The organism is Shinella sp. JR1-6, from assembly GCF_004284735.1.
In the GTDB taxonomy this organism is placed as follows: Bacteria; Pseudomonadota; Alphaproteobacteria; order Rhizobiales; family Rhizobiaceae; genus Shinella.
The window spans coordinates 1-49,169 of the sequence record NZ_SHMI01000032.1 but is presented as its reverse complement, the minus strand read 5'-3'; the positions used below and the strand labels follow the sequence as shown (position 1 = coordinate 49,169).

Annotated in this window: 51 protein-coding genes; 31 read left to right on the top strand and 20 right to left on the bottom strand. The window is 64.8% G+C overall.

Going from position 1 to position 49,169, the window contains the following annotated elements; translation table 11 throughout:
• Nucleotides 1-486: 486 nt before the first annotated feature.
• Complete coding sequence (locus tag EXZ48_RS30100) at nucleotides 487-2,511, top strand: methyl-accepting chemotaxis protein (RefSeq protein WP_245462397.1); 2,025 nt, start codon at nucleotides 487-489, stop codon at nucleotides 2,509-2,511.
• A gap of 68 nt (nucleotides 2,512-2,579) precedes the next feature.
• On the opposite strand, the gene EXZ48_RS30095 is transcribed toward EXZ48_RS30100, so the two are convergent.
• On the bottom strand, nucleotides 2,580-2,957 hold the full coding sequence (locus EXZ48_RS30095; RefSeq protein WP_130520623.1) for a VOC family protein: 378 nt from the start codon (nucleotides 2,955-2,957) through the stop codon (nucleotides 2,580-2,582).
• Nucleotides 2,958-3,111: 154 nt separating this feature from the next.
• On the opposite strand from EXZ48_RS30095, the gene EXZ48_RS30090 reads away from it, so the two are divergent.
• The gene (locus tag EXZ48_RS30090) at nucleotides 3,112-4,035 is read left to right on the top strand and encodes a hypothetical protein (RefSeq protein ID WP_130520621.1); all 924 of its coding nucleotides are present in this window, start codon (nucleotides 3,112-3,114) and stop codon (nucleotides 4,033-4,035) included.
• A gap of 435 nt (nucleotides 4,036-4,470) precedes the next feature.
• Here the strand turns inward: EXZ48_RS30090 and EXZ48_RS30085 are convergent, their stop codons facing one another.
• The 8 genes from EXZ48_RS30085 to EXZ48_RS30050 all read right to left on the bottom strand — a co-directional run bounded on the left by EXZ48_RS30085 (nucleotide 4,471) and on the right by EXZ48_RS30050 (nucleotide 13,276).
• Entirely contained in the window at nucleotides 4,471-4,875 is a 405-nt protein-coding gene (locus EXZ48_RS30085) for a hypothetical protein (RefSeq protein WP_130520619.1), read from the bottom strand.
• 90 nt (nucleotides 4,876-4,965) lie between these two features.
• On the bottom strand, nucleotides 4,966-6,057 hold the full coding sequence (locus tag EXZ48_RS30080; RefSeq protein ID WP_130520617.1) for a C45 family peptidase: 1,092 nt from the start codon (nucleotides 6,055-6,057) through the stop codon (nucleotides 4,966-4,968).
• Nucleotides 6,058-6,206: 149 nt separating this feature from the next.
• Nucleotides 6,207-7,751: an ABC transporter substrate-binding protein gene (locus tag EXZ48_RS30075; protein ID WP_130520615.1), complete on the bottom strand. Its 1,545-nt coding sequence runs from the start codon at nucleotides 7,749-7,751 to the stop codon at nucleotides 6,207-6,209.
• 33 nt (nucleotides 7,752-7,784) lie between these two features.
• Entirely contained in the window at nucleotides 7,785-8,636 is an 852-nt protein-coding gene (locus EXZ48_RS30070; RefSeq protein WP_023511993.1) for a hypothetical protein, read from the bottom strand.
• Between the two features lie 27 nt (nucleotides 8,637-8,663).
• Nucleotides 8,664-10,334: an ABC transporter ATP-binding protein gene (locus tag EXZ48_RS30065; protein ID WP_130520613.1), complete on the bottom strand. Its 1,671-nt coding sequence runs from the start codon at nucleotides 10,332-10,334 to the stop codon at nucleotides 8,664-8,666.
• Between the two features lie 4 nt (nucleotides 10,335-10,338).
• Entirely contained in the window at nucleotides 10,339-11,172 is an 834-nt protein-coding gene (locus tag EXZ48_RS30060; protein ID WP_130520611.1) for an ABC transporter permease, read from the bottom strand.
• The gene (locus tag EXZ48_RS30055) at nucleotides 11,169-12,110 is read right to left on the bottom strand and encodes an ABC transporter permease (protein WP_130520609.1); all 942 of its coding nucleotides are present in this window, start codon (nucleotides 12,108-12,110) and stop codon (nucleotides 11,169-11,171) included. Before EXZ48_RS30055 ends, EXZ48_RS30060 begins: the two co-directional genes overlap by 4 nt.
• A complete protein-coding gene (locus tag EXZ48_RS30050) occupies nucleotides 12,092-13,276 on the bottom strand; it encodes a C45 family peptidase (RefSeq protein WP_130520607.1) in 1,185 nt (394 codons plus the stop codon). The genes EXZ48_RS30055 and EXZ48_RS30050 overlap by 19 nt, the downstream gene beginning before the upstream one ends.
• A gap of 133 nt (nucleotides 13,277-13,409) precedes the next feature.
• On the opposite strand from EXZ48_RS30050, the gene EXZ48_RS30045 reads away from it, so the two are divergent.
• On the top strand, nucleotides 13,410-14,330 hold the full coding sequence (locus tag EXZ48_RS30045; protein WP_023513555.1) for a GntR family transcriptional regulator: 921 nt from the start codon (nucleotides 13,410-13,412) through the stop codon (nucleotides 14,328-14,330).
• A 24-nt stretch (nucleotides 14,331-14,354) separates the two neighbouring features.
• Here the strand turns inward: EXZ48_RS30045 and EXZ48_RS30040 are convergent, their stop codons facing one another.
• From EXZ48_RS30040 to EXZ48_RS30030, 3 genes are read right to left on the bottom strand one after another with little or no spacing between them, the layout of a single operon-like run.
• On the bottom strand, nucleotides 14,355-15,434 hold the full coding sequence (locus tag EXZ48_RS30040; protein WP_130520604.1) for an ABC transporter substrate-binding protein: 1,080 nt from the start codon (nucleotides 15,432-15,434) through the stop codon (nucleotides 14,355-14,357).
• Nucleotides 15,431-16,819, bottom strand: a complete 1,389-nt coding sequence (locus EXZ48_RS30035) for a sensor histidine kinase (RefSeq protein WP_130520603.1) — start codon at nucleotides 16,817-16,819, stop codon at nucleotides 15,431-15,433. Before EXZ48_RS30035 ends, EXZ48_RS30040 begins: the two co-directional genes overlap by 4 nt.
• Nucleotides 16,816-17,487: a response regulator transcription factor gene (locus EXZ48_RS30030; RefSeq protein WP_023513558.1), complete on the bottom strand. Its 672-nt coding sequence runs from the start codon at nucleotides 17,485-17,487 to the stop codon at nucleotides 16,816-16,818. The genes EXZ48_RS30035 and EXZ48_RS30030 overlap by 4 nt, the downstream gene beginning before the upstream one ends.
• Nucleotides 17,488-17,714: 227 nt before the next feature.
• Between EXZ48_RS30030 and EXZ48_RS30025 the strand changes: the two genes are divergently transcribed.
• The 3 genes from EXZ48_RS30025 to EXZ48_RS30015 all read left to right on the top strand — a co-directional run bounded on the left by EXZ48_RS30025 (nucleotide 17,715) and on the right by EXZ48_RS30015 (nucleotide 20,780).
• A complete protein-coding gene (locus EXZ48_RS30025) occupies nucleotides 17,715-18,689 on the top strand; it encodes a tripartite tricarboxylate transporter substrate binding protein (RefSeq protein ID WP_130520601.1) in 975 nt (324 codons plus the stop codon).
• Between the two features lie 89 nt (nucleotides 18,690-18,778).
• Nucleotides 18,779-19,234 (top strand): tripartite tricarboxylate transporter TctB family protein, encoded by a 456-nt coding sequence (locus tag EXZ48_RS30020; protein WP_130520599.1) that lies wholly within the window; start codon nucleotides 18,779-18,781, stop codon nucleotides 19,232-19,234.
• A gap of 31 nt (nucleotides 19,235-19,265) precedes the next feature.
• A complete protein-coding gene (locus EXZ48_RS30015; RefSeq protein WP_023513561.1) occupies nucleotides 19,266-20,780 on the top strand; it encodes a tripartite tricarboxylate transporter permease in 1,515 nt (504 codons plus the stop codon).
• A gap of 46 nt (nucleotides 20,781-20,826) precedes the next feature.
• On the opposite strand, the gene EXZ48_RS30010 is transcribed toward EXZ48_RS30015, so the two are convergent.
• On the bottom strand, nucleotides 20,827-21,318 hold the full coding sequence (locus EXZ48_RS30010; RefSeq protein WP_050745770.1) for an Lrp/AsnC family transcriptional regulator: 492 nt from the start codon (nucleotides 21,316-21,318) through the stop codon (nucleotides 20,827-20,829).
• Nucleotides 21,319-21,448: 130 nt separating this feature from the next.
• Here EXZ48_RS30010 and EXZ48_RS30005 point away from each other — a divergent pair, with 130 nt between their 5' ends.
• Nucleotides 21,449-21,865 (top strand): DUF2000 domain-containing protein, encoded by a 417-nt coding sequence (locus tag EXZ48_RS30005; RefSeq protein WP_130520597.1) that lies wholly within the window; start codon nucleotides 21,449-21,451, stop codon nucleotides 21,863-21,865.
• Here EXZ48_RS30005 and EXZ48_RS30000 read toward each other — a convergent pair.
• On the bottom strand, nucleotides 21,828-22,481 hold the full coding sequence (locus tag EXZ48_RS30000; protein WP_130520595.1) for a TetR/AcrR family transcriptional regulator: 654 nt from the start codon (nucleotides 22,479-22,481) through the stop codon (nucleotides 21,828-21,830). The genes EXZ48_RS30005 and EXZ48_RS30000 overlap by 38 nt on opposite strands.
• Before the next feature lie 99 nt (nucleotides 22,482-22,580).
• On the opposite strand from EXZ48_RS30000, the gene EXZ48_RS29995 reads away from it, so the two are divergent.
• From EXZ48_RS29995 to EXZ48_RS29985, 3 genes are all read left to right on the top strand, one after another.
• Nucleotides 22,581-23,321, top strand: coding sequence for an SDR family NAD(P)-dependent oxidoreductase (locus EXZ48_RS29995; protein WP_130520593.1), 741 nt, complete (start codon nucleotides 22,581-22,583; stop codon nucleotides 23,319-23,321).
• A gap of 186 nt (nucleotides 23,322-23,507) precedes the next feature.
• A complete protein-coding gene (locus EXZ48_RS29990; protein ID WP_130520591.1) occupies nucleotides 23,508-24,473 on the top strand; it encodes a sugar-binding transcriptional regulator in 966 nt (321 codons plus the stop codon).
• Nucleotides 24,474-24,531: 58 nt separating this feature from the next.
• Entirely contained in the window at nucleotides 24,532-26,586 is a 2,055-nt protein-coding gene (locus EXZ48_RS29985) for a bifunctional aldolase/short-chain dehydrogenase (RefSeq protein ID WP_130520589.1), read from the top strand.
• Between the two features lie 52 nt (nucleotides 26,587-26,638).
• On the opposite strand, the gene EXZ48_RS29980 is transcribed toward EXZ48_RS29985, so the two are convergent.
• From EXZ48_RS29980 to EXZ48_RS29965, 4 genes are all read right to left on the bottom strand, one after another.
• On the bottom strand, nucleotides 26,639-26,950 hold the full coding sequence (locus tag EXZ48_RS29980) for a type II toxin-antitoxin system RelE/ParE family toxin (protein ID WP_130520587.1): 312 nt from the start codon (nucleotides 26,948-26,950) through the stop codon (nucleotides 26,639-26,641).
• A 112-nt stretch (nucleotides 26,951-27,062) separates the two neighbouring features.
• Nucleotides 27,063-28,106, bottom strand: a complete 1,044-nt coding sequence (locus EXZ48_RS29975; protein WP_023513568.1) for a substrate-binding domain-containing protein — start codon at nucleotides 28,104-28,106, stop codon at nucleotides 27,063-27,065.
• 46 nt (nucleotides 28,107-28,152) lie between these two features.
• Nucleotides 28,153-29,199 (bottom strand): ABC transporter permease, encoded by a 1,047-nt coding sequence (locus tag EXZ48_RS29970; RefSeq protein ID WP_207900543.1) that lies wholly within the window; start codon nucleotides 29,197-29,199, stop codon nucleotides 28,153-28,155.
• The gene (locus EXZ48_RS29965; protein WP_130520585.1) at nucleotides 29,199-30,713 is read right to left on the bottom strand and encodes a sugar ABC transporter ATP-binding protein; all 1,515 of its coding nucleotides are present in this window, start codon (nucleotides 30,711-30,713) and stop codon (nucleotides 29,199-29,201) included. Before EXZ48_RS29965 ends, EXZ48_RS29970 begins: the two co-directional genes overlap by 1 nt.
• A gap of 146 nt (nucleotides 30,714-30,859) precedes the next feature.
• Between EXZ48_RS29965 and mtnK the strand changes: the two genes are divergently transcribed.
• Genes mtnK through EXZ48_RS29940 form a run of 5 tightly spaced genes read left to right on the top strand, consistent with a single transcriptional unit; the run spans nucleotide 30,860 to nucleotide 36,284 of the window.
• A complete protein-coding gene (gene mtnK, locus EXZ48_RS29960; protein ID WP_130520583.1) occupies nucleotides 30,860-32,131 on the top strand; it encodes an S-methyl-5-thioribose kinase in 1,272 nt (423 codons plus the stop codon).
• Nucleotides 32,128-33,222, top strand: coding sequence for an S-methyl-5-thioribose-1-phosphate isomerase (mtnA, locus tag EXZ48_RS29955; protein WP_130520581.1), 1,095 nt, complete (start codon nucleotides 32,128-32,130; stop codon nucleotides 33,220-33,222). Before mtnK ends, mtnA begins: the two co-directional genes overlap by 4 nt.
• 4 nt (nucleotides 33,223-33,226) lie before the next feature.
• Nucleotides 33,227-34,162: a transketolase gene (locus tag EXZ48_RS29950; protein WP_130520579.1), complete on the top strand. Its 936-nt coding sequence runs from the start codon at nucleotides 33,227-33,229 to the stop codon at nucleotides 34,160-34,162.
• Between the two features lie 2 nt (nucleotides 34,163-34,164).
• Nucleotides 34,165-35,166 carry a transketolase family protein gene (locus EXZ48_RS29945; protein WP_130520576.1) on the top strand — a complete coding sequence of 334 codons (1,002 nt, stop codon included), beginning with the start codon at nucleotides 34,165-34,167 and terminating at the stop codon, nucleotides 35,164-35,166.
• Nucleotides 35,166-36,284 carry a RuBisCO large subunit C-terminal-like domain-containing protein gene (locus tag EXZ48_RS29940; RefSeq protein ID WP_130520574.1) on the top strand — a complete coding sequence of 373 codons (1,119 nt, stop codon included), beginning with the start codon at nucleotides 35,166-35,168 and terminating at the stop codon, nucleotides 36,282-36,284. The genes EXZ48_RS29945 and EXZ48_RS29940 overlap by 1 nt, the downstream gene beginning before the upstream one ends.
• A gap of 9 nt (nucleotides 36,285-36,293) precedes the next feature.
• On the opposite strand, the gene EXZ48_RS29935 is transcribed toward EXZ48_RS29940, so the two are convergent.
• Entirely contained in the window at nucleotides 36,294-36,551 is a 258-nt protein-coding gene (locus EXZ48_RS29935) for a hypothetical protein (protein WP_023514681.1), read from the bottom strand.
• A gap of 228 nt (nucleotides 36,552-36,779) precedes the next feature.
• Here EXZ48_RS29935 and EXZ48_RS29930 point away from each other — a divergent pair, with 228 nt between their 5' ends.
• The 15 genes from EXZ48_RS29930 (at nucleotide 36,780) to EXZ48_RS29860 (ending at nucleotide 47,620) form a co-directional block, all read left to right on the top strand.
• On the top strand, nucleotides 36,780-37,376 hold the full coding sequence (locus tag EXZ48_RS29930; protein ID WP_023514680.1) for a DUF4360 domain-containing protein: 597 nt from the start codon (nucleotides 36,780-36,782) through the stop codon (nucleotides 37,374-37,376).
• A 102-nt stretch (nucleotides 37,377-37,478) separates the two neighbouring features.
• Nucleotides 37,479-38,873 (top strand): DUF4360 domain-containing protein, encoded by a 1,395-nt coding sequence (locus EXZ48_RS29925; protein WP_165909468.1) that lies wholly within the window; start codon nucleotides 37,479-37,481, stop codon nucleotides 38,871-38,873.
• Between the two features lie 148 nt (nucleotides 38,874-39,021).
• Nucleotides 39,022-39,675 (top strand): MarR family winged helix-turn-helix transcriptional regulator, encoded by a 654-nt coding sequence (locus tag EXZ48_RS29920; RefSeq protein ID WP_245462396.1) that lies wholly within the window; start codon nucleotides 39,022-39,024, stop codon nucleotides 39,673-39,675.
• Nucleotides 39,676-39,710: 35 nt separating this feature from the next.
• The gene (locus EXZ48_RS29915; RefSeq protein ID WP_130520570.1) at nucleotides 39,711-40,427 is read left to right on the top strand and encodes a hypothetical protein; all 717 of its coding nucleotides are present in this window, start codon (nucleotides 39,711-39,713) and stop codon (nucleotides 40,425-40,427) included.
• Between the two features lie 155 nt (nucleotides 40,428-40,582).
• On the top strand, nucleotides 40,583-41,140 hold the full coding sequence (locus tag EXZ48_RS29910; RefSeq protein WP_050745756.1) for a redoxin family protein: 558 nt from the start codon (nucleotides 40,583-40,585) through the stop codon (nucleotides 41,138-41,140).
• Nucleotides 41,137-41,826 (top strand): MOSC domain-containing protein, encoded by a 690-nt coding sequence (locus tag EXZ48_RS29905; RefSeq protein ID WP_130520568.1) that lies wholly within the window; start codon nucleotides 41,137-41,139, stop codon nucleotides 41,824-41,826. The genes EXZ48_RS29910 and EXZ48_RS29905 overlap by 4 nt, the downstream gene beginning before the upstream one ends.
• 113 nt (nucleotides 41,827-41,939) lie before the next feature.
• Entirely contained in the window at nucleotides 41,940-42,383 is a 444-nt protein-coding gene (locus EXZ48_RS29900) for an Rrf2 family transcriptional regulator (RefSeq protein WP_023514674.1), read from the top strand.
• Nucleotides 42,384-42,403: 20 nt separating this feature from the next.
• Entirely contained in the window at nucleotides 42,404-44,062 is a 1,659-nt protein-coding gene (ccoN, locus tag EXZ48_RS29895) for a cytochrome-c oxidase, cbb3-type subunit I (protein ID WP_207900541.1), read from the top strand.
• A 2-nt stretch (nucleotides 44,063-44,064) separates the two neighbouring features.
• Nucleotides 44,065-44,796 (top strand): cytochrome-c oxidase, cbb3-type subunit II, encoded by a 732-nt coding sequence (gene ccoO / locus EXZ48_RS29890; RefSeq protein ID WP_130520566.1) that lies wholly within the window; start codon nucleotides 44,065-44,067, stop codon nucleotides 44,794-44,796.
• A 4-nt stretch (nucleotides 44,797-44,800) separates the two neighbouring features.
• A complete protein-coding gene (locus EXZ48_RS29885) occupies nucleotides 44,801-44,971 on the top strand; it encodes a CcoQ/FixQ family Cbb3-type cytochrome c oxidase assembly chaperone (RefSeq protein ID WP_023515681.1) in 171 nt (56 codons plus the stop codon).
• Nucleotides 44,972-44,974: 3 nt separating this feature from the next.
• Nucleotides 44,975-45,853 (top strand): cytochrome-c oxidase, cbb3-type subunit III, encoded by an 879-nt coding sequence (ccoP, locus tag EXZ48_RS29880; protein WP_130520564.1) that lies wholly within the window; start codon nucleotides 44,975-44,977, stop codon nucleotides 45,851-45,853.
• Nucleotides 45,850-46,059: a hypothetical protein gene (locus tag EXZ48_RS29875; RefSeq protein ID WP_130520562.1), complete on the top strand. Its 210-nt coding sequence runs from the start codon at nucleotides 45,850-45,852 to the stop codon at nucleotides 46,057-46,059. Before ccoP ends, EXZ48_RS29875 begins: the two co-directional genes overlap by 4 nt.
• Before the next feature lie 15 nt (nucleotides 46,060-46,074).
• Nucleotides 46,075-46,860: a DUF2189 domain-containing protein gene (locus EXZ48_RS29870; RefSeq protein WP_130520560.1), complete on the top strand. Its 786-nt coding sequence runs from the start codon at nucleotides 46,075-46,077 to the stop codon at nucleotides 46,858-46,860.
• Nucleotides 46,857-47,324, top strand: a complete 468-nt coding sequence (locus EXZ48_RS29865) for a group III truncated hemoglobin (RefSeq protein WP_130520558.1) — start codon at nucleotides 46,857-46,859, stop codon at nucleotides 47,322-47,324. The genes EXZ48_RS29870 and EXZ48_RS29865 overlap by 4 nt, the downstream gene beginning before the upstream one ends.
• Nucleotides 47,321-47,620, top strand: a complete 300-nt coding sequence (locus EXZ48_RS29860) for a DUF6522 family protein (RefSeq protein ID WP_245462395.1) — start codon at nucleotides 47,321-47,323, stop codon at nucleotides 47,618-47,620. The genes EXZ48_RS29865 and EXZ48_RS29860 overlap by 4 nt, the downstream gene beginning before the upstream one ends.
• 17 nt (nucleotides 47,621-47,637) lie before the next feature.
• Here EXZ48_RS29860 and EXZ48_RS29855 read toward each other — a convergent pair whose 3' ends face one another.
• Entirely contained in the window at nucleotides 47,638-48,501 is an 864-nt protein-coding gene (locus EXZ48_RS29855; RefSeq protein ID WP_050745749.1) for a MurR/RpiR family transcriptional regulator, read from the bottom strand.
• A gap of 395 nt (nucleotides 48,502-48,896) precedes the next feature.
• Here EXZ48_RS29855 and EXZ48_RS29850 point away from each other — a divergent pair, with 395 nt between their 5' ends.
• Nucleotides 48,897-49,157, top strand: coding sequence for a hypothetical protein (locus tag EXZ48_RS29850; protein ID WP_130520556.1), 261 nt, complete (start codon nucleotides 48,897-48,899; stop codon nucleotides 49,155-49,157).
• The last annotated feature ends 12 nt before the right edge of the window (nucleotides 49,158-49,169 follow it).

Genomic DNA, 49,169 nt, shown 5'->3' with positions numbered 1-49,169 from the left:
TCCGTTCGGCACAGGGAGTCAGAAATTCGATGATTTGGGAACCCTCCACGAGTCGCCGTCAGCGCTCGTTGGTATAAAACACTCTAAATCGAACACATTGACTGGCGAAGGGCCGAACAAAGGCGGGACTTCATACATACGGCGAATTTAAAGTACATATTTCTTATATTTCAACATTAAACCTATTACGCCGATTCAAAAATACAACTTCAATTTTGACTAGAAATACAAAAAATAAATAACAATCGTCAAAACCCGCCATCGATCGAAAACCTTGAAATACACGCAGCGGATGCATACTGTCAAAATACTGAAATCCGGGGCAAATTCGGGCGAATTATCGATTCCCTAACCATTATAAAGCACATCCTTTACACATACCGACGATGGCGTCGGGTATAGCACTCATGTGCGGCATGACTTCATGACGTCAGAAATGAGTTCGACGCGGCAGAAGAGGCATGTCCACGCCAGGAACTGTCCATCATGAGAATCAAGACGCAATTCCTCATCCTCGCCTCGGCCACCGGCATTGCCATTGCCGGCCTCGCGGGCAGTCTGTGGGAATATACCGGCGCAGCCGGCGATGTGACGAATGCCTATGACCAGAAGTACCGGTCCTACCTTCTCGCCGACGGCTTCCGCCAGTCGTCCGACGATCTGACGCGCCTGGTGCGCACCTATGCCGAAACGGGGGATGCATCCTACAAGGACCAGTACAACGCCGTCATCGAAATCCGCAACGGGACCCGGCCACGACCGGAAGACTACCACCGCATCTACTGGGACTTCGTCGCCGGTGGCGAGGCAAAACCCCGCCCGGACGGTCCCGCCATATCCATTCTCGACCTGATGAAGCAGGCCGGTTTCACCGACGACGAATTCGCCCTGCTCGATGAAGCAGGCAAGCGCTCCGATGCGCTCGTCAAGCTTGAGACCGAGGCGATGACCCTCGTCGACAACGCCGCCACGACAGGACCGGAGGCCCGGGACAAGGCGGCGCATATGCTGGATTCACCCGAGTACCACAAATTCAAGGCCGAGATCATGAAGCCGGTCGACGCCTTCTTCGTGAAGCTCGAGCACCGCACCCAGGGCGCCGTCGACGCCGCCAACGCCCGCGCCGCCTTCTTCTGGTCGCTGACCCTGGCCGCCATGGGCGCGCTGATGCTGATGCTCGCCATCATCGGCTACGTGACCTTCAAGCGCATCATCGGCGGCATGTACAAGCTTAGCAATTCCATGGGCCTCGTGGCCGATGGTCAGCTGGACACGCAGATCGACCTTGCCAGGAACAACGACGAGATCGGCGACATGGGCAAGGCGCTGGAGGTCTTCCGCCAGGGCGCCATTGCCAACCGGCGGCTGGAGCAGGAAGCGACGGAAAACCGCAAGAAGGCCGAGGCCGAACGCATCATCATGCAGGAAAAGGCCGAAGCCGACGCCGCCGAGCGGCTGCGTGTTGCGACCTCCGGCCTTGCCGCCGGCCTGAAGCGCCTCGCCTCCGGCGACCTCGCCTTCCAGCTCAACGAGACCTTCGCACCGGATTTCGAGGCCCTGCGCCACGACTTCAACCGCTCCGTCGCGCAGCTCGGCACGACGCTTTCGGAAATCTCCGGCTCCATCTCGACACTCGACACCGGCACCCGAGAAATCGCCGCCGGCACGGACGACCTTTCGAAGCGCACGGAGCAGCAGGCCGCCTCGCTGGAGGAAACGGCAGCGGCGCTCGACGAGATCACCGTCAATGTCGCCAACTCCTCCAAACGCACGGAAGAGGCCAAGGATGTCGCCGGCCGCGCCAACCATTCGGCGGCCGAATCCGCAGAAGTCGTCTCCCATGCGGAAGAGGCGATGCGCAAGATCGAGGAAAGCTCGCAGCAGATTTCCAACATCATCGGCGTCATCGACGAGATCGCCTTCCAGACCAACCTGCTCGCCCTCAATGCAGGCGTCGAAGCAGCCCGTGCGGGCGAGGCCGGCAAGGGTTTTGCGGTCGTGGCACAGGAGGTGCGCGAGCTTGCCCAGCGCTCCGCCCAGGCGGCCAAGGAGATCAAGGGTCTGATCCAGAACTCGTCCGCCGAAGTCGGCACTGGCGTGAAACTGGTGCGCGATACGGGCTCGGCGCTGAAAACCATCAGCGGCTTCATCGTCGAGATCAACACGCATATGGAATCGATTGCGACATCGGCCAAGGAACAGTCCGTCGGGCTGGCCGAGGTCAATACTGCGGTCAACGCCATGGACCAGACGACCCAGCAGAATGCGGCAATGGTGGAACAGTCCAACGCCGCCTCCAACACGCTGGCCAACGAGGCTGTGCGCCTGCGCGAGCTGGTCAGCCAGTTCCGGCTGGAGGGCACCTCCGCCGCCCGTGCAGGCGGCCTGCGCACCGCACGGAGTGCCGATTCCGCCGTTGCCTCCCCTGCCCGCACGCTCGGCCGCAAGGTTGCAGCCGCCTTCAGCGGCAATGCGGCCCTCGACACCAAAGGCGAGTGGGAGGAATTCTGAGACCATGCCGGGCCACCCGCGAGCCTGCGGGTGGCCCGGCATTCAAGGAACGCAGGCGCTTACCGCCGTCACGTCCTGTCGATCCGCCACGGCGGATCGATCCGGTTCGCCCCGGCATGGTAGAGGACGATGCGGTTGCCGCCGGGATCGAACAGCTCGGCCTCACGCCAGAGCCAGCTCATATCCTCCGGCCCGCGTTCAAACCGGAGGCCGGCTTCGACAAGAGCCCTGACCGTCCCGTCCAGATCCTCGCATTCGAAATAGACGGTGGTTCCACCCTCACCCGCCTTTCCCTGGTGCAGCGAGAAGGTGCTGTCGCCCTCCGGGCAGAGGAAGCGGGCATAGCGAGGCCGCGCGTCGACGACGGGCCTGAGGCCGAGCAGGCAATAAAACCGCCAGCCTGCATCGAGATCCGGCATCGTTACGGTCACCTGGTTGAGGCGCATGATCCCTCCCGCCGCCCTGCGGCCCTTCGTCCGTCAACAAGGCCACGGCCGATGGCGAAATAGCAACAGTTTAAAGAAAGAAATTCGCGACCGTTGACAATTTTTGCGAATTTCTTCTTCTATCTCCGTCTCTTTCAACAAGGAGACAGTAAAAATGAAGCATTTTCCCTATACAGGCTCCGGCCCTTATTGTTATTCAAACGCCTTCGCCATGATGTTAGGTGAAATTTCACCACCGACAAACGTCATTGAATTTGCAACGAGCAGTGCTTTCGGTATGCATTTGCTGCGGGGCACGCTGCCGTTTTTCGATCCATTCTGCTGGACACCGGAAGCAAGCTTTGACGATACGCTGGCGGCGCTGGGCTGGACCTCCGATCTCGTGCATGGCGACGACCCGCAATCGGCGCTCGCCACGCTCAAGGCGGCGCTGGTCGATGGACCGGTCTGGATCGGCCCCGTGGAGATGGGTCATCTCCGGCACCAGCCGGGACGGATGGGGCCGATCGGCGCGGATCACTATGTCGTCGTCATCGAGATGGACGAGACGTCGGTGCTGCTGCACGATCCGGAAGGCTTCCCCTATGCGCGGCTGCCGGTCGACCTGTTCCTCAAGGCCTGGCAGACGGAAACACTCGACTACGGCACCCCCTTCACCCTGCGCTCGGGCTTCCGCCGGATCGCCGTCAGGTCCAACACGGAGATCATCCGCGCCGCCTTGCCCGCTGCACGCAGATGGTTGGCCGGCGCGGGTGTCAGCGAGGTGCCGCCGGGAACGATCGGCAACGGCGAGGCGGCCGAAGCGCTCGCGGCAATGATCGAACGGGGCGTCGAGGAGGGGTTGCGCGACCACCTGATCCACTTCGCCGTCCGGGTCGGCGCCCGCCGCGCCGCGGACGCAGCCACCTGCCTTACGCAGATCGGCGAGGTGCAGGCCGCAGCCATCCTCGACCGTCAGGCCCGGCTCATCGGCTCCCTGCAATATCCGCTGGTCGCCCGGGACGATGCAACCGCCGCTGCCCAGCTGCGGGCACTCGCCCCGACCTACGAAGCCCTTCTGGCAACCCTGCCGGCCTGACGGGTGCAGGGCGGCATCTCGCTGGAAGATGATGCCGCCCAAAAGGGAAACTCCAGACCGCCTTGATTGGCATACCCTTCCAGCCTCCTCACAGCATGAAGCCCGCAGCCGAAGGGGTGGAGCACCCGGCAGAAAAGCTCGCTGCGCGTATATGCATTTCGCGTAAAAATTTTAACAATTTTACGTTGTGTATTATTTACAATCAACCGTAAGGTGTTAATCATATACCACCCTGATCATAGGGTTTGAGGAGGGATTGAAATGTGTGGAACTGGAGGATGCTGCGGCACATCGCAGTCTAGCATCAGAAGACTGAATCCGGAATCGGTCGACATCATCCGTCAAAAGGCATTGGCCAGCAGAGCGGACCTTCTGAACAACAAAAACCTGAAAGCTTCCATTCTCAGCGCGGAAAACGTTACTGCGATCGAATTCTTAAGTCACGACAAGTCGGACATGAGAAGCGTCATCATATGCCAAAAGATGGGCAGCTTCGGTGCGTTTGACATAAAAATACGCAAGCTCGAGATAAAATACCCGAAAGTTGAGATGGTCGCCGATATCAAATTTGATCCCTTCGACGGAGGGCTTTTCAAATTCGAGGCGACGCTCACCATAAAATGCAACGACATAACACAACCGATGGGTTGTGAAGTTCACCTGGACTACGGCAAGACGGATTCGCAAATCCAGCCGCTGATAAACTGGGACTGCATCAAGAGATGCGCCCCGCAATGCATCTATTGCGGCTCTGATTATCAGTGCTGGCTGGCCTGCGCCGGCATCTGCATCATTCAGTGCCTCTGATGCCCCTTCGGCGCGTGCCGTGCCATCGCGCATGACGCCTCGACGCCCCCGCTCCACCCTCCGCCATCAGATCAACCGCTGAAAGGCCGGGTGGAGCGTTTGCGCGTCTCGCGGCCGAAATCCTCAGCCGCGCACCGCCAGCCGCCACCAGCTTTCGGCGCTCGGCGGCCCCGCGGCGACGGAGAGCGACACCGTTTTGCCGATCTCGTAAACGACTGCACCGACCGTCATCTGGCGCATGAGGCCGAGCTTGGTGTCGGTGCGTGCCGGGCCTTTCGGCACGATGGAGACGGCGCCGCCCTTGCGCTGCGCCGAAAGGGCGCGTCTTGCGGTTTCGGCATTCACCGGTCCGCCGCGGGAAAAATCGGTATGGAGGCTGCGAAGGCGGGTGCGCGAGTCGCTGCCGCCCTCCAGCCTGGCATTCGGCGCGACGCGCGTATTGGCGAGCGGATGGTTCGTGTGAAGCGACAGGCCATCGGCAATGGCGATCTCGGCAACGCCACCCGCCGCGCATTCGAGCGTGCGGATGCCGTTCCGGTCGCCGACCTGGAAATTCTGACCCGAGGCATGCGGGACGCGGGAGAGGAAGTCCGCCGCCGCTGCTGCGTCTTTCCGCGCCAGCGCGCCGCGCATAGCGAAGGAGACGGGAAGCCCGCGCGGGCTGTAGGCAAGCTGGGCAAGCGTGTTGACGCAGATGCCGAGGCCGCGGCCGGAAACGCCCATCAGGCCGATCAGGCCGGCGGAGGTGTAGACCAGCGTTTCGCTGTCGCCGTCATCGAGCCGCAGCACGGCCTGTGCGCCATCGTGCCAGCGTGGCAGGTCCATGGTCTGGCCGACAATCGTGTCGCGCCCTTCTGCCGGTGCAACGGCAAGGCTGCTGCAATGGCCCTCGCCGTCGAAACCGCCGAACCACCATTCCTCGTCCATCAGCTGGAGGGCATAGGCCGTCTCCTCGGATATGCCGGCACCTTCGGCAATGCCGCGCACCTCCTCGAGAAGATCGGGCGTATGGACGGCGATTGCCGTGCGGAAGTCCGTCACCGTCAGGAAGACGGGCAGGAAGGCCGCCGCCGGTCGGCCATAGGCCTTGCCGATCGCCGCCTGCCAGCGCTCCACCTTGTCGGCGATCGTGCCGCGCAGCGCCTCGCCATGCGCCCGCCCGCGGGCAAGCGGCGCCTTCGGGCAGTCGATGACGGGAAGATCTTCGGTACGCATGATTTTCTCCTGACGGGATGCGGTCGTCGGGGCGCGATGGGCGTCCCGACGACGAGATGAAGACAGGCGAGGACGGCCCGCAGCCTTTTGGCCATTGCTCCGGTTGCGGGAACCGCTCCTGGATTGCCGCCCTCGCCCGACGGGTGGGATCAGTTCTTCTTCACGCCCCAGGCCCGCTCCTTGTCGGCCGCCCAGACGTCGAAGCCTTCGATCTTGGCCCCGACTGCCGCGACGACAGGTTCATAATAGAGGCCGAAGATCGGCAGGTCCTTGGCCATCAGCGCGTGGATTTCCTTGAAGACCGCCTTGCGCGCCTCGAAATCCGTCGTCTTGGTCGACTTCAGATAGAGCTGCCAGGCCTCGGGATTGTCCCACTGAGCCGTCGGCTCGACCTTCTTGTCGCCCATGATGACGCCGTAGAACTGCGAGGGATCGAGGCGTGCGGAATAGCCGAAGGACTGCAGCTGGAACTTGCCCGCGAGGTAGTTGTCGAGCTGTGCGGCCCAGTCCAGCACCTCCAGCTCGGCATTGATGCCTGCGCCTGCCAGCATGGCCTGCACCAGGATGCTGTTTTCATACATGCCCTGGTAGCGGGTGTTGGTCTGGATCTTGATCACCTCGCCCTTGTAACCGGCCTCTGCGAGCAGCGCCTTGGCGGCCTCCGGATCGTAGGCCGGCCATTTCAGGAAGTCCTCGTCGAAGAAGGCGCTCGCCTGCGGTACGCCGGAGGGATTGAAATCGGCAAGGTTCGCCGTGCGCGCGGCGGCGATCTGCTTGAAATCGATGGCATGGGCGATCGCCTGGCGCAGCTTGACGTTCGACATCAGCGGATCGGTGGTCTGGATCAGGAGTGGCGTCAGCGAGAGGCCTGAAGTCGTCATGACCTGCAGGCCGCGTGCCTTGGCATCCTCGATGCGCTGGGATTCGAAGTTCGGCAGCACGTCGATCTCGCCGGCGAAGAGTGCGGTCTCGGCGGCCGACGTGTCGGGGATGATCATGAACTTCGCTTCATCGACCAGTGCCGTGCGGTCGCCGGCATAGCCGCTCGCCTTTTCCTTCGGCGGCTTGTAACCGTCGTACTTCTCCAGGGTGATGTACTGGCTCTTCACCCATTCCTTCAGCTTGAAGGAACCGCTGCCGATCGCGCTGCCCTCGATCCACTTGCCATCCGGCCCTGCATTTTTCGGGCTGGCGACCCAGCCGTTGCACTGGATGTTGGCGAGCTGGGCGAGGAAGAGCGCATTCGGCTCGTTGATGCGGAAGACGACGGTGCGCGGGTCGGGCGTTTCCAGCGCCTCCACCTTCAGGCCCTGCGAACCGTCGTAGAAGGCGTTGCAGAACCATTCGGCGCCGGCCGCGACGCGGTGGTCCCAGTTCCATTTGACGTCGGCCGAAGTAACGGGATCACCATTGTGGAAGGTCGCGCCCTCGCGGATCGTGAACGTATAGGTCTTGCCATCCTGCGAAACGGCCCAGCTTTCGGCGAGCGCAGGGCCGATGCTGAGATCGGCGCGGAAGCCGACCAGCGTCTCGAAAACATGGTGCAGCACGGTGTCGGTGTTGGCATCACGATCGATGCCTTCCGTGCTGCGGATATCGGCATTGATGCGGATGTTCAGCGTTGCCGCCTCGGCCGAGACGCCAAGCAGCAGGCCAGCCGCCAGCGCCGTCGAAATCAGAAATGTCCGTTTCATGATGATCTCCTGGTGTTCCCCGCTTTGTTATCGTCAGGAGCGCTCGCGGATTGCGCCCAGCGTTTCTGCAAAGAAATCCTTGACCTTGCCGATGAGCTGATGGTCGTCATGGGCAATGCCCGGCACGATGTCGTGCCGCACGCCGATGCCGTGCTGCTCGAAGCTCTTCTTCAGCGCGCGCATGCGGTCGTTGCGGTTGGCGCCGGCCAGATCGGCGCCCGGCATGTACCAGTCGTCGTCGGGCGAGATGGTGATTTCCCAGGTCTCCAGGTCGTCACCGCCGATCACCATCTGCACAGCGACCTTGCGGATCGCGTCGAGATCGATCGGTTTGCCGAAGACCGTCTCGAAATTGCGCACGCCGACCCAGAAATCATGGTCGAAATCGAGCAGCGTCACGACGCCGGGCGCGCCGATCGAGGCGGCGAGCAGACGCTCGGGATGGAGGTAGAGGAACCGGTGGGTGAAGTGGCCGCCACCGGAAAAGCCGTACATCATCACCCGGTCGCCCTCGATGCGGTACTTTTCCTGCATCTCGGCGATCATATCGAGCATGATGGCGTCATAGTGCAGGTCGCCGTCGCGCAGCATCTTGTAGGACGACAGATCGCCCGGGAAGCAGATGTTGGCGGGGAAGAGCGGGCACAGCACGATGACGCCGTTGGCTTCGGCAAAATCGGCGAAGGCATCGCGATAGGCCTGCATGCCGCGCTCCGTGCCATGCACGATGACGGCAAGCGGATAGGTCTTCTCGCCATCCTCCTCGTAGTCGTCGGGTACATAGGCGCAATAGGGGAAACGCTGGTCGAGCCGCGAGGCATAGACGGTCGTATGGCCGAAATCGTAATAGGACAGCTTCTGGCCGTGACCGCTGACATTGCGCATGGATGGTCTCCTCTCCGTATCGAAAATCTAAAGGCTTGCCGCCCCTGACAGGAGGCGGTGGCTGCCTGCGCCATCCGTGCCTGCGAAGGTGCGGTCGAGCAGCATGGCGGCGTCGAGCAGGCGGCGGGTATAGGCGTGCTGCGGCCGGTCGAAGACGTCGTCGCGCGTGCCGATCTCGACGATGCGGCCGTTCTCCATCACGGCGACCCGGTCGGCCACCTGCTCCACCGCGCCGAGATCGTGCGAGACGAACAGGCACGCAAAGCCGTAGCGCGCCTGAAGATCGCGGAAGAGTTTCAGGATCTGCTTCTGCACGGTCATGTCGAGCGCCGAAACCGGTTCGTCGGCCACGACGAAGGCGGGGCGGCTGACGATGGCGCGGGCAATCGCCACGCGCTGGCGCTGGCCGCCCGAGAGCTGGTGCGGAAAGCGACCGGCAAGCTCCGGCGCAAGACCGACCTCGGCAAACACCTCCTCCACCCGCGCCTGCCGCTTTCCGCGATCCATCGCCGGGTCGAGCTTCAAGGGCTCGCCGACGATCTCCGCGATGCGCTGGCGCGGGTCGAGCGAGGAATAGGGGTCCTGGAAGACGATCTGGATCGATTGGCGCAGCGCACGGCCGCCGGCATCGTTCCGGTAGGCGAGCGGCGCACCGCGGAAGGCCATCGTGCCGCCGGAAGGCGTCACCAGTCCGACGATCGCCCGGCCGAGCGTCGTCTTGCCGGAGCCGGAAGCGCCGACCAGCGCCAGCGTCTCGCCGCGGTTGATGGCGAGATCGACGCCATGCACGGCGCGTTTTCCCGCCGCCCGGCCGAAGAGCTTTGCACGGCCGGGATAATCGATGACCACGTCCTTGAGCTCGATCAGCGCCTCGGCCGGCGCGCTTGCCGACCGGCTGCCGCCGGCGCTGCGGCGCGGCAGGGCGTCGACGAGACGCCGCGTGTAGTCGTGTTTCGGGGCATGCAGCACATCCTTGCTGTCGCCCTGCTCCACCGCCCTGCCCTTGTGCATGACCACGACGTTGCGCACGTAGTGCGAAACCATGCCGAGATCGTGGCTGATGAGGAGGACCGCGGTGTTGTTCTCCTGTGTCAGCTCCACCATCAGGTCGAGCACGTCGCGCTGGATCAGCGTGTCGAGCGCCGTGGTCGGCTCGTCGGCGATGAGAAGCGCCGGCTTCAGCAGCATGACGGAGGCGAGCATGATGCGCTGGCGCATGCCGCCGGAAAATTCATGCGGGAAGGCGGCAAGGCAGCGCGCCGGATCCTGGATGCGGATGCGCTCCAGCATGGCAAGGCTCCTGTCGCGGATCTCGGCCTTGCCGAGCTTCCTGTGCAGCGCCAGACCTTCGGCCATCTGCCGGTCGATCGTCATGGCGGGGTTGAGCGAGACCATCGGCTCCTGGAACACCATGCCGATGCCGGCGCCGCGGACTTCCCGCATCTTTGCCGGCAGCGCGCTGACGAGATCCGTGCCCCTGAAGCGGATGCGGCTTTCGGGCGTCGCCATGAAGGGCGGCGGTAGAAGACCCAGCACGGAGCGGGCGGCCATGGTCTTGCCGGAACCGGATTCGCCAACCAGCGCCAGCATCTCGCCGGCCGGCAGGGAAAAGGAGAGGCCATCGACCACGGTAAGGCCGGCCTGCCCCATGCGGACGGAGAGATTTTCGACGGAAAGCACGGTCTCGATACCAGCCATGGGGTCAATCCTGCATCTTGGGGTCGAGCCAGTCGCGCACCGCATCGCCGAGCAGGTTCACGCCGAGCAGCGTGATGGAGATGCAGAGGCCGGGCAGGATGATGATATGCGGCGCCTGGTTGATGTAGGGGCGGCCGGTGGAGAGCATGTTGCCCCAGCTCGGCGCCGGTGGCGGCACACCGAGGCCGAGGAAGGAGAGCGCGCTTTCCGACAGGATCACCCAGCCGAACATCGTCGTCGCCAGCACCATGATCGGCGCCAGACAGTTGGGCAGCACATGGCGCAGCATGGTGACGATGCCGCTGTTGCCGATCACCTTCGAAGCCTCGACGAATTCCCGCTCGCGGATCGACAGCACCGTGCCGCGCACCACGCGCACGGCGACGGGCATGTAGGCCATGCCGAGGGCCACGATGATGCCGTTGCGGCTGGCGCCGAACACCGCCATGAAGCCGAGCGCGAGCAGAAGGCCGGGAAAGGCGAGCAGCGCATCGTTGACCATCATCAGGATGCGATCCGTCCAGCCACGCAGGAAGCCGGCAAGCACACCGAGGATCGTGCCGAAGACGATGGCGAAGACGACGGTGGCGAAGGCGATCCAGGCGCTGGTGCGCGCGCCGTAGACCAGCCGGCTGAGGAGATCGCGGCCGAACTCGTCGGCACCGAGCAGGTGCGCCTCGGACGGGCCTTTGAGGCGCGCCATGAGGTCGAGCTTCAGGGGATCATAGGGCGCGAACAACGGGCCGAAGACCGCGACGAGGAGCAGGAGACCGACGACGAGAATGCCGATCAGGCCGTTGAAACGCAGTGCCGGAAGGCCGAATGCCCGTGCGATCATGCCGTCACCCTTGGATCGAGAAGCGGATAGAGGAGATCGACCAGGAGGTTGACCACCACATAGAGGAAGGCGGTGAACAGCATGCAGCCCTGCACGACGGGATAGTCGCGGGCATAGATGCCATCCACCAGCAGGCGCCCGAGGCCGGGAATGGTGAAGACGGTCTCGATGACGGCGATGTTGGCAAGCAGGCTGCCGAGCACGAGGCCGATCAGCGTCAGGGTGGGCGCGAAGGCGTTCTTGAAGGCGTGGCGCCACATGACGGTCGCCTCGGAAAGCCCCTTGGCCCGTGCGTGGGTGATGTATTCCAGCCGCGCCACCTCGATGGTGCTCGCCCGGGCCATGCGCGTGATCGAACCGGATTCCACCAGAACCAGCGTCACCACCGGCAGAATGATGTAGAGCAGCGCGCTGCCGAAATCGCGGCTGAAGGGCACGTAGCCGACAACAGGCAGCCAGCCGAGCTGCAGGCCGAAGATCAGGAGCAGCATCAGCCCCAGCCAGAAACTGGGGATGGAGAGCAGCAGCGTCGAGGTGGCGATGACGGCGATGTCTCCGGCCCGGTTCTGCCGCCAGGCCGCAAACATGCCCGCCGGCACCGCGATCAAGGTCGCGAAGAAGACGGCAACGAGGACGATGGTGGCCGAGACGGAGAACCGGTCCAGCATCAGCGGCAGCACGGGTTGGCGCGTCGAGATCGACTGGCCGAAATCGCCGGTCAGCACGTCGCCGAGCCAGTAGAGATATTGCACGGCGATGGGCCGATCGAGGCCCATTTCGGCGCGCAGCGCCTCAAGCTGGCCTGGCTGAGCGAGGTCGCCCAGCATCAGCGCCGCAGGGTCGCCGGGGATCGCCCGCATCAGCGCAAAGACGGTGATGGAGACGAGAAACAGCGTGGGGATCGCCGTGGCGATGCGGGTCAGGAGGAAGCGGACCATCGTTTCCCCCTGTCGAGTGTTTCATCCTTGGAGCCGGCCGCGCGGGCGAAAGCATCGTCGTCCATTGCCAGCTCATAGCGCGTGAAGGTGCGGTTGATCGCCGGCAGTGGCGCGATCTCCATGACGCCCTTCGCCGGCTCGCAGAGGATCATCGCGACCGTCGCCGAGAGATTGCCGCCATCCTTGGCGAGCGGCGCGCGGCAGACGCAGAAGGGCGCGGCGAAATCGTCGAAGAAGGCGCGCTTCAGATCGTCGACGCCGAGCTTGCCGCCGCCTTCCCACAGGACCTTCAGGACGCGGTGATCGCGGTAGAGACTGTCCGGCACGTTGGGCAGACCGGTCTCCTTGAGCTTGGAGAGAGCGACAGCGCTCTGCCAGTGGTTGGCATGCACGATCACGCCGTCCTGCGGATAGATCGGAAACGCCTCGTCCGGTGCGCATTCGAGATCGACCGCATAACCTTCGGCCGTGCTCAGCATCATGTTGTTCGAACCGGATTTCGGCGTGATGGCGACGACGCGCAGCGCCATCGCGAAATGCCGCGCCTCCAGCGCCCGACGACGGATGAAGGGCAGCGGAATGCCCATCTCGCGGTAGTCACGGTCGCTTTCGAGATAGTTGGCGGTGATAGTGATGCCGGCGGAATTGAAGCCGCTGCGGGCGAGACCACCCGCCTCGGTGAAGGTCAGGATATCAGGTCCGTCATCGCGCAGGATGCGCAGCACTACGGACGTGTCGGCGCATTCGGCGCGCCAGTCCCAGTTCTGGCCGTGGATGACTGTGCCGTCGCGCGTCACTTCCGGCAGCAGCACGGCACCGGTGCAACCGTCCGGCTCCTCGTCGGAAACGCCTGCCTCCAACCGTGCAAGCTGCAGCACCTCGGTGCGCGCATTAACCAGCACGACGGCAGACAGGCTGACTCCCGCCCCCTCGGCAATGCCCTCCATCTCCGCCACGAGGTCCGGCGCCCAGTCGCGGATGCGCGGCAGGAAAAGAGTGACGAGACGTTCGATGTTGGCATCGTCGAAACCGAGCTTGTGGAGCTGACCGGTATAGAGGCCGGCCGAGAGATGAATACGATCCCGCGCCTTCTCGCCATACATGCGACCGCGCTCCCGCGGCGGACCGCTGATCTCGATGAGGGGGAAAGGGGTGATGTCTGCCATATGCCGCTGCCTCGTTTCCGTCTTTGATTGCAGCTTAATGCATTTTGTGAATATGAAAAGCAGTAAATTTGAAAAATTATCAATTCGCATTGCGTTGTGTTCGCGCTATAATGCAAATGATAGTGAGGGACCCATGGACGATACGGACCTTTCGGACGCCGAACACACGGACGGCCCCAGCATCTTGCAGCTCGATCTGGCCCGCCGGATCATCGACCGGATCCGCGATGCGGACCTGACGGTCGGCACCCGCATTTCCGCGCCGGAACTGGCGCGGCTCTTCGGCGTGTCGCGCTCGCCAATAGCGGGCGCGCTCGACCTGCTCGTGGAAAAGGGCGTGCTGCAGCCGATGGAAAAGCGGGGCCTGCGCGTGGCACGCGACGTCTCGACGCTCGACCTTGCCGAAATCCTGCCGGTCTCGCCGATCGAGGACCTCTATCGGCGCATGCTGCGCGAGCGGGCGCAGGATACCCTGCCGCAGGACGTATCGGAGGCCGAGCTCATGCCGCGTTACGGCGTGTCGCGCGGCACCGTGCGCAAGCTGCTGATGCGCTTCGCCGCCGAGGGGCTGGCGCAGCGCCTGCCCGGCCATGGCTGGCGCTTCGTCGATTCGCTGGTCGGCGACGACGCCTATCGGGAAAGCTACGAGTTCCGCGCCATCGTCGAATGCTCGGCACTGCGCACGCCGCATTTCAAGGTGGACAAGGAGATCGCCGCGCAGATCCGCCGCTCGCACGAGCGCATCATCGACGATCCCGCCAGCCGCTCGGGCAGCGACGAGTGGTTCCGCGTCAATGCCTTCTTCCATGAGAACCTTGCCGGCTTTTCCGGCAACCGGTTCCTCACCGATTCGATCCGCCACCAGAACAACCTGCGCCGCATGCAGGAATCGGCCGCTTTCTTCGAGCTGCCGGCCGAACGCATCGAGCAGTCCTGTCGCGAGCACCTTGCCATTCTCGATGCGGTGGAAAACGGCGACCTCGACTGGGCCGAGGCCTTGCTGCGCCAGCACCTGAAACAGGCGCTGGAATTCGGAACGAGCGAACGCGTCTGATCGTCTCCGGGGAAGCGGCCCCGCTCAGGGCTGCTTGCCCTCCATGACGGTGATCCACTCCTCGGTGAAGCGCTTGTGCTGGGCCTGGTCCTGCGCAGCAAGCAGCGCCGGGCCGATGCGGATCGGCCGGCCGATACCGGTATCGATGAGCGAGGTCGGACCGTCCACTCCGTAGGGCAGCCGCCCGTTGGCACTGAAATAGAACGAGGCCTGGCGCGCCTTCTTCTGCCCGCGCTCGGACAGGAGATAATCGAGGAAGGCGCCGGCAAGGCTCTTCTGCCGGGAGGTCGCCGGGATCAGAGCGCCGCGGGAGAGGATGAGCGTGTAGTCCCGCGGCAGGACGAGGCGCAGGTGCGGTTCGCGCAGATGCGCGGCATAGGCATAGGAACCGAGCACGTTGTAGGCGATCGCGATGTTGCCGCGGCGCAACTCGTCCAGCACCTCGTTGTTGCAGCAGCGCGTGACCGTCTCCGCCCGGCCGAAGCTCTCCAGCAGGCGACCATAGGTGGTGGGCGCGACGCGAGAGTCATTATAGGCGAGCAGGTAGCCGATGCCGGAGGCGCGCACATCGTAGGTGCCGACCCGGCCGCGATAGGTTTCGAACTTCTGCCGCAGCAGTTCGGCGAGCTCGTGGTGGCTGCGCGGCACGTCCTCCGGCGGCACCTGCCGCTCGTCGTAGACCATCACGGCCGGTTCGAAGCTGAAGCCGTAGACCTCCTCACGCCAGTTGGCCCAGGACGGCACCGTCTCTCCGGTGCGATGCGCCACCGCGCAGCCGTCATTGGCAAGCCGCACGAGCTGATCCACCGAGGAGGACAGGAGAAGATCGGCGGCATGCTCGCCGCTCGCGCAGGACGCTTTCGCCTCGCGGAAAAGCGCGTTGGTGAGATAGTCGACATATTCCAGCGTCACCTCCGGACGAAGCGCCCGGAAATCCTCGAGCAGCGGCCGCATCGCCTCGATGTCCGTCGCGCCGTGGATGACGAGGCGCGCCTTTTCCGTCGCGGCGGGAAAGACCTGCCGGTCGCCCTCCACCGCGACGGCGGCCCGCGGCAGGAGGAGCGGCAGCGCGAGAAGCGTGCAGGCAAGCGCTCTGCGGATCATGCCCTGACCTCCTGATGAAGCGGCAATTCGATGATGGTCGTGAACCCGCACCCCTCAGCCGCCGCGTGGAAGCGCAGATGGCCGCCGAGCAGGTTCGCCACTTCCGCGGCGATGGCGAAGCCGAGGCCGGAGACATGGCGTTCCGAACGGGAAGAGGCAAAGCGCGTGATGACCTCCGGCCATCGTTCCGGCGGGATGCCGGGCCCGTCGTCCTCGACGGCGAACAGCGCCGTCTCCCCCGTCACCGAGACGCGCACGTCGAGCTTGGCGACGGCGCCGTGGCGCAGCGCATTGTCGATGACGTTGACCATGGCCTCGCGCAGGCTGAGCGCATCGCCCAGCACGATGACCGGCGCGTCCGGCGCCTCGAAGGCGGCGACGATATCGGGATCGAGGCTGAGCGGCACGGCACGCTTGAAGGCACGGCGCGCCACATCCCTGATATCGATCGGCACGAGCTTTTCCGAATCGAAGCGGTGGATGACCATGGCGTGGCCGAGCAGCTGGTTTGTGAGATGCGACAGCTCCTCCACCCGTGCCCGCACCCGCGCCAGATGGTGGCGCCCTTCGTTCGAAAGCCCCTTTTCATCGACGAGGCTGAGCTGGGCGAGCAGTGCCGTCAGCGGCGTGCGAATCTGGTGCGCGCTATCGCCGATGAAGCGATGGAGCAGGCGCATGCGCTCGTCCAGCCGCCGCATGAAATAATTGATGGAACCGACGAAGGGCGACAGTTCACGCGGCACCTCGACAGCCAGCGGCGTCAGGTCCTGCGGCTCGCGATCGTGCAGCACGCGCGACAGGTCGACGACCGGCCGGAGCGAGAGCCGAAGGGCCAGCGCCGTTGCGAAAAGCGTGGCGCAGGCCATGACCGCGACGAGTATGACCGCCCGCGCCATCAGCTCCGAGGCAAGCGCCGTGCGCGCCTCGGTCGTCTGCGCGAGGATGATATAAACCCAGCCGCTCAGCGTGGGGTCGGAGACGGCGCGGGCGCCGATCGTCATGCGCACGTCCGTATTGCCGTAGCGTGTCGAGACGAAGACGGGCGCCCGCCGGCTTTCGGCAAGATCTATCGGCGGTTGCAGATCCTCGTAACCGGTCAACGTCTTTCCGTCCGTTCCGACGACGCGGTAGAAGATGCGGTCGCGGGTGGCGAGCCCCAGCAGTTCGAAGGCGGAAGACGGCATGTTGATCTCCAGCGCGCCGTCTTCCACCACCATGTTTTCGGCGATCTGGAAGGCGGCGCCCTGCAGCAGGCGGTCGAACGCCTCGTCCGCCGCGGCCGCCGCGTAGAACCAGGCCGCCGTGACGATGCCGGCGGCACCGAGGAAGAGCACCAGCGCCACGCGCAGCAGCAGGCGTGAGAAGAGCGAGGTTTCCGTCTTCATGGGCCGGCCACCAGCTTGTAACCGAGGCCCCGGACGGTGACGATGACGCTCTCCGCCCCTTCCAGTTTCTTGCGCAGCCTTGCAACGTAGAGTTCTATCGCGTTCTGGTCCGGTGCCTCGTCGAAACCGAACAGGTGGTCGAGCAGTTCCTGCTTGCTGAAGATGCGGCCCGGGCGTGAGGCGAGGATCTCCAGAAGGCTCATCTCGCGGCGCTTAAGCTGGATCTCGCGGTTGCCGATGCGCACGTTGCGGTTCGTCCGGTCGAGCGCCACGTCGCCGCAGGTGATGATGTTGGTCGGCTCGCCGCCGGAGCGCCGACGCATCAGCACGCGGGCCCGCGCCTCCAGTTCGCGGAAATCGAAGGGTTTAACGAGGTAGTCGTCCGCGCCGAGATCGAGCGCGCTCACCCGGTCGTCGATTTCCGAACGGGCGGTGAGCACGAGCACCGGCACCGGATTTTTCTGCAGGCGCAGGCGGCGCAGGATCTCGAACCCGTCGAGGCCCGGCAGCATCACGTCCAAGATCACCAGATCGTAGGGCGTGAAATCGAGAATCTCCGAGGCTGCCAGCCCGTCGACCTGCCAGTCGACGCTGTGCCCGATCTGTTCGAAGCGACGGCTGATCGCTTCGCCGACATCGTCGGTGTCTTCCACGAGGAGGATACGCATACGCGTGAGCGTGGCACGCTGAAGGGGGCGCAATCAAGCCGGGCGAGACATGACAGCGTTGTGACAGGAAAGCGGCGTAGGAAGGATCGCCAGCCGACGGGAGAGACTGTGTCGGCTGCCCGGAGGAGAGTTCTCGTATCGACCGACGCCGCGCCGCGACCACCGCGAGCGCGCACCCGTTCGTGCGCCCATCGCCTCCCCGGAAACCACAACGGGAGAAGCAGACCATGATCCGATCCATCTCGAAACTCCTTGCCGGCGCCACGCTGGCAAGCCTTGCCGCCATGGCGCCGGCCCTCGCCGAACCCGCCAAGCCGGAATGCCTTGCCGGCGCCAAGCCGGGCGGCGGTTTCGACCTCACCTGCCGGCTGGCCGCCAATGCCCTGCTGGAATCCAAGCAGATCTCGACCCCGATGACGGTGACCTACATGGAGGGCGGCGTCGGTGCGGTCGCCTACAACCACGTCGTCGGCAAGCGCGGCAAGGACGGCAACCTCATCTCCGCCGCCTCTTCCGGCTCGGCGCTCCTGATCGCCCAGGGCAAGTTCGGCCAGCCGGATGAAACCGCGGTGCGCTGGCTCGGTGCGCTCGGTGCGGACTACGGCGTGATCGTCGTTGCCGCCGATTCGCCGCACAAGACGCTGAAGGAACTCGTCGCCGCCTACAAGGCGGACCCGGCCGGCTTTGCCGTGGCCGGTGGCGGCGCCGTCGGTTCGCAGGACTGGATGAAGGGTTCGCTCATCGCCAAGGCGGCCAAGCAGGATCCGAAGACCATGCGCTACGTGGCGCTGGAAGGCGGCGGCGCCGTGCTGACGGCGCTGGAAGGCGGCCATGTGAAGGTCGGCTCGGGCGATGCGGCCGAGATGGTCAAGCATCACGTCGCCGGCAAGGTGCGCATCCTCGCCGTCATGGCGCCGGAACGCCTGCCGGGCGAACTTGCCGGCGTGCCGACCGCCCGCGAACAGGGCTTCGAGATCGATTGGCCGGTCTGGCGCGGCTACTATGTCGGCAAGGATGTTTCCGATGCCGACTACGACTGGTGGGTAAAATCCTTCGAGGCGATGGCCAAGACGCCGGAATTCGCCAAGGAGCGCGATGCCCGCGGCCTCTTCGAGTTCACCCTGATCGGCAGCGCCTTCGATGCCCGCGTCAAGCAGGATGTGGAGCGCTTCAAGGTGCTCGCCAAGGAAGCCGGCATGTAAGGCGGCGCGGCCGTCCCCGTCCGCATCCTCGCGGCGGGGGCGGCTTGCCCCGGACCCGGGCACCCCTTCAGAAAACACGGGAGACCACCATGTCCAACACGGTCGAAAACCGGCGCGTGAGCCGCATCGCGGCGCTCATCCTTCTCGGCATCGCCATCGCCTATGGCGTCGGAGGCGCAACCATCGAATACGCCTTCTCGTCGGATCCGCTGGGGCCGCGTGCGGTTCCGGTCATGCTGGCGGCGCTGCTGGCGGGGCTGAGCCTCCTCTATCTCGTCTGGCCGGGCACCGTGGAGGCGATCCCGGCGGGGCCGGCGCTGCTGCGCGTGCTTGCCATCCCGGCCATCCTCGCGCTCTCGGTCGCGCTGTTCGAATCGCTCGGCTTTGCCGGCTCGACCTTCGTCCTGACCTTCGGCGCGGCGCTCGTCTTCGGCGCACCGCTCAAGCACGCCCTTATCGGCGGTGTCCTCCAGACGCTGCTGTGGTGGACGGTCTTCGCCTATGTGCTCCAGGTCTATCTGCCGACCGGCTCCCTCTTCGGCTGATCGACCGGCCGCGAACTGAAAGGTCATTTTCATGAACCTCGACTATCTCTGGCAGGGTTTCGGCGTCGCCTTGACGTACCAGAACCTCTTGATCGGCTTCATCGGCTGCTTCATCGGCACGCTGGTCGGTGCACTTCCCGCCATCGGCCCGATCAACGGCATCGCCCTTCTCATGCCCATCGCCTACACGATGGGGCTGCCCGCCGAGAGCACGATGATCCTGCTCGCCGCCGTCTATTGCGGGGCGGAATATGGCGGGCGCATCTCCTCGATCCTGCTCAACGTGCCGGGCGATGCCGGCGCCGTCATGACCGCGATGGACGGCTATCCGATGGCCAAGCAGGGCCGCGCCGGCGAGGCGCTTGCCCTTTCCGGCATCGCCTCCTTCGTCGGCGGCATCCTCGGCGTCATCGGCCTTGCCTTCTTCGCGCCGCTACTGTCCGGCCTTGCCATCGGCTTCGGCCCGGCGGAGTACTTCGTGCTGATGATCTTCGCCTTCGCCACGCTCGGCTCCATGGTCGGCAGCCAACCGGTGAAGACGCTGATCGGCTGCACGCTGGGCCTGATGCTGGCGACCGTCGGCCTCGACGCCACCTCGGGCGCCTACCGCTTCACCTTCAACGAGCCGGAACTCGGCGACGGCATCGAGTTCGTCGTGCTCGTCATCGGCCTGTTCTCCGTGTCCGAGGCGATGCTGATCCTCGAGCATCAGGGCCGCGGCGTCACGGTGGTGCGCGAACTCGGCCGCATGACGGCCCGCATGAGCGACGTGGTGAAGAGCATGGGCGCGACCCTGCGCGGCTCGCTTATCGGCTTCATCGTCGGCGTGCTTCCGGGCACCGGGGCCTCGGTCTCCAGCGCCGTCTCCTACACGACGGAAAAGCGCATCTCCGACCGCGAGGGTACCTTCGGCAAGGGCGACGTGCGGGGCCTCGCCTCGCCGGAGGCCGCCAACAACGCGACCGCGGCGGGCGCCTTCGTGCCCATGCTGACGCTCGGCGTGCCCGGCTCGGGAACGACCGCCGTCATGCTCGGCGCACTGATGCTCTACAACATCCAGCCGGGCCCGATGCTGCTCGTCGAGCGGCCGGAAGTGGTCGGTGGCCTCATCGCCTCGCTCTTCGTCGGCAACTTCATCCTGCTCGCGCTCAACCTGCCGCTGGTCAACATCTTCGCCCGCGTTCTGACCGTGCCGAACTGGCTGCTGGTGCCCGGCATCCTCGTGCTGTCCGTCATCGGCGTCTATTCCACCCATGCCTCGGTCTTCTCGATCTTCCTGATGCTGGGCATCGGTTTTGCCGGCTGGATGCTGCGCAAGGCAGGCTTCGACATGGCGCCGATCATCCTCGGCTTCGTGCTCGGCAATGTGATGGAGGTGAACCTGCGCAATGCGCTGGCGATCAGCGGCGGTGATCCTTCGATCCTGTTCCAGAGCACGATCTCGATCACGCTCTGGATCATGGCCGCCGCCGTCGCGATCCTTCCGCTCCTCCTCTCGCGCCGCCAGAAGGCCCTGCTCTTCAAGCAGGCCGAAGGCGAAGGCTGACGCATGCCCGGACCGGGGCACGGGACCACCCGCGCCCCGGCAACGCCTACCGGCCGCGGCGCCCGCCCTCGGCAGGTAGCGGCAGGCCACTGAACGGCTTGATTTCCTTGAGGACGAACGTGGTCTGCATTTCCTTGATGCCCGGCAGCCGCCGAACGACACTCATGGCGAAGTCCGAATAGGTGTCGAGATCCTGCGAGACGACCTGCAGCAGGAAATCCGCATCACCCGCAATGCTGTAGCAGGCGACGACGCAATCGAGCTTCATCACCTCGCTGGCGAAGGCCTCCGCCTCCGCCTCGGTATGGCTGTCGATCTTGACGCGGATAAAGGCGAGGACCCCGAGGCCGATCTCCCGCCGCCCCAGCACCGCCATATAGCGCTGGATCACCCCTTCGTCCTCCAGTTGCCGGACACGCCGCCAGCACGGCGAGGCGGACATGCCCACCGCACCCGAAAGCGCCTGGTTGCTCAAGCGCCCGTCCTCCTGAAGCGCTTTGAGGATCTTCACATCCGATGCGGCGAGCGTTTCCGGCATATCCTGCCTCCTTGTTTGCTTTATAAGGCAGATTCTACCGCAATTTCGATTTCCTCAGCAATATCAGAAAGAACCTGCCCGCCCGCCCCCTGTAGTCTCGCCGGCACTGCAACAGAGGAGAAAAGCCGCCATGCTCGAAGACGTCCGTCTCGCCATCATCGTCAATCCCGACCTGCCGCCGGGCCATCTCGCCAACACGATCGCGGCCGTCTCGATCGGCATGGGGGCGGCGATGCCGGCGCTCGGGGGCCGCCGGCTCACGGACCGGCAAGAGGCGACGATCGACATCAGCTCCAACATGCCCGTACCGGTGCTTCAGGCGGACAGCCGGACGATCGGCACGCTTTTGGCCAAGACACTGCCACGGCAGGCAGGCCGCGTCATCGTCGCCTTCCCGTCCTTTGCGCGCGCGCTGCACAGCTATGCCGACTACGAGGCGACCTTCCCCGAGCGCGACCTTGGCGAGGAGACCATCGACGGGCTGGGGCTCGTCGGCGAAAGCCGGTGGATCAAGTCCCTGACGGGTTCCCTGAAGCTGCTTCGCTGACGGCTGCGCCACCGGCGGAGGCGAGATTCTCCCAGCCCGCCATGGCGCAATCGGCAATGGCCAGCAGCGTCTCGCGGGATACGCCATCCCGCGCCTGGATGGAGAGGCCGTGCTGCACGGTGACCATGTAGGCCGTGATGGCCTCGACATCGGCGGTTGCGGGAAGATCGCCCTCTGCGACCGCCCGTCTCAAGCGCTCCCGCAGCACGGCCGTGGTTGCTGCACGGCGGTGTTTCAGCGTGTCGCATATGGAGGGGCTGGCCCCGTCCATCTGCGGCGCGGACAATACGACCATGCAGCCGCGGCGCTTGTCATCGCTCGCGAAGGCCTCCGCCGTGGCGCGCAGCAGATGCGCACAGGCCGCACGCGCGGTCGGTGCGACGGGCACGCCTTCCCAGATCTCGCTGCCCTCCGTTGTGGAGTAGAGCGCCAGCGCCTCCTGGAACAGTGCTTCCTTGCTGGTGAACGCCGCATAGAGGCTGGGCGAATTGATGCCCATCGCCTCGGTCAGGTCGGCCAGCGAGGTGCGCTCGTAGCCCTTCGCCCAGAACACCTCCATGGCCCTGCGCAGGGCCGCATCCCTGTCGAAAGCCCGGGGTCGGCCACGCAACGCCATTCTCATCTCCTTTTTGTGTCGATCGATAAATAAATCACTTGACGGGCTTCGGCAAGATGATCCAGTAATTATGTATCGATCAACACAGAAAGGTAGGACATGGCAAATCTCGACGGAAAAATCGCTCTCGTTACCGGCGGCAGCAGAGGAATGGGGGCATCGATCGCGCGGCAGCTGGCGCGGGAGGGCGCACGCGTCACCTTCACCTATGCCAGCGCGGAGGCCGCAGCCGCGGCCACCGTCGCGGCCATCGAGGCCGCGGGCGGCAAGGCCGTCGCCATCAGGGCGGACAACAGGGACGCTGCAGCCGTCGCGGCAGCCGTCGATGCAACGGCGAAGGCCGAGGGGCACATCGACATCCTCGTCAACAATGCCGGCATCTTCCAGGCCGCCTCCCTCTCCGATCTGACGCTGGAGGATTTCGACCGCACGATCGACATCAACGTGCGCGCCGTCTTTGTCGCCACCCGGCAGGCCATCGCCCACATGCCCGATGGCGGCCGGATCATCACCATCGGCAGCAACCTGGCACAGCGCGTGCCGTGGCCGGGCATCAGCCTCTATGCGCTGAGCAAAGCCGCGCTGTCGGGGTTCACCCGCGGCATCGCGCGCGATCTCGGGCCGCGAGGGATCACCGCCAACATCATTCATCCGGGCTCCACCGACACGGACATGAACCCCGCAACGGGCGAGACCGCGGATATCCAGCGCGCGGCGATGGCAATCCCGCGCTATGGCAGCCCGGACGACATTGCGGCATTCGTCGCCTGGCTGGCAGGTCCTCAGGCCCGTTCCGTGACCGGCGCCGAACACATCATCGACGGCGGCACCAACGCATAAGGGGGCCTGCCCCTCTCGCAAACGACCGGAACAGCGGAAGCGCCCTGCGCCCTTCCGCTGTTTCTGTGTGACGGAGGCCGACCCGCTGCCAAGCCTCCACGCATCACGCAGGCAGCATCGCTCCAGCGCATTGACTTTTGTCAGCGACAATGAATAATGTCAAAAGCCCTTCGCGAGAGACCCGCAATGCCCATCCGCGCCAACGACCAGATCATCCACAAGGCCGCCTGGCTCTATTATACGCATGGGCTGCGGCAGGATGAAGTGGCACAGAAGCTGGAAATCTCCCGCGCCTCCATCGCCATGTATCTGCGCAAGGCGCGCGAGATGGGCATCGTCACCATCGCCACCTCGACGGAGCTGTTTTCCGACGACGTCCTCGCCCGCGAGCTGGAGGATGCGACGGGGCTGACGACGGCGTGGCTGGTGCCGGAAGACCGGCAGGCCATGGATCCGGCCGCCGAAATGCCCGTCGTCGCCGCCTCGGTCTTCCTCGAGCTCATCAACAAGGGCGACCGGATCGGCGTCGCCTGGGGCCGTACCGTCTATCACATCGCCGATGTCATGCCCTTCGCCGATCTCAGCGGCGTCACCGTGGTGCAACTCTGCGGCAATCTCGGCGCGCCCTACTCCTATCGCCCGGACCAGTGCACCACGGAAATCGCCCGCCGCCTCAATGCGGAGGGCATTAATTTCTATGCGCCGCTCGTACTGTCCTCCGAGCGGCTGGCCGAGGAGCTGCGCGGCGAACCCGTCATCCGGGAGCAGCTCGCGACGATTTCCGACTGCCAGCTCGCGCTCTACTCCGTCGGCGGCATCGAGGATGACAGCCATCTCGTCAAATGCGGCGCGCTCTCGGCCGCCGACATGCATGCGATGGGCGAGCGGGGTGCCGTCGGCGTCATCGCCGGACAACTCATCGACGGCGACGGCCAGTGGATGGACTGCGAACACAACCGGCGCTGCATCTCCGCCGACCTCGCTTCCATCCGCGCGATCCGCAAGCGCATGCTCGTCGTGCAGGAGGACAGCAAATTCGAACCGCTGATGGCGGCGCTGAAGGGCGGCTTCGCTTCGCATCTCATCGTCACCGCATCGATGGCGCAGCGGGTGCTGGATCGCTGGAACCGCGAAGGGCTCGGCAAGGCTTGAGCCAAAAGTTTTGGTCCGCCGATGCCGGCCGGGCCGGTTTATCGGGAGGCTGAACACGATGGAAAATCTCTGGCGCGACGACGAGGCGGAACGGACCGTCGCCGGCTATGCAGCCAAAGGCATCAACCGGGACCTAGCACTGCGCACCTACACGACGCGGCTGCTCGGCGGCGAGCCGCGGCTCGTGCTGCATGGCGGCGGCAACACATCCGTAAAGACGGAGATGACGGACCTCGTCGGCGACATCCATGCCGTGCTCTGTGTCAAGGGCAGCGGCTGGGACATGGGCACGATCGAGCCGCCGGGCCTGCCCGCCGTGAAGATCACTCCGCTCCTGAAAAGCCGCAAGCTCGCCAAACTCTCGGACGAGGACATGGTGACGCTGCTGCGTGCCAATCTCATCGATCCCGCCGCGCCGAACCCCTCGGTGGAGGCGCTGCTGCATGCCTTCCTGCCGCACAAATTCGTCGACCACACCCATTCGACCGCCATTCTCGCCATCGCCGACCAGGCGGAAAGCGCGAAAATGTGCGCCGCGCTTTTCGGGAAGAAGATGGGCTTTGTGCCCTATATCATGCCCGGTTTCGCGCTCGCCAAGGCGGCCGCCGACGTATTCGACCGCGACCCGACGGTCGAGGGCCTGATCCTCGACAAGCACGGCATTTTCACTTTCGGCGAGACGGCGAAGGAAGCCTATGACCGGATGATCCACTACGTCACGCTGGCAGAGGACCATGTGAAGCGGAACGGCCGCAACCCATTCACACCAGCCGCCCTGCCCGCTACCCTCGCCGACCCCAATGACATCGCGCCGATGCTGCGTGGCGCCGTCGCCGTCGACAGGGGCGAAGGCCGCTACGACCGCATGGTCAGCGTCTTCCGCGCCTCCCCCGCCATCCTCGATTTCGTCAACGCGACGCAAGTTGCGGACATGGCCGCCCGCGGCGTGTCGACGCCCGACCTTTCGATCCGCATCAAGACGGGCCCGATGGTGCTGCCGGCCCCGGCGAAGGACGATCTTGCCGGCTATCGCGCCGTGATCGACGAACGGGTCGCCGCCTTTGCAGCCGACTATACCGAGTATTTCCGCAGCAACGACGCCCGCGACGACGTCAAGCGCATCATGCTTGATCCAATGCCGCGCCTGACGCTGGTGCCGGGCCTTGGCCTGTTCGGCCATGGCCGCACCTACAAGGATGCGACGATCGCCGTCGATGTCGGCGAGATGTGGATCGAGGCCGCGCGCGACGCGGAAGCCGTTGGCCGCTTCGAGCCGGTGAGCCGACCGGACCTCTTCGACCTCGAATACTGGTCGCTGGAACAGGCAAAACTTGCCGGCGCCAAACCAAAACCCTTCACCGGCCAGGTCGTGCTCGTTACCGGCGGTGCGGGCGCCATCGGTGCTGCGATCGTCAAGGCCTTCGTGGCGGAGGGCGCGCATGCCGTCGTGCTCGACCTCGACGGCGAGAAGGCCGCCGCGGTGGCGAAGGCCGCGGGCAACGGTTCGATCGGCGTTTCTGCCGACATCACCAACCCTGCCTCCGTGCGCGCCGCCTTCGATCAGGCCGTCGCCACCTTCGGCGGCGTCGACATCGTCGTCTCCAATGCCGGCGCCGCCTGGGAGAGCCCGATCGCCACGATGGACGACGCGCTGCTGCGCAAGAGCTTCGAACTCAACTTCTTCGCCCACCAGAGCGTGGCGCAGAACGCCGTGCGCATCATGAAGGCACAGAAGACCGGCGGCGTGCTGTTGTTCAACGCCTCCAAGCAGGCGGTCAATCCGGGCGCGAAGTTCGGCGCCTACGGCCTGCCGAAGGCGGCAACGCTGTTCCTCTCGCGGCAATACGCATTGGAACACGGAGCCGACCACATCCGCGTCAACGCCGTCAACGCCGACCGCATCCGATCGGGCCTGCTCAACGACGAGATGATCGAGAACCGTGCCGCCGCCCGCGGCCTGTCCGTTAAGGATTACATGGGCGGCAACCTGCTCGGCCTCGAGGTGACCGCGGACGACGTCGCCCGCGCCTTCGTGCACCACGCCCTCGCCGAGCGCACGACCGCCGATGTCACCACCGTCGACGGCGGCAATATCGCCGCGGCGATGCGCTGAGTTATCGAGGAGAGAAGACGAAGGGCAGCGGCTTGCCGGCCGCCCCGAAACCCTACCGAAAAAGCCGGCGCTCCAGAAACGGCTGCATGCCCCGGCGGTCGCCGATGACACAATAGACGACGACGTCCGATCCCATAGTTCGGCAGATCATGCGCCAGGGTTTGTGATGGATCTCACGATACTCGCTGATCCCGATGGAAACCAACTCCTTCGGGATGTTCCCGCGCTCCGGGAATTCTTCGAGGCTCATTGCGGCCACCTCGATCTCGCCGAGGGTGCGCTCGGCGGTCTCTGCCCCGTCGCGACGGGCGATGAAGCGACAGAGGTCTTCGGTGTCCCGCTCGGCGTCTTCGGAAAGCTTCATCGCAGCGCCGCCTTCGGACCAAATAGGGTCCTTTAAAAGGTCCGATATAACGCCGCACAAACGGAAAGGGCGGCCGTTGCAGGCCGCCCTTCATCCATTCACATGCCAAAAATCAGGGCTTCGGCATCCACGCCGGCATGGCCACATCCGCGTGGGCGAACTGCGGCAGCTTCACACCCAGCTCTTCCATGTTCTTGATGTCCTGATCGTTGAGGTCCTTCTGGGTGATCAGCGTCGGCGGGACGATGACCTGCTTGCCCGGGTCTTCGCCGGCGAGCAGCATGGCCAGCGAGCGGACGGAGACCTGGCCGACCACCGCCGGGTTCGTCGCGGCCGTCGCGACCCAGGCAGAGCCGGATTCGCGCATGGCAGCGATGTCGGAGGTCGAGATGTCGGCGGAGTAGATCTTCACGCTGGAGGAGAGGCCCGCCTCGTCGACGGCGATCTTCACGCCCTTGGCGAATTCGTCATAGGGGGCGAACATCACGGTTATGTCGGGGTTGGCGGAGATGACAGAACGGGCCTGGTTGGCGACGGAATTGGCGATCGGGTTGTCCATCGTGCCGAACTGGGCGGCCTCGTTGATACCCGAATACTTCGCCTTGAATTCCTTCCAGGTCTCGTCGCGACGGTCGAGCGGCGCGATGCCGGCAACATAGACATAGCCGGCCTTGAAGCTCTCGCCGTTGTCCTTGATCGCCTGCTCGAGGGCAAGGCGGGCGAGGTCGCGGTCGGACTGTTCGATCTGCGGGATCTTCTCGTTCTCGACGTTGACGTCGAAGGCGACGACCTTGATGCCGGCATCGACCGCGCGCTGGGCGGCTTCCTTCATGGATTCGGTCAGGCCGTGCTGGATGATGATGCCCTGCACGCCGAGCGCGATCGCCTGGTCGACCATGTCGGCCTGGAGGGCGGCGTCCTGGCGGCTGTCGAAGACCTGCAGGTTGACGCCCAGCGCCTTGGCCTGCGCCTCCACGCCGGCAAGATAGGACTGGAAGAAGTCGCCGGTCGAAAGATAGCGCACCAGCGCGATCTTCACGTCGCCGGGCTTGTCGAAGGGCGCCGGCATATCGGCGGCAAAGGACGGCACAGCGAAAGCCGCCGCGCCCATCAGCCCGAGCGTTATCTTGCCCAGGGTTCTGCGAGTAAGGTTCATGTCAGTCTCCTCCACTGGTGAACTTTTGATTGTCTGTCAGGCGGTTTCAGCGTTTGCCTCTTTTCGAGAGCGCAAAGGTGAAGATCAGGGCGATGACGAGCACCGCGCCCTTGATGAAATCCTGCGTGTAATAGGGCGCGTTCATCATCGTCAGGCCCTGCAGCAGAATGCCGACAAAAAGCGCGCCGACGGCGGTACCGAAGGCGTTCGGCTTGGCGGCACCGAGCACGGCGAAGCCGATCAGCGCGGCGGCGACGGCGTCGAGCAAAAGGTTGTTGCCGGAGGCGATGTCGCCGCGCCCGAGCCGGGCGGCAAGCAAGATGCCACCGATCGAGGCGAAGACGCCCGAGATGATATAGGCCGAGATCTTGTAGGCATTGACCGGCGCACCGGCGAGGCTCGCCGCCCGCTCGTTGGAGCCGACGGCGTACATCATGCGGCCGAAGCGGGTGTATTCAAGGAAAAACCAGATGACGATGGCAAGCACAATCAGCACGACGACGGACACCGGCAAGAGATTGGGCAGGATGAAATCAAACCGGTGGCGGCCGAGCGCAAGGAAGGCCGGGCTGAAGGCGCCTGTCGCCGTCGAGCCATCCGGCAGCGTCATGCCGGTCGCGATGGAGCGTCCCTCTGTCGGGATGCGCTGGAGACCGAGCAGAAGGAACATCATGCCGAGCGTGGCGAGCAGATCCGGCACGCGCATGTAGACGATGATGATGCCGTTGACGAGGCCGACGAGAACGCCGACGGCAAGGCAGGCGAGCGTCGCCGTCAGCGCGTCGCCGCCCATCACCACCATGACATAGGAGGAGGCCATCATCGCCGTTGTCGCGACGGAGCCAATGGAAAGGTCGAAGCCGCCGACGACCAGCGTCGCGGTGACGCCGAGCGCGAGGATGCCTGTTATCGACACGGACTGCAGGATGAAGACGGCGCTCTGCGGCGAGGCGAAACCGCCCGTCACCAGCGAGAAATAGAGCACCATGCCAGCGAGCAGCACGAGGAAGCCGTATTTGATGGCGGCTTCCCTGAAATTCAGGGTCGCCGATGGAACGGCGCCGGTGGCGGATTTGCTCTCTTCACTCATCATCATGCATTGACCTGTTGATAGAATTGCCCGGCGATCTCGGAGAGCAGCCGCTCGACGTCGATGTCGGCGTTGCGGTGCTCGCCGACGATGGTCTGCTCCGACATCACGAGGATGCGGTCGGCGACCTCGAAGGCTTCGTCGAGTTCGGTCAGGAAGAGGATGGTGGAGCGGCCGGCGGCCGAGGCGCGCAGCTTCTCGCCGATATCGCGACGGGCGGCGATGTCGACGCCCTGGAACGGTTCGTCGAGGATGAGGAGGCGCGACGGCTCCGAGAGCCAGCGGCCGACCATGACCTTCTGCTGGTTGCCGCCCGACAGCGTCTGCATCTCGTCGCGCTCGCTGCGGCAGACGACGCCGAGCGCATCGATCTGCCGGCGCGCCTTCGCCTTTTCCGCCCGTCGGCTCGCGACGCCGAAGGCCGAGAGCCGGCGCAGGAACGGCAGGCTGATATTCTCGTAGATGTTGAAATCGGGCACGATACCGCTGATCGCGCGGTCCTTGGCGACAAGGAAGACGCCGCGGGCAATCGCCTGGCCCGTGCTTGTCGGTGCGTAGGACCGGCCATCGAGCGTCATTTCGCCCGCTGCCGGCGCGCGGGCGCCAAACAGCGTTTCGGCGAGTGCCGTCTTGCCGACACCGACAAGGCCGGTGACAGCGACGATCTCGCCGTCACCGAGCTCGAAATCGAACGGCCGCGCCTGCTCGGAAAGTTTCAGGCCCCGCACGCCAAAGACCGGAGCGCCCGCCTCGCGCACGGCGATCGCGCCGGCCGAGACCTTGCGCCCGAGCATGGCGTCGACCGCGCCCTCGTAATCGAGCTCCGGCCCTTCGAACCGGCCGGTGATACGGCCGTCGCGCAGCGAGAGGATGCTGTCGGCAAGGCGCCGGATATCCGACATGCGGTGCGAGATGTAGAGAATGGCGACGCCGCGTGTCTTCAGCCGGTCGACGAGGTCGAACAGGCGATCGGCCTCGGCACTGGAAAGCGAGGAGGTCGGTTCGTCGAGGATCAGCACCTTCGGCTCATGCGCCATGGCGCGCGCGATCGCCACCATCTGGCGGTCGGCGAGCGTCAGATCGTTGATATTGGCCGCAAGATCGATGGCAAGCCCCATGCGGGCAGCGACAGCCGCGGCCTCGCGGCGCACCCGGCGCGGATTGAAGAACAGTTTTGCGCCGCGCCCGTTCAACCGGTCGAGCGTGAGGTTCGTCGCGACGTCAAGATCGGCGACGACACCATCGTTGATGTTCTGGTGCACCGTGACGACGCCGGCGCGGATCGCCTCGGCGGGCGTCGCCGGTTCGAAGGGCTTGCCGGCAAGCGTGATCACTCCGTCGTCGCGCGTGTAGACGCCGGAAAGGATGCGCACGAGCGTGGATTTGCCGGCGCCGTTTGCGCCCATCAAAACCGTCACCGCGCCGGCCTTGAGGTCGAGGTCCACCCCCTGGAGCACCGTTACCGGCCCAAAGGATTTGCGCACGCCCCCAATGCGAAACACCGCCTGTTCGCTCATTCTCTCCTCCCAATGAAGGCAGGTTAGGATAGGCTCTCATCAAATGTCAAGGCTATTGACATTTGACAGAATGCTGCCTTAGCTGTGCGCAAGAACGGGGGGATGACCGGCAGTGGAGGCCGTGTCCTGCCGAGGAGGAGAAGCACATGGAAAGCCAGGTCTTCGCAGCGCTGAGCGCCGAGACATTGCCGGATCGGCTGAGCGGCAACGCTGCCCTGAAGGAAAAGATCGGCGCAGATTTTTCTCGCTGGACCGTCAAGGAGGTCGGCGACGGCAACCTCAATCTCGTCTTCATCGTGACGGGCGACACGGGTGCGGCGATCGTCAAGCAGGCGCTGCCCTATGTGCGGCTGGTCGGCGAAAGCTGGCCGCTGCCGCTGAAGCGCTCTTTCTTCGAGTATCACGCGCTGACACGGCAGGCCGCGCGCGATCCGGGCATGGTGCCGGAAATCCTCTTCTTCGATGAGGCGCAGGCGCTCATCGTCATGGAATACCTGGCACCGCACGTTATCCTGAGGCGTGCGTTGATCGACGGGCGTCAACTGCCGAAAATCGGCCGCGACCTTGGGCTTTTTGCCGCCCGCACGCTGTTCCGCGGCTCGGATCTTTCCATGCCGACGCGGGAAAAGAAGGCAGATCTCGCGCTGTTCTCCGACAATGTCGAACTCTGCGACATCACGGAAAACCTCGTCTTTTCCGATCCCTATTTCGAGGCCGCTCTCAACCGCCACACGACACCGCAGCTCGACCCCATCGTCGCGGAGCTGCGCGCCGACCGCGACCTCAAGGTGGAGGCGCAACGGCTGAAACACCTCTTCTCCGCCAAGGCCGAAACGCTCTGCCATGGCGACCTGCACACCGGCTCCGTCATGGTGACGGATGACGAGACACGGGTCATCGACCCGGAATTCGCCTTCTACGGCCCGATCAGCTTCGACGTCGGAATGCTGATCGCCAATTTCTGGATGAGCTATTTTTCGCAGGCAGGCCACGAGACGGCGCCCGGCGCACGCGACGATGTGCGCGCCTACCTGCTCGACACGATCGAGGCGCTCTGGGAAACATTCCGGGCCGAATTCGCCCATCTCTGGCGCACGGAGCGCCGCGGCATCCTCTATCAGGCAAGCCTCTTCGAGGATCGCGGTGACCCCCTCGCCGCTGAGCAGGCCCTCAATATCGTCATCGACGAGATCTGGTGCGAGATGCTGGGCTTCGCCGGTGTCGAGATCCACCGCCGCATCCTCGGCCTTGCCCACAACGCCGATTTCGAAACCATCGCCGACCCCGATCGCCGCGCGCCCTGCGAAACCAAGGCGCTGAAACTCGGGCGTCACCTCGCCGTCAACCGGCAGCGCATCCACAGCCTTCGCGACATCCGCGAGACCGTGGAGCGGCTTGAAAAGGAGATTCTCGCGTGAAAGTCGGAGAACGCCACTACCATACGATCTGGCTGAACGAGGACGGCCGCGCCGTCGACATCATCGACCAGCGTTGGCTGCCGCATGAATTCCGCGTCGTGACACTGAAGACCGTCGCCGACATTGCCACGGCGATCCGCGACATGTGGGTGCGCGGCGCGCCGCTGATCGGCGTCACCGCCGCCTACGGCGTCGCCATCGCCATGGCGAAGGACCCGTCGGATGCGCATCTCGACGCCGTCTGGGAGGAACTCAACGAAACGCGCCCGACCGCCATCAACCTGCGCTGGGCTCTAAACGCGATGCGCGATCATCTGCGTCCGCTGCCGGAAGGCGAACGCGCGGCCGCCGCCTACAAGCGCGCGGCGGAGATCGCGGAGGAGGATGTCGAGCTCAACCGCGCCATCGGCGCCAACGGCCTCGACGTGATCCGTAAGATCGCGGCCAAGAAAAAGCCGGGCGAGCCGGTGCGTATCCTCACCCATTGCAACGCCGGCTGGCTGGCCACCGTCGACTACGGCACCGCGACCGCGCCGATCTACATGGCTGTCGAGGAAGGCATCCCCGTCCACGTCTATGTCGACGAGACGCGGCCGCGCAACCAGGGCGCCTATCTCACCGCCTGGGAGATGAACGGTCACGGCGTGCCGCACACGCTGATCGTTGACAATGCCGGCGGCCATCTCATGCAGCACGGCGATGTCGACATGGTGATCGTGGGCACCGACCGCACCACGGCGAACGGCGACGTCTGCAACAAGATCGGCACCTATCTGAAGGCGCTCGCCGCACGCGACAACAATGTGCCCTTCTATGTAGCGCTCCCCTCGCCCACCATCGACTGGACGGTACGTGATGGCATCAAGGAAATCCCGATCGAGGAGCGGGCCGGCGACGAGGTGAACTTCGTGCAGGGCCGCGCAGCCGACGGCTCGATCGCCAGCGTGCGCATCTCGCCCGAAGGCAGCCCGGCGGCGAACCCCGCCTTCGACGTCACGCCGGCGCGCCTCATCACCGGCCTCATCACCGAGCGCGGCATCGCCACGCCTTCGCCCGAGGGCCTGAAGGCGCTCTTCCCCGAACGGAGCTGAGACGATGAGCCTTACGAACGAAAAATCCACCGAGGACATCGCGCTCGGCATCCGCCGGCGCGTCTTCTTCCACACGATGAAGAACAATGGCGGCTATCTCAGCCAGGCCTGCTCGGCCGCCGAGAGCCTGGCCCTGCTCTACAACGAGTTTTTGAAGCTCGGAGAACCGACGCTGCCGAAGGTGCCGCTGCCCTTCCGCGGGGTGCCCTCGGCGCACAATCCGGATGCCTTCACCGGCGCCGGCTACCATGGCCCGATCGGGCCTGAATTCGACCGCCTCTTCATCTCGCCCGCCCATTATGCGCTCGTCATCTACTCCGCGCTGATCGAGACCGGCCGCATGGACGAGCATGCACTCGACCATTTCAACAAGGATGGCGGTTCGGTCGAGATGATCGGCGCCGAGCACAGCCCCGGCATGGAAGTGACGACAGGCTCGCTGGCACAGGGCCTTTCCATGGCCTCGGGCGTCGCCTTCGCGCGGCTTCGGAAAAAGGAGCCCGGCAAGGTCTGGGTCTACATGTCCGATGGCGAATTCCAGGAGGGCCAGACCTGGGAATGCCTTGCAGCGATGAGCTACCACAGAATCGACAATATCCGTGTCATCGTCGATGTGAACCGCCAGCAATGCGACGGAGCGATGTCCTCCGTGCTCGATCTCGGCGATCTTGCCGCCCGGGTCGCCGCCTTCGGCGTCACCTGCCGCTCTGTGGATGGCCATGATCTCGGGGCGCTGCGCGCAGCAGCGGACAGCGCCGAGGCCGGCAAGCCGCTCGTCATCCTCGCCAACACCTCGCCCTATCAGGGCATGGATTTTCTGAAGAAGCGTTTTCCGCGCCTGCACTATGTCCGCTTCAAGAGCGCGGCGGAGCGGCTGGAAATGCAGGCGGCACTCGCTACCGAACTCGGCGTCGACGTGAACGCGATGGAAGGGGCCTGACCATGGTCGAAATCGTCAACCGCCCCTATGCCAGGGCATTCGAGGCCTTCGCCAGCGCAAGGCCGGAGGTCCTCTGCCTTTCCGCCGATCTCACCTCTTCCTGCGAGGTCGATGGTTTTCGCGACCGGCATCCGGACCAGTTCCTCTCGCTCGGCATGGCGGAGCAGAACATGCTGTCCTTCGCCGGCGGCCTTGCCATGCAGGGATTCCGGCCGTTCCTGCACACTTTCTCGGTCTTCCTCTACCGCCGGCCCTATGACCAGCTGATCAATTCCATCGCCTATTCCAACCGCAAGGTGCGGCTGATGGGCTTTCTGCCCGGCATCACCACGCCCGGCGGCATCACGCACCAGGCGATCGAGGATATCGCCGTGCTGCGCGCCGTGCCGAACATGACCATCCTCGAAACGGGCGACGCGACGGAAGTCGAGACCGTGCTCGACGTCGCCGACAGCATCGACGGCCCGGTCTATGTGCGCGTCTTGCGCGGCGAGGTGCCCCGCCTCTTCTCGACGCCCTTCGAGTTCAACAGGCTGCGCACGCTTTCGGAAGGCGACGACATTCTCGTCGTCTCCTCCGGCGTCTGCACGGAGGAGGTTTTGCGTGCCAGCCGGCCGCTGGAAACGCGCGGCCTCGGCGTGCATCACCTGCATGCCTCGACGCTCAAACCCTTCGACCGGGAGGGGCTCTTGAAGGCGGCGCGCGGCAAGAAGGGCATCGTCACACTGGAAAACCACACGATCGTCGGCGGCCTCGGCTCACTCGTGGCGGAAATCCTTGCCGAGGAAGGGCTGGGCATTCGCCTGAAGCGGCTCGGGCTCAATGATACTTTCGCGCATGGCGCGTCAAAACCGTATCTGATGAAGAAATACGGGCTCGACGCCGGGGCGCTCGTCGCGGCCATCGAGGCGCTGCTCGGCAAGACGCTTGATATCGGCGAGGAGGAACTGGCAGAGGTGCGCCTCGACCATGTGCATTCGGCCCAGAAAGCCGAGGCGCTCTGATGGCGCCGCGCTTCACCGTCCGCTACTTCGTCCGCGCTGCCGATGCGGCGGAGGCGAAGATGCGGGCGCTCGACATCGCGCTGGAGCAGACGGTCGAGATCCCGCGCGACGTGGTGCCGAAGGGCTATGTGGAGGACGAAATCCTCGGCAGGCTGGAGACGCTGGAAAAGGCTCCGGACGGGCGCGCGGGCTTCCTCGCGACAATCTCCTATTCCGAGGACGATGTCGGGGGTGATTTCCTGCAGTTCCTCAACATCGTCTTCGGCAACAGCTCGATCAAACCGGGCCTCAAGGTCGAGGATATCGGCCTCTCACCGGGTCTGCTTTCGCTTTGCGGGGGGCCGCGCCATGGCATTGAGGGCTTGCGCGCACGCGCCGGGGTTGACGATGTGCCGCTCCTCATGTCGGCGATCAAGCCCGTCGGCCTTTCCACTGCTGAACTCGCCCGGCTCGCCCATGATTTTGCGCTCGGCGGCATGCACTACGTGAAGGACGATCATGGGCTCGTTGATCAGAAGACCGCGCCCTTCTCCGAGCGGCTGAGGGCCTGCGTCGAGGCGGTCGGCGAGGCGAATGCCAAGAGCGGCGGGCGCACGAGCTTCGTGCCCAACATTACCGGCCCTGCGGGCGTGATCCTCGAACGGGCGCAAGAGGCGGAGGCCGCCGGCGCGGGCGCCGTCATGATCGCCCCGGCGCTTGCCGGCTACGACGTGGCGCGCACGCTCGCCGCGGATCCGGATTTTTCCCTGCCCATCGTCACGCACCCCGCCTTTTCCGGCGCGAATGTCGTTTCGCCGGATTGCGGCTTCTCGCACCGTGCCTTCTACGGCACATTACACCGGCTGATGGGCGCGGACGCGGTGGTCTTTCCGAATTTCGGCGGCCGCTTCGGCTTCACCCGGGAAGAATGCCGGTCGATTGCCGAGGCCTGCGGCACCGGGATGGGTGGGCCGAAGGCGAGTGTGCCGACACCCGGCGGCGGCGTGAACTTCGCCCGCGTGCCTGATATGCGCGCGGTCTACGGCAAGGACGTCATGTATCTCGTCGGCGGCGCTTTGCTGCAGGAACCGAACCTCGTCGACGGCTGCCGGCGACTTGCCGAAGCGGTCTATGCCTGACCTTGCGGCTCAGGACGGGTTGAACGTCGCATACCCACCACAGGGGCGCGCGCCGTAGCGGCAATCCCGCGGGCGGTAGAGCCGCCGGTAGCCGCCCTCCTCGGCGCGGATCGCCTGCCGGCGCTGATGCGCCCGCATCGCCGGGGAGACCGAGCCGGAATAGCCGGGGCGCACATCCGGCGCGCGTTCCGTGGTGCAACCGGCAAGCACGGCACCGGCTGCCAGTACGATCAGCAAAATCCTTGGAACGCCTGGGACAATGCGCATTTCGCTTCTCCTTGCATTCGAACAGGCCCAAGCAGACGGCCTGCCACGGTTTTGCCCTTTAAAGGCTCGTTTACGGACATTTTTCTTTAAAACGCTGTTAACTGCGTAGCGTACAGATTGCCACAAGCCGGATGACTCCAGAATGAACGCAGTGCTCAGAGACGGTTCAGGTCGCCGCTGTCATATCTTGAACGAACGTCAGGTTCGGTTCGAAATCGAGGAAATTCCATGAAAACCGCTGGTATCCTGCTTGCATCTCTCTTTCTTGCCACGGCTGCCCATGCCCAGGCGGATGACATCTCGCTCGGCACGCCCGGCTACGGCGGCAGCGGCTGCCCGGCCAACAGCGTCGCCGCAACCCTGAGCCCGGACGGCAAGGCTCTCAGCCTGCTGTTCGACGAGTACGTCGTGGAAGCCGGTGGCGAGACCGGAAAGTCCTTCGACCGCAAGACCTGCAACGTCGCGATCCCGGTTCATGTGCCGCAGGGCCGCAGCGTCTCGGTGCTCGCCATCGACTATCGCGGCTTCAACCAGCTGCCGCGCGGCGCCCGCTCGCAGTTCAACGTCGAATACTTCTTCGCCGGCACGCGCGGCCCGGCTTTCCGCCAGACCTTTACCGGCCCGCAGGAGAAAGACTACCTGATCTCCAACAAGCTGACGGCGGAATCGCTGGTCTGGTCGGCCTGCGGCGAGGACGTCAACCTGCGCACCAACTCCAGCATCCGCGTCAACACGACGCGTGGCCAGGAAGCGATGGCGACGGTCGATACGCAGGACGTGAAGGCCGCGATCATCTATCAGCTGCAGTGGCGCAAGTGCCGCTGAACCCAGTCTGGTGCGTTTCCTGAAAGGGAAAACGCCCTATCCTGCGCCTTCATGAACCGGGCGACGCCCTCGCCGCCCGGCCTGCATCCAGGGAATTTTCGTATGCGTCTTCCGATCCGCCTCACCCTCCTCGCCGCCGCCTCGATCCCGCTTCCGGGGCTCGCCCACGCGGCAAACGGCTGTGCCGACGGAACGTTTTCCGCAACGCATTCCCCCGATGGCAATGCGACGAGCATTCTCTTCGACGATTTTTCCGCGACGGCCGGCGGTGCATCGGGCAAGAAGCGCACGACCACGACCTGCAAGCTGTCCGTGCCCGTGACCCAGCCGGGCGGGCATACCGTCTACGCCGTAGACTATCGCGGCTTCACGACGACCGAGGACGGCCAGACCGCCTCGCTGCGCACCACGCAGGACGGCAAGAAGATCCTGCAATACGAGATCAAGGGTCCCCTGCAGGACGATGTCGCCATTTCCGACAAAGTGGGCGTTTCTGGCTCGGAAACGCTCGATCTTGCCGTGATCCTCGGCGCGAGCGGGCCGCTCGACGAAAACGGCTTCGAATCCACGCTGGCGATCGATTCCATCGATTTCGCCCGCATCGGCTACACGACCACAGCCTCGGTCGTCGCCTCGCTCGACCAGATCGCCCGCCAGCGGCAGTCCATCGCGCTCGACCTGATGGATACCGCGCAGAACCTGCTCGGCCAGCAGAGCCGTTTCGACGAGGGCAGCTATGTCGCCGCCTTCGCAAGCTCGGATGCGGCTGCCGGTTTCAACGGGCGCTGGGAGGCAGGCAGCGGCGTGAGCGTTCTCGGCGGTGCCGCCATGGTTCATGCGAACCGCACCGATGTCGCGCTCGACACGCTCGGCCTCTTTGCCGGCGCGGTGCGCTATACGAGCCCGCAGGCCACCTGGCGCGCCTTCGGCGAAGTCGGCGCCTGGGGATCGCCCGACATCTCGGCCTCGTTCTCGCGCAGCTACCAGAATCTCGATTCGATCGTCTTCGCCAGCGGTAGCGCCTCCGGTTCGCTGTTCAGCGCCTATGGGCGGGCCGGCGTGATCTATGCACCGGATGCCGCGAACGAATTCGCACTCTCAACGCGCTTCACCCGCTCCTGGCTCGACCTTGACGGTTATGACGAGGATGCCTCCGGCAAGAACCTCTTCGCGGGCCATATCAAGGGTGGTCGCTCCGCCTCGGACACGGTGAGCGCGGAATTCGCCTGGAGCCGCAGGCTGGACGAAAGGCTCGACTACACGATCCTCGGCGCGGTAGGCCGCACCTTCGCCGGAAAGAACGGCGCAAAAGCCTCAGTCGATTGGGTCGGCGACGCCAGGGGCAATGCAGACGATCAGAATTTCGCGACGCTCGGCGGACGCGTCGGCTGGAAGTTCGACGAACGCTGGCAGCTCGACACAGCAGTTTCCGCGACGTTCCGCGAAAACGACAAACCGGACTGGAACATCGGCGGCCAGCTGAAAGCGTCGTTCTGACGCCGATCATGCGTCGCGTGTGACCAGGGATCGGCTCAGCCCGGGCCTCACCTGCCCCACTTTTACATACACCGTCAGGCCGCCACCCGCATGGCGGCCTGAACAATTTTCATGGCGCCCTTGAAGATATATAGGAGTCCTATATATTATGCGCATGGAAACGCCCAAGGACCCCCATTCGATTACCGAGCGCCTTCGCGAAGGCCTTTCCCGCGTCGGCATGGCCATGCGCATCGACGACTGGAACCGGTCGAAGGCAAGCGGGCTCAACCCGACGCAGCTCGCCATCCTGACGCTGCTGGAAGGACGCGGGGTGGACGGTCTCGGCGTGCGCGAGATTGCCGCCCATCTCGGCGTCTCGCAGCCGACGGCGACGGATTCGATCAACGCCCTGGAGCGCAAGGCCTATCTGGAGAAGCGGCCGGAGGCGGGCGACCGGCGCGCGGTGCGCGTGGTGCCGACGGCGGCGGGCCTAGCAGCCCTTGCAGCCTCGGACACCGGCGATGGCCTTGCCGCCGAGGCCCTCGGCGCGCTCGATGAACACGAACAGGAAGCGCTGCTTCTCGCCCTCGTCAAGATGATCCGGCAGCTACAGGTGGCGGAGGCGATCCCCGTCCAGCGCATGTGCGTGACCTGTCGCCACTTCGTGCCCTTCGCGCATGCGGATCCCGCGCGCCCCCATCACTGTCATTTCGTCGATGCCGCCTTCGGCCAGCGCGAGCTGCGCGTCGATTGCCGCGATCACGATGAAGCCGATCCCGCATCCCGGGCTGCCACCTGGGATGCCTTTCAGACGGGATAATCCCAACCCTCCAGGCAAACGAAAGGAAGACCATCATGTTCGGCAGATTTGCAACCGGGGCACTCGCCGCCGGAACGGCTTTGCTATGGCTGACGGCAGCCTCCGCCCATTCCATCAAGGCAGAGCCCGCCGAGGCGGTACAGGCCGCATTCGACATTATCGAAACGACGATTGTCACCAAGGGCGACAGCGCGATCTTCACCACCCGCGTGCGTGGCGAGGCAGGCAAGGACAAGCCCGATGCGACGGGCAAGTTCGAGGGCTCCAGCGTCTACGCCTATGTCTGGCCGACGAGCCTCGACAGCGGCGAAATCGGCTTCGACAAGGGCCAGGGCATCGTCGCGCTCGCCGTCACCTTCCATCCGGATTTCGACGATGCGGCCAAGGGCGGCAAGAACCGCCATGTCTGGCATCCGCACTGGGTGGTGCTGGCCGAGGACAAGGCCTGCGGCGGCGGCCTCAAGGTCATCGACATTCCGGAAGGCACCAAGCCGAAAGTGCCTGAGACCTGGCCTGGCGTTCCGCTCCTCATCGACAGCCCGGAATATCCGACCAGCTTCAAGGGCGATACGGTGGATGTGGCCATTCCCCTCTCGCTGATTGGCGGCATCAAGGGGGCTTCGTTCGACGGCGTGACGGCAGGTCTGAAGGTCAACGGCAACCTGCATGCGCCGCTGCTGTGCGTCAGCAACGTGTTCAAGGTGGCCTCGGGCGATCTCAGCCTGCCCGGCAAGGTCGTGCCGGCAGAATGACCCGGTGCCGGTCCGGCAACTGCCATTGCCGGACCGGCCATTCCTCCCCTCCAGGCAAATGAAAGGAAAGAACATGCCGAGATTTACCCTCACAGGCCCCTGCGATGCAACGGGCACGCACGGCCCGGCCAGAGCCACCATACCGGGAGGCGCCAATGACCGCGCCTGAGACAGCGTTTGCTCCGGAACTTGCGATCAGCGAATGGTTCAACACGCCGGTCCCGCTGACACTGGCCGGCCTGCGCGGGCGGCCGGTCTTCCTGCACAGTTTCCAGCTCCTCTGCCCCGGCTGCGTCGCGCAGGCCATTCCGCAGGTCCAGCGCATCGAGCGCGTCTTTGCCCATACGGATCTGCAGGTCATCGGCATCCACACGGTCTTCGAGCACCATGCAGCCATGTCGCCGGTCACCCTCGAAGCATTCCTCCACGAGTACCGGCTGAAATCCCCTGTTGGCATCGACAAGGCCGCAGAGGGATCAGATATTCCGGTGACGATGCAGCGCTTCAGGCTGCGCGGAACACCCTCCTCCGTGCTGATCGGACGCGACGGCACAATCCTGCACCAGGCGTTCGGCGTGGAGGACGACATCGCCGTCGGAGCACGGATCGCCATGGCGCTTTCCGCGGCCCCGGTACAGTCCGCCGCGGCCGAGGACGGCACCTGCGCCGACGGCCGCTGCGCCGTATCGACACCGTCGGTTGTCACGCCATGACGGAACTTGCATTGCTCAGCCTGCGCATCGGCAAGGTCGCGCCATTGGGTGCACGCGGCGTGCCAAGCGGCATCGTGAAATCGCCGGTCGGCCATGCGCTTGCGCTGACCGAGACCGGTTTTGCCGGCGATGCGCAGGGCGATACCGTGCGGCATGGCGGACTGGAAAAGGCCGTGCATCACTATCCCTTCGAGCACTATGCCGACTGGACGAGCGATCTCGGGCCGCATCCGCTTCTCGCCGGCCCCGGCGCCTTTGGCGAGAACCTTTCGACGACCGGGCTGACGGAGAGCATGGTGGCGATCGGCGACGTCTTCAAGCTCGGCTCCGCGGTCCTCGAGGTCAGCCAGGGGCGGCAGCCCTGCTGGAAGCTGAACGAGCGTTTCGGCCGGACGGAGATGGCGCGCCTGGTACAGTCGACCGGGCGGACCGGCTGGTACTATCGGGTGCTCACGCCCGGCACCGTCTCGCCCGCCGACCGCCTCGTCCTGCGCGAGCGTCGCGCGCCGGAATGGACGCTGACGCGCATCTGGCGCGCCTTCTACATCGATCCGCTCAACCGCTCGGAACTGGCCGGCATCGCCGCGCTCGAACGCCTTGCCGAGAGCTGGCGCAGCCACGCCGCGCGCCGGCTGGAAAGCAACCGGGTCGAGGACTGGACGAAGCGCCTCACCGGCTCCGCCTGACCCAATGCAGGGCTTCCCGGCCCTGCGACGCTATTGCACTTTCGGCCGGTCGGGGCTTGCGTTAAAAGTGGTACTCAAGATACCCTTTTGATGCCCGAGCGGGAGACGACGACATGCGGATGACGCTTCACACGGACTATGCCCTGCGCATGCTGATCTACGTGGCGACGCGGCCGGATGGCGTGTGCACGGTGAACGACGTCGCCGAAGCCTACGGGCTTTCGCGCAACCACCTCCTGAAAGTGGCGCAGACCCTGCGCGACCTCGGCCTCGTCGAGACGACGCGCGGGCGGGCGGGCGGCATCCGGCTGGCGAAGGCACCGGCCGACATCCCGGTCGGCGCGCTGGTCCGGGCGACGGAAGAGGAATTCTCGCTGGCCGAATGCATGCAGGCGGGCGGGCGGGCCTGCGCCATATCGCCGGCCTGTCGGCTGAAGGGCATGCTGCACGAGGCGCTTGCCGCATTCCTTGCAGTCCTCGACAAATACACGCTTGAGGATATTGTCCGCAACAGGGCCGCGCTCGGTCCGCTGCTCGGCATTGCCGAAGCGGCATGAAACGCGAAGAGGAGATATCGATGATATCGGGATTGACGGTTTCGGAGCGCCATCTGGCCCTCTTCGTGCTCGGCGCGCTCGCCCTGACGGGGCTCGCCATGGCAGTGGCCGGGCGGGGTGATCCGCTGGCCGTGCACGGCTATATCGTGCTGGTCTTCAGCGTCGGCCTCGGCTTCGTCGTGCTCTCCGCACTCTTTTCCCCGGAGCCGCCGGAAAGCCGGCTTTCCGAATATTATGACGACCCGACGCGGGTCGGCATCATCCTGTCGCTCGCCTGGGCGGTGGTCGGCATGTTCGTCGGCGTCTGGGTCGCCGCGCTGCTCGCCTGGCCGGAACTGACCTTCGTCGACAGTGCCTGGGCGAGCTTCGGACGCCTTCGGCCGGTGCACACGTCGGGTGTCATCTTCGGCTTTGGCGGCAATGCGCTGATCGCCACCTCCTTCCACGTGCTCCAGCGCACCTGTCGCGCGCGGCTGCCCGACCAGTTCAGCCCGTGGTTCGTGCTGATCGGCTACAATCTCTTCTGTCTCGTCGCCGCCACCGGCTACCTGATGGGCATGACGCAGTCGAAGGAATATGCCGAACCGGAATGGTATGCCGATATCTGGCTGGTCGTCGTCTGGGTCGTCTATTTCTTCATCTACATCCGTACGCTGCAGCGCCGCAAGGAACCGCATATCTATGTCGCCAACTGGTACTACATGGCCTTCATCCTGGTCGTGGCGGTGCTGCATATCGTCAACAACCTCGCCGTGCCCGTCTCCTTCGGCCATGCCAAGAGCTATTCACTCTTCGCGGGCGTGCAGGACGCCATGACGCAATGGTGGTACGGCCACAACGCCGTCGCCTTCTTCCTGACGGCCGGCTTCCTCGGCATGATGTACTACTACCTGCCGAAGCGCGCCGAGCGGCCGATCTTCTCCTATCGCCTCTCGATCATCAGCTTCTGGGGCATCACCTTCATGTATATGTGGGCGGGCGCGCACCACCTGCACTACACGGCCCTGCCGCAATGGGTGCAGACCCTCGGCATGACCTTCTCCATCGTGCTGCTGGTGCCGTCCTGGGCATCCGCCGGCAACGCGCTCGCGACGCTCAACGGCGCCTGGCACCGAGTGCGTGACGACGCGACCCTGCGCTTCATGATGGTCGCGGCCGTGTTCTACGGGCTCTCCACCTTCGAAGGCTCCTTCATGGCGATCCGCGCCGTCAACTCGCTCTCGCACTATACCGACTGGACCGTCGGCCATGTGCATGCCGGCGCACTCGGCTGGGTGGCGATGATCACCTTCGGCTCGCTCTACGCCCTCGTGCCGTGGATGTGGAAGACGGAGCGCATGTATTCGCCCAGGCTGATCGAGGTGCACTTCTGGCTCGCGCTTGCCGGCACCGTCGTCTATGTCTTCGCCATGTGGAATTCAGGCATCATCCAGGGCCTGATGTGGCGCACCTACAACGACAGCGGCACGCTCGCCTATTCCTTCATCGACAGCCTCGTCGCCATGCATCCCTATTACATCGCCCGCGCGTTCGGGGGCTTGCTGTTCCTCTCCGGCGCCGTCGTCTGCTCGTTCAATGTCTGGATGACGATCCGCATGGCGCGACAGGCGCGCGCCACAGAGCCGGCCGGCGACGTTCCCCTCTACGGCAAGGCCGGCACAGCCCAGGCAGGAGAATGACGATGAAGGAATTCTTCCACCGCAAGCTCGAGCGCAATGCCATCGGCTTCGTTCTGGCCATCGTCGGCGTCGCCTCCATCGGCGGCCTCGTCGAGATCGCCCCGCTCTTCACCATCGGCGAAACGGTGGAGGAGGCGCCCGACATGCGGCTCTACACGCCGCTGGAGCTTGCCGGCCGCAATCTCTACATCCGCGAGGGCTGTTATGCCTGCCACTCGCAGATGATCCGCACGCTGCGCGACGAGGTGGAGCGCTACGGCCCCTATTCGCTGGCCGTTGAATCGAAGTACGATCACCCGATGCTCTGGGGCTCCAAGCGCACCGGGCCGGACCTCGCCCGCCTCGGCGGCAAGTATTCCGACGCCTGGCATGTCGCCCATCTCGTCAATCCGCGCGATGTGGTGCCCGAATCTGTCATGCCGCGTTACGGCTGGCTGAAGCGCAATGCGCTGAGGATCGACGATCTCGGCGAACATCTTGCCGCCCAGCGCGCCGTCGGCGTGCCCTATACGGATGCGATGATCGATAGCGCCACCGCCGACGCCCGTGCACAGGCCAACCCCGATGATGCCGGCGCTTCCGGCGTCAGCGAGCGCTACGGCGAGGCGACCAATGTGCGCGCCTTCGACGGCAATCCCGGCCTTCTGACCGAGATGGACGCGCTGGTCGCCTATCTCCAGATCGTCGGCCAGCTGACGAAGGCGGCGCAGCAGCAGACGGCAACGGCGGAGTGAGGCGATGGACATCGATCACAACAGCGTCGTCGCCTTCGCCAAGAGCTGGGGCCTGTTCTACCTGATCCTGCTTGCCGCGGGCGTCGTGATCTATGCGCTCTGGCCGGGCAACCGGCAGCGCTTCGATCGCGCCAAGACGAGCATTCTCGACAAAGACGACCGGCCGGGGGACTAGGACATGGCAACCGAAAGACACGATCCCACAACCGGACGGGTCACCACCGGGCACGAGTGGAACGGCATCGAAGAGCTGGACACGCCGATCCCGCGCGTCGTCCTGTTCTTCCTCACCGTCACCACGCTGTTTGCCATCGTCTACTGGATCCTGATGCCGGCCTGGCCGCTCGGCGTCTCCTATACGAAGGGCCTGCTCGGCATCGACCAGCGCACCGTCGTGACGCAGCAGGTCGAGGATGCCGCCGCGGCCCGTGCGGCCTGGACCGGCCGCATCGCCGAAGCGAGCCTCGCGGAGATCGCCGCGGACGACACGCTGATGCAGCATGTGCGCGAGACCGGCCGCACGCTGTTCATCGACAACTGTGCCGCCTGCCACGGCACGCGCGGCACCGGCGGGCCGGGCTTCCCCAACCTTGCGGCGAAGGCCTGGCTTTGGGGCGGTGAGCCGGAGACCATCGCCGAGACGATCCGCATCGGTATCAACTCCACCAACGAGGAGACGCGCGTCTCGCAGATGATGGCCTTCGGCCGCGACGGCATTCTCGACGACAAGCAGGTGCGAGCCGTCGCCGCCTATGTGCGCTCGCTCTCGGCCCTGCCGATGAGCGAGGCCGACGCGGCTGCAGCCGAGGCCGGCAAGGAAGTGTTCACCGCCAACTGCGTCGCCTGCCACGGTGAAGACGGTCGCGGCAGCACGGAAGCCGGCGCGCCCGACCTTACCGATGCAACGTGGATCTACGGCAGCAGCGCGCAGACCGTCTATTCCTCGGTCTATTCCGGCCGGCAGGGCCATATGCCCCATTGGGAAGGCCGCCTTTCGCCGGTCGATATCAAGCTGCTGGCGCTCTATGTCGGCACGCTGACGGAGGGCGCACGATGAGCGGCGCGGCAAGCGAAACGCGCCGGCCCGGGCGCATCACCGGGCGGCTCGCCGCGTTCATCGTCGTCGCAGCCGGCCTTGCCGTCTTCGCGGGCGCCAATGCGCATCTCGTCTATGTCGCGCTGACATCCCAGCCCGATTGCGTGCAACACCTGAAGACGGAGGGCCAGGACGGCGCGTACCGCGCCGCGCGGCCGTCCTGCTAGGAGAGGAAGGATACCATGGGAACGACCGACAAGACCGGTAGCGCGCCCGTGCCGCTCGCCGAACAGCGCCGCCGCCACCTGCCGGCCGCCGCGGCGCTCGGCTGGCTCACCGCCGGCTGGCGCGACCTCTGGCGCAACCCGCTGCCGAGCCTCGCCTACGGCTTCGCCGTCTTCCTCCTGTCGCTGGCGGTGGTCTGGGGCCTCTTCCGCCTGGAGCTCGACTATATCCTCTTCCCCGCGCTTGCCGGCTTCATGGTGGTCGGCCCGCTGGTGGCGATCGGCCTCTATCGCAAGAGCCGGGACCTCGAGGAGGGCATCCCGCCAAGCCTGTCGCGCATGATCTTCGTGAAAACGGAATCCGGCGCGCAGGTCTGGTACACGGGCGCGATTCTCTGCCTACTGATGCTGGTCTGGATGCGTGCCGCCGTCATCATCTACGCGCTCTTCGTCGGGCTCCGGCCCTTTCCCGGCCTCGACCATATCGTCGCCATGCTGCTTTCCACCCCGGAAGGGCTCGGCATGCTCGTCGTCGGCACGGCGGTCGGCGGGCTTTTTGCCGCCTTCTCCTTTGCCATCAGCACCTTTGCCATTCCCATGCTGCTGGCGGAGAAAACGGATGCCTTCACCGCGATGGGCACGAGCATTTCGCTGACCTTCCGCAACCTCCCGGTCATGCTTGCCTGGGGCGCCATCGTGCTGGCACTCACCGTTGTCGCCATCGCGACGGGGTTCCTCGGCCTCATCGTCATCTTCCCGCTGCTCGGCCATGGCACCTGGCACAGCTACAGGGCGATCCGATGAGAGGCCGCCCCGCCCCTGCCCGCACCATCGTCATCGACGGCAAGCCGTTGCCGGAAGTGCTCGACGAAGCGATGATCCATGCCGTGGTACACGGTTTCTATGACGAGATCCGCGCGGATGCGCTGCTCGGCCCGGTCTTCAACGGCGCGATCCCGCCGGAGGACTGGCCGGTGCATCTTGCCAAGATGTGCGACTTCTGGTCTGCGACGCTGCTGCGCACCGGCCGCTACGAGGGCCGCGCCCTGCCGCCGCACCTTGCCATTCCCGAACTCCGGGAGCAGCACTTCCACCGTTGGCTCACGCTGTTCCGCATGACCGTCGAACGGCTCTGCCCGCCTGAAGTCGCCGACCTCTTCCTTGACCGGGCACTGCGCATCGCGCATTCCTTCCGCCTTGCCATCGCGTTCAGCCGCGGCGAGGATTCCATGGCGATCGCGCCGATTTCGCGAGAAGCAATTTCATGAGTGCAGCCGATGCCACCCCCCTCGTCCTCAGCCGGGGCGAAGCAGGAGAGTTCCTCCTGCCGGCCGACATGCTCGCCGCGCGCTTCGGCTGGCCGACGCAGACGCTGCGCGATTACATGCGCCGCGGCCTCGTCGCCTCGCGCGTCGAGCGCGGCGAAGGCGCGGATGCCGGGCGCTGGCGGCTTTCGGTGCGCTGTGGCAACCGCCGCTGGCAGGCCGTCGTCGAGGCCGATGGTACGGTCGGCACGCAGCGCGTCGAGGTGCTTTCCACCGGAGCGCCGAAACCCGCGCGCTGAAAGAGGGTTTGGCCCGATCAGTCGCCGAGGAGCTGGCGGTCGTCGCCGTCGCGCCGGCTGACCAGTTCCTCCTTGATGCTGCGCAGCGTCTTCATCGCCTTGGTCCTGTCAGTGTAGGCCACGAGGTTGGCCAGCATGTCGATGACCGCGAGATAGGCATAGCGCGTGGAGGTGGGTCGGAAGATATTCTTTCCCTCCGGCATTTCGACGGCAATCACCACATCCGCCGCCGCCGCGACGGGCGAGCCGCTCTGCGTGACAACGATGGTGGGAATGCCGCGCCGGCGCAGCAGTTCGAGGCAGTGGACGAGCGCCGAATCGCGGCCGGTGAAGGAGGAGCCGAACACCACCGTGCCCGGCAGGGCCGCCGCGGAGATCATCGCGTTCATGTTGTGGTCGTTCGAAGCATTGATGCGGCAGCCCAGCCGGAAGAGCCGATTGTGCAGCTCGTTGACGATCATCGCCGAATTGCCGCTCGCCCCAAAGGCCTGGATGAAATCGGCACCGCGCAGCAGGCGGGCGGCGGTGTCGAGCGCCGCAAAATCCAGTTGGCGATGCAGCTGGAACAGGGCGTTCTGTGCCTTGGCGATGATGTCCTCGGCCACTTCCTCCGGCGTTTCGGTCGGCACCTCCGGCTTGACATAGCGCAGGCCCACATAGGTCAATCTGGCGAGCTGCACCTTGAAATCCGGATAGCCCTTGCAACCGAGTCGACGGCAGAAACGCGTAACCGTCGGCGGCGACACCCCGGCCCGGTCGGCCAGCTCGCCGATCGACGAGTTGACGACGAAATCGACATCGTCGAGCGCGAGTTGCGCCAGCTTCCGGTCGAGCCCGGACAACCGGCCATCCTCATCCGACAAGGCGTGAAAAAGGTCCATAGGCTGCGGCCTCCCCCTGCACGGCGCGTCGGTTCGGCGCGCAAATGAAAACAAATTTCTTGTTCGCCCAGTCATAACACAGTGTCGGCCTGCATCAATGGGCTTGGTGGCCACCGCATGAAATTCACCGGATCATTCCGGGGTGCTTTCCCATCCGCCTTGCAGAGACGCCCTAGACTGCCCGGATATCCAGGCATTCTGGGAGATGATTACCGGAAGTGCCGCGAATTTTCATGACGGTGCCGGTTCGACCAAACGTCAGGACATGAATTTTCAGGAGAACAGGGCCCGTTTTTCAGAAAAATTTTTACGCACTGCCTTCAAATCGGCGTGAGGTGCGGAATGAAGGCCCACCATCGATGAAAATCAGACCCATCAGATGCCACCACATTTTCATGATGCCGCTGATTTTCCTGCGCTTCCAGCCATTCCGGAATATACGTCTCAAGGCGGAACAAGTTGAAATCGATACGGGATTCAACCCGATCGCCACTGTCGTCGCAGCTCCCGCCGATACAGGTATCATGAAAATTTCTCACTTTGCTGCATTGCGAGAAAACAGATTACACGAAGATGCGCAAATTGCGCCCCATCCATTGACTTCCGAAGAAATTGCCGCATTATCGAGAAAACAAATTACATCGCCTCTGCGATGATCACTGACGGGA

What these genes read in the sequence shown, in the direction of transcription:
- EXZ48_RS29925 (WP_165909468.1), top strand. Translation starts at nt 37,479, where the DNA reads ATGCGTCTTCCGATCCGCCTCACCCTCCTCGCCGCCGCCTCGATCCCG.
- EXZ48_RS30015 (WP_023513561.1), top strand. Translation starts at nt 19,266, where the DNA reads ATGAACCTCGACTATCTCTGGCAGGGTTTCGGCGTCGCCTTGACGTAC.
- EXZ48_RS30030 (WP_023513558.1), bottom strand. Translation starts at nt 17,487, where the DNA reads ATGCGTATCCTCCTCGTGGAAGACACCGACGATGTCGGCGAAGCGATC.
- EXZ48_RS30075 (WP_130520615.1), bottom strand. Translation starts at nt 7,751, where the DNA reads ATGAAACGGACATTTCTGATTTCGACGGCGCTGGCGGCTGGCCTGCTG.
- EXZ48_RS29870 (WP_130520560.1), top strand. Translation starts at nt 46,075, where the DNA reads ATGGGAACGACCGACAAGACCGGTAGCGCGCCCGTGCCGCTCGCCGAA.
- EXZ48_RS29970 (WP_207900543.1), bottom strand. Translation starts at nt 29,199, where the DNA reads ATGATGAGTGAAGAGAGCAAATCCGCCACCGGCGCCGTTCCATCGGCG.
- EXZ48_RS30090 (WP_130520621.1), top strand. Translation starts at nt 3,112, where the DNA reads ATGAAGCATTTTCCCTATACAGGCTCCGGCCCTTATTGTTATTCAAAC.
- EXZ48_RS29990 (WP_130520591.1), top strand. Translation starts at nt 23,508, where the DNA reads ATGCCCATCCGCGCCAACGACCAGATCATCCACAAGGCCGCCTGGCTC.
- EXZ48_RS30095 (WP_130520623.1), bottom strand. Translation starts at nt 2,957, where the DNA reads ATGCGCCTCAACCAGGTGACCGTAACGATGCCGGATCTCGATGCAGGC.
- EXZ48_RS30050 (WP_130520607.1), bottom strand. Translation starts at nt 13,276, where the DNA reads ATGGCAGACATCACCCCTTTCCCCCTCATCGAGATCAGCGGTCCGCCG.
- EXZ48_RS30085 (WP_130520619.1), bottom strand. Translation starts at nt 4,875, where the DNA reads ATGCGCGATGGCACGGCACGCGCCGAAGGGGCATCAGAGGCACTGAAT.
- EXZ48_RS29965 (WP_130520585.1), bottom strand. Translation starts at nt 30,713, where the DNA reads ATGAGCGAACAGGCGGTGTTTCGCATTGGGGGCGTGCGCAAATCCTTT.
- EXZ48_RS30045 (WP_023513555.1), top strand. Translation starts at nt 13,410, where the DNA reads ATGGACGATACGGACCTTTCGGACGCCGAACACACGGACGGCCCCAGC.
- EXZ48_RS29900 (WP_023514674.1), top strand. Translation starts at nt 41,940, where the DNA reads ATGCGGATGACGCTTCACACGGACTATGCCCTGCGCATGCTGATCTAC.
- EXZ48_RS30080 (WP_130520617.1), bottom strand. Translation starts at nt 6,057, where the DNA reads ATGCGTACCGAAGATCTTCCCGTCATCGACTGCCCGAAGGCGCCGCTT.
- ccoO (WP_130520566.1), top strand. Translation starts at nt 44,065, where the DNA reads ATGAAGGAATTCTTCCACCGCAAGCTCGAGCGCAATGCCATCGGCTTC.
- mtnK (WP_130520583.1), top strand. Translation starts at nt 30,860, where the DNA reads ATGGAAAGCCAGGTCTTCGCAGCGCTGAGCGCCGAGACATTGCCGGAT.
- EXZ48_RS29905 (WP_130520568.1), top strand. Translation starts at nt 41,137, where the DNA reads ATGACGGAACTTGCATTGCTCAGCCTGCGCATCGGCAAGGTCGCGCCA.
- EXZ48_RS30010 (WP_050745770.1), bottom strand. Translation starts at nt 21,318, where the DNA reads ATGCCGGAAACGCTCGCCGCATCGGATGTGAAGATCCTCAAAGCGCTT.
- EXZ48_RS29865 (WP_130520558.1), top strand. Translation starts at nt 46,857, where the DNA reads ATGAGAGGCCGCCCCGCCCCTGCCCGCACCATCGTCATCGACGGCAAG.
- ccoN (WP_207900541.1), top strand. Translation starts at nt 42,404, where the DNA reads ATGATATCGGGATTGACGGTTTCGGAGCGCCATCTGGCCCTCTTCGTG.
- EXZ48_RS29980 (WP_130520587.1), bottom strand. Translation starts at nt 26,950, where the DNA reads ATGAAGCTTTCCGAAGACGCCGAGCGGGACACCGAAGACCTCTGTCGC.
- EXZ48_RS30060 (WP_130520611.1), bottom strand. Translation starts at nt 11,172, where the DNA reads ATGATCGCACGGGCATTCGGCCTTCCGGCACTGCGTTTCAACGGCCTG.
- EXZ48_RS29920 (WP_245462396.1), top strand. Translation starts at nt 39,022, where the DNA reads ATGCGCATGGAAACGCCCAAGGACCCCCATTCGATTACCGAGCGCCTT.
- EXZ48_RS29975 (WP_023513568.1), bottom strand. Translation starts at nt 28,106, where the DNA reads ATGAACCTTACTCGCAGAACCCTGGGCAAGATAACGCTCGGGCTGATG.
- EXZ48_RS30070 (WP_023511993.1), bottom strand. Translation starts at nt 8,636, where the DNA reads ATGCGCAATGTCAGCGGTCACGGCCAGAAGCTGTCCTATTACGATTTC.
- EXZ48_RS29850 (WP_130520556.1), top strand. Translation starts at nt 48,897, where the DNA reads ATGATGCCGCTGATTTTCCTGCGCTTCCAGCCATTCCGGAATATACGT.
- EXZ48_RS29855 (WP_050745749.1), bottom strand. Translation starts at nt 48,501, where the DNA reads ATGGACCTTTTTCACGCCTTGTCGGATGAGGATGGCCGGTTGTCCGGG.
- EXZ48_RS29930 (WP_023514680.1), top strand. Translation starts at nt 36,780, where the DNA reads ATGAAAACCGCTGGTATCCTGCTTGCATCTCTCTTTCTTGCCACGGCT.
- EXZ48_RS29860 (WP_245462395.1), top strand. Translation starts at nt 47,321, where the DNA reads ATGAGTGCAGCCGATGCCACCCCCCTCGTCCTCAGCCGGGGCGAAGCA.
- EXZ48_RS30065 (WP_130520613.1), bottom strand. Translation starts at nt 10,334, where the DNA reads ATGGCTGGTATCGAGACCGTGCTTTCCGTCGAAAATCTCTCCGTCCGC.
- EXZ48_RS30100 (WP_245462397.1), top strand. Translation starts at nt 487, where the DNA reads ATGAGAATCAAGACGCAATTCCTCATCCTCGCCTCGGCCACCGGCATT.
- EXZ48_RS30020 (WP_130520599.1), top strand. Translation starts at nt 18,779, where the DNA reads ATGTCCAACACGGTCGAAAACCGGCGCGTGAGCCGCATCGCGGCGCTC.
- EXZ48_RS29950 (WP_130520579.1), top strand. Translation starts at nt 33,227, where the DNA reads ATGAGCCTTACGAACGAAAAATCCACCGAGGACATCGCGCTCGGCATC.
- EXZ48_RS29985 (WP_130520589.1), top strand. Translation starts at nt 24,532, where the DNA reads ATGGAAAATCTCTGGCGCGACGACGAGGCGGAACGGACCGTCGCCGGC.
- EXZ48_RS29945 (WP_130520576.1), top strand. Translation starts at nt 34,165, where the DNA reads ATGGTCGAAATCGTCAACCGCCCCTATGCCAGGGCATTCGAGGCCTTC.
- EXZ48_RS30035 (WP_130520603.1), bottom strand. Translation starts at nt 16,819, where the DNA reads ATGAAGACGGAAACCTCGCTCTTCTCACGCCTGCTGCTGCGCGTGGCG.
- EXZ48_RS29875 (WP_130520562.1), top strand. Translation starts at nt 45,850, where the DNA reads ATGAGCGGCGCGGCAAGCGAAACGCGCCGGCCCGGGCGCATCACCGGG.
- EXZ48_RS29995 (WP_130520593.1), top strand. Translation starts at nt 22,581, where the DNA reads ATGGCAAATCTCGACGGAAAAATCGCTCTCGTTACCGGCGGCAGCAGA.
- EXZ48_RS29910 (WP_050745756.1), top strand. Translation starts at nt 40,583, where the DNA reads ATGACCGCGCCTGAGACAGCGTTTGCTCCGGAACTTGCGATCAGCGAA.
- EXZ48_RS30055 (WP_130520609.1), bottom strand. Translation starts at nt 12,110, where the DNA reads ATGGTCCGCTTCCTCCTGACCCGCATCGCCACGGCGATCCCCACGCTG.
- EXZ48_RS29915 (WP_130520570.1), top strand. Translation starts at nt 39,711, where the DNA reads ATGTTCGGCAGATTTGCAACCGGGGCACTCGCCGCCGGAACGGCTTTG.
- EXZ48_RS30000 (WP_130520595.1), bottom strand. Translation starts at nt 22,481, where the DNA reads ATGGCGTTGCGTGGCCGACCCCGGGCTTTCGACAGGGATGCGGCCCTG.
- EXZ48_RS29885 (WP_023515681.1), top strand. Translation starts at nt 44,801, where the DNA reads ATGGACATCGATCACAACAGCGTCGTCGCCTTCGCCAAGAGCTGGGGC.
- EXZ48_RS29940 (WP_130520574.1), top strand. Translation starts at nt 35,166, where the DNA reads ATGGCGCCGCGCTTCACCGTCCGCTACTTCGTCCGCGCTGCCGATGCG.
- EXZ48_RS29935 (WP_023514681.1), bottom strand. Translation starts at nt 36,551, where the DNA reads ATGCGCATTGTCCCAGGCGTTCCAAGGATTTTGCTGATCGTACTGGCA.
- EXZ48_RS30040 (WP_130520604.1), bottom strand. Translation starts at nt 15,434, where the DNA reads ATGATCCGCAGAGCGCTTGCCTGCACGCTTCTCGCGCTGCCGCTCCTC.
- EXZ48_RS30025 (WP_130520601.1), top strand. Translation starts at nt 17,715, where the DNA reads ATGATCCGATCCATCTCGAAACTCCTTGCCGGCGCCACGCTGGCAAGC.
- ccoP (WP_130520564.1), top strand. Translation starts at nt 44,975, where the DNA reads ATGGCAACCGAAAGACACGATCCCACAACCGGACGGGTCACCACCGGG.
- EXZ48_RS30005 (WP_130520597.1), top strand. Translation starts at nt 21,449, where the DNA reads ATGCTCGAAGACGTCCGTCTCGCCATCATCGTCAATCCCGACCTGCCG.